This window comes from Fulvivirga sp. AWR4_260, assembly GCF_056158185.1.
Window position 1 is genome coordinate 3,633,301 of the sequence record NZ_JBSWSU010000015.1, and the last position, 57,671, is coordinate 3,690,971.

Here is a 57,671-nt window from a genome sequence, read left to right on the forward strand (position 1 = left end):
CCTCCACTTTATAGTTTTTGGGATTTCCGTGTAGTCCTACTCCCAAACTTTTGCCATAAGCTTCTTTGGCGGTCCAAAATCTGGTAGCCCACTCCCACTTATCTTCTCCGGCAGGTATGAGAGCCATCTCCTCATCATAAAATGAGAGGTTTAAAAACCCTTCACCCCTGTCTTTTATCTCTTCTATATCAATGCCCGGATCTTCATTATAAGTAGCTGTAGCCACGGCTTGCTTATCTTTATGCGCCAGCGATACTTTTATATTTCCTAACTCGGTACCTTCGCCAACTACAAAAGGTTTACCTACATCATTAGATTTTACCGTGATTTCTGCAGGGAATAGCTTTACACCTTTCTCTTTGAAAATAAGATCTCTAACAGCATCTTTTACCGCCACACGCCCCATTAACCAACTTTTGCGCTTAGGCAATGGCAATGTTTCGAGCACGTCTTTTTCTAGCTTATTTAGGTATCTTTTATTCACAAAATCCCAAGCAGTACTTCTTCTGTATTCATCTTTAAATACAAATACTCCTGGCAGCTCCTCTTCAGAAAGCATATTGAGCATCACTTTGCGCGAAACACCCCACAATCGTTTATTGAAACCAAGTCTTCGGTTTTGCCAGCCTGTGATGGTAGCCCAAGTTTTACCATTTCTATTAAGAACCATATTGCAGATTGGAAAATCCTCATCCAGGCTCTGTAGCTGACAAGTACACTCCATATCTCCCGATTGATCCATAATATCATCGTAAAAGCGGATTTCATTTATTTTAATAGGGAAAGCCACATGATCTTCTGGGATAGCCAAATGACACCACAAACCGAAAAGCTGACCTGCATTATCTAATAGTGAACCTTTACCGGTACTTGTAGCTATGGTGGCACGCATACCTCTGTCACCCATTTCAATAAATTTCTTTATCCCCTGATAAGCAGGGCCATGGAACATGTACTTTTCTGTATATATGTCAGACTCTTCAATAGCTGGCTGCATGGCTGCCCCCAAGTCTTTGATGGTAGCAAAAACCAACTGTCCATAACCATCACCAATAGTAATGTCTGCCCTGGCGTAGTCCCCTAAAGTAACATGAATTTGATTAGAGCTTTTCCACTCTCCTTTAGCCGTTAAATGGATAGGTTCTGCCACCATAGTCCATTTAAACGCTTGCACATTCTCTATTTTTAGTATTTTCTTGTCAGGCACATTTTCTAGCACCAACTCTGCCATTAACTGAATAAGCATAGTCATGGGCACCACAGGAAATATATCTTCCATATGCTTCCAACCTTCTTTCTGATAATACATGGCATGATCTACCAAGTCAGGAAAAGTACGCAACGACAGCTCCATTGGCTTTTCAAAAGGCTGCATAGCCATGGCTGCCTCTGGCTTACGAGCAATCGGCAAATCTACCGCCACAGATAAAGGGTTACTGTCAAGGCCTGAGTTTTTAAATCGTGACTCTAACGCTGAAGCAATTTCTTGCTGCGCATATTCAATAGCGCCAAAATTATCCCGAAAAGCTTTTAACAATGGGTGCGCATCAGCTGATACTGCAGATACCTGTGGTGCATTTTTAATCACCACTTTTTCATGCTTAGGCAAAGCTACCTTTTCAAATTCCTTCACTAATGGTAGTCCTAAAGCCAACTTCATAGGATGAGATCTTCTTTTCTTTTTCATCAAATTCAAGAAATTCACATCCACTTCTTTCCCCTCCACAAACAACGCTGCCACCACTCGTTGCAATTGATTCAAGCCTGTTCTTTTGGGTGAACTAGCAGATAGCGCTGAATACCTTTTGCCCTTAAGCGTATCGTCAGCAAAGCCTACTAAACCGCCTGCACCCATTTGCACAAACACATTGGCCTTTTCACTATCGTGCAATTTGGCAACCAACTCCCTAAACCTCACTGGTTTTATTAAATGTTCGGTTGACAGCTCTCTTATTCCTTCAATATCGTTAGGATATAAGCCTGTAGTAGTGGCCGACCATAATGGTATTTGAGGCAACTCATTCAGAATATCCATTTTATCCCTGAGCTGACTGATATGATCTTCAAAGAATGGCGAATGAAAACCTGATTGGAAAGGAAGCACCTGATTGAATATTTTCCTCTCGTTTAATAACTCTTTACATTTCTCAATTCCTACAATATTTCCGCAAAGGATAACTTGATGAGGACAATTATCATGTGATAGGTAAACATCTTCAATGCCAGTTATTATAGGCTTAATAGTTTCTAAACTACAACCTACCACCAAGAAGAATACATCTGGTACGGTGATGGAATGAGGATCTAACTGTGCTAAAAGCTTTAACACAAACTTCTCATCGCATATACCCGCTGAAAAACAGCCTATCCACTCACCTAAACTATGTCCGGCAATCATATCAGGCACCACACCCAATTTTTTCAGTGCTTTATCCAGTATCATACTGGCCTCAAAAACCTTAATCCCTGACTCTACCAAGTCTGAAGATTCAGCATGCTCTAAGCGAGGTATATCAAAATAGTGGCAAACACTATCTATAGTACTTTTTTCAAGTGCATCGAGTCCGGGAAACAAGAAGCATAAGTTACCACCATCTTTAAGTAGTGGATCAGGAGTATACCATATGTCATTTCTGTTTCGCCAAGCTTTTCCGCGCTTTACTATTTTTATTGCTTTCTCTATCCTCTCATTTGTAGGCTCAAATAATGCCAAGGCATGATCTCCATGACCAACCTCTACCTCACCATTTTCCAAGGCATGCACCAGCTCTTCGGCAGTGTTTCTTGCCAACAACAGCACCTCATCTTTTTTCAGCTCAGCCTTAGCCACAGGGTAAATTTTCTTACCTGTTTCGTTTGTGGGCGCATTAAAGCCCTCTAAAACCACATGCGCATTAATACCTCCAAAACCAAAGGCATTAACCCCTGCACGTCTTGGCAATTCGGTCTGATCCCAATCTACCACCTCATTTACAGTCATAAACCGACTATCATCTATAGCCTTAAGTGGGTTATCGCAATTGATAGTAGGTGGCAACTGCCCATGATGCAATGCCAAAGTAGTTTTGATCAACCCCGCAATGCCAGCTGCTGGCATTGCGTGGCCAATCATGGATTTTACCGAACCAAGGCCTGCTAGAGGAGTTCCATTTCGCCCTCCAAATACTTTTGTTAATGTTTCTATTTCGGTTTTATCGCCTAGCGGAGTGGCAGTTCCGTGTGCTTCGATATATCCTACTTCACGCTCTACCTTAGCTTTATTCCAAGCTTGCTCTATAGCCTTTGATTGCCCCTTTACTGCAGGGCTCATCAAACTAGTGGCTCCGCCATCGCTAGCTACGCCCACACCTTTGATAACCGCATATACATGATCTTTATCTTTAAGCGCATCTTCCAGCCTTTTTAGTGCCACCATACCGCAGCCTTCACCTATGAGTAAGCCATCAGCATTTTGGTCAAACGGCCTAATCTCTTGGTTTCTTGACAATGCTCCTAATTGAGTGAAAACGCTGTAGAAAGTGACATTTTGACAAAGGTGAATACCTCCCGCAAGCACCATATCACAACGGCCGCTATTTAGCTCGCTAACAGCATGATCTATGGCAATAAGAGAACTGGCACAGGCAGCATCGATAGTATAGGCTGTACCACCTAGATCTAGTCTATTGGCTACCAATGAAGCTGCCAAATTAGGAATTAGTCCCATGGCAGTATCAGGCCCAAATCGGCCCGTACTTTTCTGAAAGCCCTTTCTTATTTTATCGAGTTCGGCATCACTTACATCTGGAGCTACACTTTTTAAAAGATTCACCAAGTGTTCTCCGGTACGCATTTGCTCTACCAAGCGGGTAATACCTGTACCCATATAATTTCCTTTGCCCAGAATGATGCCCGTTTTCTCCAGAGAACGATTCTTTTCAAAAACGCCAGCGTCTTCTAGGGCTAGCTTGGCCATACGCAAGGTGAGCAAATGATCGGGCTCGGTGCCTTCTACGGTTATTGGCACTATTCCAAACTCGAGAGGATCAAAATCAGCGAAATCGTTAATAAATCCACCTCTCTTACAGTAAAACCGATCTACCGCTGTGGAAGAAGGATCATAATAGACCTTCTCCCAGCGATCTTCAGGAACTTCCGAAATAGCATTAAACTTATTCTTTATGTTATCCCAATAGGCATGTACATCTCCCGCTCCGGGAAAAACACACGACATGCCTACGATAGCAATATCGTTATTGTTATGCATGGTAATTTTGATTAAAGGCTCTGAAAAATTATTCTGCCATTATAAGCACCTGGCTATCGCGACCGTATTTAATTTCATTGATGAAGGTTTCCATACCTTCTTCCAATGGAATAAGTGCGATCCCTCTACGCTCATACTCTCGTGCCAATGTAGGTGACACCATGCCTGCCCCTTTCCAAGGCCCCCAGTTAATAGAGATTACTTTTCCTTTAAATTTCTCTTTTAACTCCCATGCATAAATGTCGAGTACACTGTTTGCAGCAGCATAATCTGTTTGCCCTTTATTACCATACACTGAAGCCACACTTGAGAACAATACCACAAACTGAACATCATCTTGTAGTTTCTCAGCCAACACTCTTATAGGTGTTACTTTAGTGGTAAATACTCTTTCAAAAGATTCAGGGGTTTTGTCTTGGAACAACTTATCTTCCAATAAACCAGCTCCATGAATTACACCATCTATACGACCATGCTTTTCATAAAGCCCATCTAACAAACCTCCCAGACTACTCTCATCTCTTAGGTCGATGGCATGATAAGCCACATTAGCTCCATTAGCTTCCAAGGATCTGATAGTGCCTAAAATTTGATTTCTCTTGAATAGTTTTTGTGCTTTAGCTTCTATTTCAGCTGGCTTTTTAAATTCACCTTGCTGTATAAGTGCTTTTTTGATTTCATCTTTGGTAGCTAAGAAAGTAAATGCATCTTCTGCTTCCTCTCTCGGATCTGCCGATCTTCCCACCAAAACATAGTTACAAGGATATTCTCTGGAGAAGCGAATCATCATTTCGGCTGTGATTCCCTGCGCACCTCCTAATACTAATATTACAGAGTCTTTATCAAGAGCTACCTCTGGTGAAGTGCCACTGGTAAGTTCCGTTGGCACAAGTTCAAAGGCCTGTCTTTTATCATCTTGGTAGAATACCTCAATGAGGTTATCTTTTAGCAATAATTCGTTAAGCACAACACCCGCAGTATCTTCCGCTGATAATGGACTTCCCAAATTAATGGTTCTACATCTGGTTTGAGGCCACTCTTTATTTAAGCTCTTTAGGAATCCGCTATAACCTTGGAAGTTCCTAAGCATCTTAATGTCTTTAGACGTATTAAAATGACCTTTTAAGTCAGACACAGCGTAAACCCACTTAGCTTTTTCAGGATCAAGCTTTTTCGTAAGGGTTACAAAGTCAATGATATGAGGTCGTTTTGAAGATTCAAAAATATCTAACAATATTAGACCATCATAAGCCTTTAACTCTTGTATATCTGTTACTATATCTACCGTGGCGCCATTATTTTCTAACAATGCCTTTACTGCAATGGCTATATCTCCTCCATCATCAGTAACGGCCAGTCGCTGACCTTTCAGTGCACCGCTATCAGTATCAGTTTGTTCAGGTATAGACAATTTTACCATTAACCTGATGATTTTTTCCTTAAGACCGGTTTTCTTAGGAATATCTGCTGCCTGCATAGCATTGCCATTGCTAGCAACAGGTGCAGGTTTTACTTCTGCTGATACTGTAACCGCTTCTGCTAACCATCCTACAAGACCCTGTAAGGTTTTGATTCCAGCCAGCTCTTCGATAAGCGCCTCCTCAGATTTATCCGTTTTCTTAAAGCCACCTAATTTGGTACGTAACTCACTGATGATCTCCATCCTCTTGATAGAATCGATACTTAAATCGGCCTCTAAGTCCATTTCCATACCCAACATCTCATCAGGATAACCGGTTTTATCACTGATAATCCCTATCAATAAAGCTTTGATCTTATCTACAGTCCAAGCCTCCCCTGCAGAAGGAGCAGCTTCAGCAACTGGGGTTTGAATTACCTCTGCCTTCACGTCAGTTTTTACTCTATCGTTTAGCCAGTTTACCAAACCATTTAAGGTTTTTATAGCTGCTAGTTCTTCTACTAGCTGTTCTTCAGTTTTATTAGTTTGGCTAAAACCTCCCAACTTGGATTTCAGGTCTCCAATAATCTCCATTCGTTTGATAGAATCGATACTTAAATCAGCCTCCAAATCCATGTCCATGCCAAGCATATCTTCCGGGTATCCGGTTTTCTCACTTACTATATCTATGAGTGTGCCCTTTATATCGGTATTAGTAGTACTTGAAGCCACCTGCTCAGTAGCAACAGCCGCCACATTGCTAACAGGTGTTTGCTCTACGTTCGCCACGATCCAATCTACCAGACCTTTTAAAGTCTTTATTCCTGCTAATTCTTCGATTAAAGCCTCTTCACTTTTTCCTGCTGTTTTAAATCCGCCCAATTTCACTTTCAGCTCACCGGTAATTTCCATTCGTTTGATAGAATCGATACTAAGGTCAGCCTCCATATCCATATCCATGCCCAACATATCTTTAGGGTAGCCAGTTTTTTCACTAACAATATCCATCAGAATAGTTTTTATTGAATCTGGTGTAATGCTCACTTGAGCTTGTACTGGCTGTGGAGCAGCCTTAGACTCAGGTGCCGAAGCTGCCGCCACAGGAATATTTATCTGCGGACTAGGAGCACTTGGCATTTGAGGTGTATGCCCTAAATAACCGAGAATCACATCTCTCTGAGCATCTACCATGCTCTTGACATTATTAAGGTAGTCTTGCACTAATTTTTCAGTACCAGCACTTGCTATTGGTGCTGCAGGCATACTGCCCCCAGCCGTCAACTTTATTTGTTTAGTGATTGGCTTAGCTCCATGTGCTGGCAATTTACCATGAGCAGGAACTGAATAATGGCCATTCACATACCAAAGTGCTTTACTCTTAGCATATTTAGAAGGCTCAGAAAGCTCCATATTTACTGCTTCTCTGCCGTCAAAAAGATAACTTAGATCTACGTCTCTTCCTGTAGCAATATATTGTGCCACAGCATTTAATAAGTGCTGCACGCCTTCCCCAGCAATACCATCGGTAGTGATGAGCAATTCATCTTTGCCCAAAGTATTTTTCACTAAAGATGATAATACTTTGCCTGGCCCCACCTCTACAAATATTCTGGCACCATCGGCATACATCTTTTCTACTTGCTCATAGAACTTAACGGGCATCACCAAATGATCCGCCAGCCTATCTTTAATCTCCTGAGGAGCGGTAGGGTATAATGCCGCAGTAGTATTAGACCATACATCTAAAGTAGGAGCTGCAAAATTGTAATGTTTTAATTCTTCTGTGTATAGATTTTTGGCTCCGGCCAATAATGGACTGTGAAATGCACATGCCACCGGTATTAATCTACTTGATATATTTTGAGCTTTTAGTTTCTCTGCAAAAGCATGCACTTTCTCAGTAGCACCTGCAAGCACTTGCTGCTTTGGAGAATTTAAATTCACAACATAAACTCCTTCTTCTCCTTTTAGCAAAGGAATCAATTCTTGCTCTGAAAGCCCTACAGCTAGCATAGTGCCCGGATCACCATCAATGGCACTAAGTATGGAATTAGCTCTGGCCTTACTTAATTCCACAAGGCTTGTTTTATCTATTACATTAGCAAAGCATAATGCCGGCAATTCACCATAACTATGGCCTGCCACCATATCAGGCTCTATGCCTAATTTTCTTAAGAAATTAGCAATGGCATAGTCTACCACCCCTAATAATGGCTGCGCATTGCGAGTATCCTTTATCTCTTCGGTTTGTTTTTGCTTCAGTTGACCATCAAAAACAGTGCTTGGGAATAGCACTTTTTGCAACTCGGGCTGATCGGCCAACAATTCGCGCATTTCAGGGAAAGCCACAAAGAGCTCTCTCGCCATATTTACTTTTTGACTGCCCTGACCTGGGAAAACAAACGCCAGTTTACCTTCTTTCGCTTCTGTTTTATAAACTCCCTTGGTAGCTACTCCTCTGCTGGTTATTTCTAGTTTATTTACTAAATCACCAGCATCTTCAGCTACTATAGTTAACTGTATTTTTTTATCTGACTGTGTAGCTAGGCTAAAGGCAATATCTCTAAGAGAAACATTCTCATTTTGATCTAAAATATCCTTTACCGTAGAGGCAATAGCTATAGCTTCTTCATAATTATCACCTCTGAATACGAACAGTTCTGCCGGCCACTGTTTTAATGCAGACGCCTGCGACACTTCACTTTTATGAGACTCCAGTACAGCATGGAAGTTAGTACCCCCAAAGCCAAATGCACTGATACCAGCCACCCTTCTTTTATCTGTCCATATTCCCGCCTGTGTGTTAAAGGCAAAAGGACTAGAATTTTGCTTATAGAATGGGTTCGGATTTTCTAATTGAATGGTAGGAGGTTTTACTCCATGATGCAATGCCAAGGCAGTTTTAATAAGCCCAGCAATACCTGCAGCACATTTAGTATGACCTATTTGAGTTTTTACTGAGCCAAGGTGTGTCTGATTAACAGTAGCACCCGCCTGAAGCATCAAATCTGTTAATGCACTGATTTCAGTTTTATCACCTACAACAGTACCTGTACCATGTGCCTCTATTAAGCCCGCGTCAGCAGGAGAAATACCTGCACTTTCGTAAGCTCTTTCTAACGCTTTCACCTGCCCTACTCTGCGCGGTGCGGTAAGACCAAGACTTTTTCCATCACTAGATCCTCCAACTCCTTTAATAACAGCATACACCTTATCACCATCGGCCTCTGCATCTTCTAAGCGTTTAAGTGCTACCACGGCTACACCCTCGCCTAAAGCAATACCATCTGCATCTTTGTCAAAGGTCTTACACCTTCCTTTGCGAGATAACGCATGCGTGCTACTAAACATCAAGTAGTCATTAATACCATTGTGGAGGTCTACACCACCAGCCAATACCATTTCAGACTTACCTAAAATCAATTCCTGGCAAGCAAGATCTACTGCAGCCAATGAAGAAGCACATGCTGCATCTACAGTATAATTTCTACCGCCTAAATCCAATCGGTTGGTAATTCTACCCGAGATCACATTAGCCAAAACACCAGGAAATGAATCTTCCGTCATTTTTGGCAGTAGCTCATCTACCTCTTTAGGTATCTCGCCAAATATTTGAGGGAATAAACATCTGAAACCATAGCTAGTAGCCAAGTCGTTTCCTCCCTCGGCTCCAAAAATTACGGAAATATCTTCTTTATTAACTCCTTCATCAGCGTAGCCAGCATCTTCTAATGCCTTTTTAGCCACCAACAAACTTAGTAATTGAGTTGGTTCTATAGCTGCTAATGATTGCGGAGGAATACCAAACTCTAATGGATCAAAATCTATCTTAGGAATAAACCCACCCCACTTAGAAGGTGTCTTCTCTCCGTTCATAGAATTAGGATCATAGTATAGGTCTTTGTTCCATCTTTCTTCTGGCACTTCTGTTACACAGTCTTTGCCCTGAAGGATATTTTTCCAATACTCATCTATATCTTTAGCTCCTGGGTAAATACAAGCCATACCCACAATAGCCACATCTAATGCCTTTTTATTTGTTTTAGGATACTCTGGCAGTGCGGCAGCTTCTATAATAGCCTTATTTGCAGTAGCTACATCTTCATGTAGCTCGGCCATACTCACCACTTTGTGGCGCAAAGCAGCTACCTCTCCTATCATATACATTCCTGTAGTTAATTGATCATCATTGCTAATTTCAACTAACTTATCGGCTTGTCTTTCTACACCTTTAGAGGCTATTCTTAACCTCCCCACATTTAAACTTTCAAGCTTAGCCCATATTTCTTTTTTATCCAGCCCTTCAGCCATTAATCTGGCTTTTTCCTGATTAAAGAAATCAGCAAATGGTGTATTTAAGCACCTGGTTTCATGTCCGGGAGCAGTTTCTAAAAGTACCGTATCGCTATGAGCCACCGCCTGACTTTGGAATTGCTCCAAAATAGCTCCATGTTTCACTGCTTCCTTAGTAAACAGATAACTGGTTCCCATCAACACGCCTATTTTAGCACCTTTGGCAGCTAATGGTGCGGCCATGGTAGCTATCATAGATGTTGAAAGTGCATCATGAATACCTCCGGCAAAAAGTATATTGAACTTTTCAGCGTCATCTTCTTGTAATAAGCGCTCTATTTGACGATCCCAAAGCACCAAACTGGACAAAGGACCTACGTGGCCTCCACATTCTCGACCTTCAAAAACGAAACCTGTTGCACCTTCTTTCAGGTACATGTCTAGCAGGCTAGTGCTGGGCACATGAAGGAACGTTTTTATACCTAACTCCTCTAATGGTTTGGCTTGTGACGGACGACCGCCAGCAATAAGCACCACAGGGGGTTTTGCCTCTTTTATATATCCTAGCTGCTCATCTCTCAACTCTTGTGGCGCAAAGCCTAAAATACCTACTCCCCAGGTTTTATTACCCGCTAGAGCTTTTGTATTTTCTATCATATCCACCGCTTTTTGTCCCTTTACTAAAGACAACGCAATGAACGGCAAACCTCCTTCTTCAGCAACAGCATTAGCAAATTCGGGTTCATCACTTACCCTAGTCATCGGCCCCTGTGCTATAGGATATTTTATATTAAATTCTTTGGCAAAGGCATTATCAGCACTGATCACATCCTGCACCTTTGCTTGTTTTACATGAGCATGTATAGCTTCATGCATTCCAAAAACCATTTTCTTAATGGTTTTAAACTTAGCCACCAAGTCTCTACTAATACTAATATCCTGACCAACGGGTAATAACCCTTTGTCTATTTCTTTACTGATCAAATATGGCTTGATATCATCTAATGTAGCCAACTCAGGCAGTTTAGGAGAATTTGGCCTAACCAATAACCTAAAGCCATCAATCACTCTGGTATCAGTACCATCAACCTTGGCTAACACATCTTTTGTAGCCTGTGGCAAACCACTTTCTGGAAATAATGCCAACTGACTATCGAGTACCACACCTGCAGCTCCTGCCATCATTAGAGCCGGAGCGGTATGTATGCCCATGCCTCCTTGTATAAAAAGAGGAGTATTGACCAAGTTTTTTATTCGTTGGAATAATATAAAAGAAGATTCGCTCCCTACATACCCGGCACCATCACTTCCTTTGATGATTATACCTTCAGGTTTCACTGATTCGGCATCAAGCGCCTCTTTTTCATTTCGCACTTGAATAAAGTGCTTCACCTCCTTAGGAACGGTAAGATTAAGAAATGCAGGAGAAATGAGAAGCTCTGCCTGTGCAGGCAATTCGATGTCTTGCGTTTCAGGAGAATTGATAATAACCCCAAAAGCTTTTTTTGTTTTTGATACAAGCGTGGTTAGCGCTGCCGTGGCTGCCTGTCTGTCGCTACCTAAATGCAATACAGGAAATGCTGTGCTTTTAAGTACGGACAGAACAAAATTGACATCAGGATACTCACAAGGAGTAACTGCGAGAATTTTGTACTGATTCATAGTTAGGTTGATTTAAGTTGGTCAATGGTTAGCTTATACAGTTTTTTTATTCATCAATAATTGAGTAGTGTTTATTCTTGTTAATACAGTGTTAACCGAACGAAATCATTCGGTAGGATACCTGAAATGCTGTGTCCATAATTAATCTGCATGAGGGTGGCTGATTAATAAGCCCAAACACAACACCAAGTCTATGGCGTATCATTATCACTAATTAAGTTGAAAAAAAGCTGAGATGGCATCTCGAAATGCAGGAACTGGCAGGTATGTAAGAATTTATTCTATTCTCATCAAAAAATAATATAAATGATATTTGACGGTCATTTTTGACAGCTTAACCACGCAAAAGGCACTAACTTTTTAAAAGCTGAATGTAAGAGAGAGTAGATATTTGCATTTATTAAAGTAAGATTTCAATAAATTTGGATTTTTATCAGTTACAAAGAATAAAATGCATGTAAAATATCGAAACACCTACAACAAAAAATAAAGACCTAAAAGAAAAAATTAACTTAACAATTAGTTAATACATCAAAAATAGACCCCAAAAACAAAAATAGTAGCCTCAATTACACCAAGTTACACCAAATTACACCCTAATTTTAAAAAAATAAAGAATTTAAAAATTTCAAAAAGTGTACGCACACGCACCCCTTCAATATCACTAATCTAATATAACAGGATTTTAACAGTAAGTACTTACAGGATTATTTAGGGCTGTATTTAAAACCTCATTACAAAATCATTCAAATAGGTGCCCTTATCTAGGTTTATTTTTTTTCTGATACGAGTTCTACTTACCCCTAAGCTTTCGGGGGTAATATTTAACATTCGCGCAATTTCTTTATTATCAAAGTTCATTCTGATAAATGCGCAAATTTTCAAATCTTTGTGGGTAAGCCTAGGGTAAGCTTCCATAAATCGCTTCAGAAAATCTTCGTGCAGTAAATTGAAGTTCTTTTCGAAGTATTCCCAGTTATCATTATTCTCTATATTCTGATCTATCTGGTCTATTATTTTCTTGATTTTCTTTTCGTAAGGAGATCCTTTCAATTCCTTTTCCACAGCCTTTAAACTATCACTCACATTTGAAAGCTCTTCACTTTTATGCATATTGTGCAATGTAGACGATGCCAGCTCTTTCTTTTTATGCTCAAGTTCTGCATCTAGTTTTTCATTTTTGAGCTTAATAATTTCTTGCTCCTGCATCAGCTTATCTGCATTATACTGGCGCACCACCTCACTCCTTTCAGAACTTAAGCGCCTTTTATAGAAATAAGCCAAACTGCCGAGAAGCAGCAGCGCAACAGCCACTTTAAATAATAGGGTGTTCCAAAAAGGTGGGGAGATATTTATTTTCAAGAGCTTATCCTTACTCCAATTACCTTCTCGTGTAGCAGCCTTCACTCTAAAGGTATATTCACCCGGATCAAGGTTCATATAGGTCGCTTTTCTACTATCAGCATGCGCATAATGCCATTCGGAATCAAAACCATCAAGCTTATAAGCATAATGATGCCTATCTTGAGAACTATAATACAAAGCCGAAAATTCTATGCTAAAAAGACTAGCTTCATAGGTCAGCTTCACCTGATCAGTATATGATATTGCCTTTCCGAGCATCTCTTTACCGGCTAATGAGTGAATAGATACTGTTTTATTAAAAATCTGAAAATCGGTAAACACCACCTCAGGCACGGTCTCCTGCAGCTTTATCTTTTCAGGATCAAAAATATCTACACCAAAATCACCCCCTAGCAAAAACTTGCCATCATGCAGCACATTAATGACATTAATGGCATATTCATTTTTCTTCAGCTCATAGGTTAAATCAATGTTTACAAACTCTTCGGTTTTCAAATTAAACTTAGTAATTCCATCGATAGAACATAGCCAAAGATTATTATCCTTATCAGGAACCATATCCAACACCAGGTTAATATCCACATTGGCCAGCTGGTTGTAAAATTTAATTTTATTGGTTCTGGGGTTAAATTTCATAATCCCTTGCCCATACGTACCCACCCAAAAAGTACCTGCCGGATCAGCGATTATTTTACTGGCATTCATGGCTCCGTAATGGTAAAACTCTTCCGTTTCAGGATCATATTTATCCAGTGATTTTTCTGTCCCTATCCACAGGTCATCATTTTTATCAATATAAATATCCCAGATCTTATCAGAGGAGATAGTAGAGGAATCAGACATAGAATGCCGATAATGCTTAAACTGTGCCGCCTCAGGGTTTTCTTTAGCGTATTCATTGCTATCGAGCCTATTAAGCCCTGTTTCCCAAGTACCCACCCAAATGGTACCATGACTATCTTCCGCTATAGCATAAACCCCTTTAGCATCTAAACTGTAAGGATTGGTAGCTTTGTGCCTATAGTACATAAGCTTGCCATTGCTCCTCTTATAATAATAAAGTCCTTCATCTGTACCAATCCATATATCCTTATGCCGGTCTTGATATATTTTTCTAATAGTAGTTGGTGGGTCTTCTTTCAAACGATCAAAAAGCTTGGTTTTTCCCGTTTCTCTATCCAAAATCTGTATCCCCCCCTCAACAGTCCCCAGCCACACTTCGCCATTGTCCATTTCGCAAACACTAGAAATTTGATTATTTACCAAAGACCTGGCTCCAGAATTAATTTCATAATGAGAAAACCCTTCTCTGGTAGGGTTCAAAATATTCACTCCTGCGCCAGAAGTCCCTATCCACAACAGGCCATTGCTATCTTCGAAAAGCGCCCACAGCAAATTATTCGAAATACTCAATGGATTTTCGCTATTGGTTAAAAAGGTACTGAAGGAATGGGTTTCTCTATCAAATAAACTTAAGCCACCTCCAAAGGTTGCAGCCCAAATTTTGCCATTGCTATCCTCTAAAACCGACCTTACTATTCCATTTCTAAGCGTCCCTTTTTTATTGTTACTGTATTTGTAAGCATGAAACCGCTCTGTAAACGGATCAAACTCACAGACTCCCCCACCCCATGTTGCCACCCAGAGTTTACCATATTTATCTTCAATTATATCATTTACTACATCGTCAGTTATGGCATACGGATCTTCATTATCCGGCATAAACTCCTTAAAGGTCTCGTTGGTTCTATCAAACTTTACCAAGCCACAATCTTCTGTGCCTATCCAAAATCTCCCATCTTTATCTACATAAAAATCATTAATTTTTTCACAAGGAAGTGGAGCCCCTTTGTCATTTCTAAAATGCCTAAACTCCTTGGTTTTCGGATCAAAACAATTGATACCGCCACCATAAGTACCTAACCAAATATATCCGTCTTCATCCTCATAGATGCACCTGACATTTTCATGACTTGGGCCTAATTCTGGGTGAATTTTATTAGGATAATAATTGGTGAAGCTATCTAATTCAGGATCATAATGGCTTAATCCACGCTCAGTGCCAAACCACAGGTCTTTATGACTATCTTCTTCAATACAATAAATAGTGTTATCAGCAATAAGGTTATATGGGTGGTGTGGAGGCACATTTCTATTAAATACCTTAAAATCATATCCATCATATCTATGCAAGCCCGCAAAGGTGCCGATCCAGATAAAGCCCTTAGAGTCTTGATTTATACACAGGACATTATCTCCCACTAAACCATCTTTAATAGAAAGGTTTCTAAAAGTAGGAGCAACAGTTTGAGCATTAGCAAGTCTTACGCTACAAAAGAACAGTAGTAAGATTAAAACCCGATAAATGCCATTTTTCCAGTTAAAAAAATTATTAACAGTGTAGTAGGTCAAAAGTATTTTTATTCAATTGGGAGCTTATTTTAACAAATTTTGAACAAATTAAAAACCTAATTTCCATAAGAAACCGATTTCACTTTTTCATAAATCACTTAATATGAATACGATACAAGTAAAACTCAATTCTCAAATTCCTTTTATTACCATTTTTAATCTTTAATAAAGCATCTTATACATCCGCCATCACAGGCTAAATACATATATTCCACATTTATTACAGAGCATAAAACCGGGTGACATTATCAAAAAAATTCAAAATTATATTCACTATAAGAGTTCGGTAGGCCGGCAATAATGTTTACCAAAATCCGCTAAACGATATTCTTCCTTTATGACAGCCCAATTACCTTAGAATATCATCTTATTATCATTGATGAATTGATTGATTCGTTAACCAATACAAGTTAGCTACAAAAGGGCTGAATCATGCGATTCAGCCCTTTTGATAGGTAATTACTTAGTATTCATATATAAGGGAAGCACATTTCTTCTTGATAGTGAACCAGACTCCAACTCGAGACTCAGCTGCTGGCCTCCTGCCCCTTGAAAATACCCTATTTTAACCTCATGATCTCCCTTCGACAGTTTCAGTGTTGCCTGTTTTTCTGTTGGCGAATGTGGACCATCATTATCTATAATTAAATTTCCATCAATAAATAACTTACTGCCATCATCTGACAAAAGATAAAAAGTATATTTTCCTTTTTCAGGCAAAGTTATGGTACCTGTAAACTGTGCTGCATAATTTCTATGCGTATCAGTCAAATCCTCTAGTTTCAGGTCGTGCGTAACTCCCTTTTTATCTGGATTTAGCTGATTAAAATCTGGCACTTGGTTAAAAGTTCCAGCATAAACAGCGTACTCCATACCTGTATTTTCATGATAAAATGTGGCCGATGCTACTGAACTACATGGCCCATCAGCACCTTCACAGGCAATAGCCTTAACTACCGTGGGTTGTTCTATTTTGATAGGAGCAACATATTGTGTTGACTTTCTGGTTGGCGTGGTTCCATCAACAGAAAAATAAATGATATTGTCACTTACAGTTTCAATGTCAACCATAGCCTTGCCTTCAAAAATATTAGACTGTCCTTTCGGTTGTATTTTTGGACTATCAGGAACCTCCCCAAATAGTTTCAGCAATTCATAGTAAGGGCCATAATCAGCATCTTCTTTAGAAATCTCTTGAAGGGTTAACACAGCCTTATTCCAGTTATCATTAAATTCATGAATTTGAGCTTCGCCAATATTTTCAGGAAAATATTCAAGGCGCTTACCGAATGTAGCAAGTGTCGCTATTGTTAAAGCATCGTATCTGCCTCTATCCCACTCATGTTTACCTCTAAAGTTGTCAAACTTCTGAATATACTTCAACTGACCTTTTATGCCTGACAACAGGTTTTGATCTGCATCAGGAAATTCAATTTCTACTTTTATAGATTTACTAACTGAAGATGAAGGAAGATAAACCCTCGTTTCCAAATTATCACCTGAATAACTCCAAGAACCTTCTTTATGCGATGAATTATAACTGTAAGCTTTTCCATTAACTAGCACCTTTTTGGGTAAAAAAGTATTAGGAAACCTTAGCTCATAAGCACGCGAACTTAACATGCCTGAAAAAGTGCCTTTTACAGGCTCAATAACAACACTGGTACTGGTTTCTTCACGCTGATATTTGATAGGAGTAAGTGCAAAAGCTCCTTTTTTATAATTATTATTGTTTCCTTCATCTTCATATAGAGTATACTCCCCTTTATCTCCAGGGTAGAAGTTGAGAATTAGCCTACTCACCACAGCACTATCTAACCTATCAGTTTTTGGCTGCATAGGCACAATAGAACCTGCTTTTATAAACACAGGCGTATCATCAATAGTAAAAGGCATTTCAAGTGATCTATCTCCGGCTAGCATAGTACCCGTACTCATTTCAAACCAATCTCCTTCTGGCAACCAAACCTTCTGCATTGTGTAAAGACTATCCTTACCCAAAGGTTTTGTAATGGGCGATACTAACATATTACGACCAAACATGTATTGATCTTTAAAATCATAAGCTTCTTGCTTATCGGGGTATTCGTAATACAATGGATGCACTATTGACACTCCACTTTCGTAACTATGATGAGCTTCTGTATAGATATAAGGTACCATGGCATACCTTAACCAATAGGCCTTTCTCATAACTTCAAAATATTCTAATGGATATGCCCAAATTCTACGTTCTAGCCAACTGCTGGCGGTGCAGTGCGTTCTAAATATTGGACTAAAAATACCCCACTGAATCCACCGGGTATACATCTCAGCTGAATTAGGATAGCCAAAATGCCCTCCAATATCATGGCTCCAATACCCGAAGCCTACATTGGCTGCTGTGGCTGTAAAGTAGGGTTGGTAAGCCAACGATTTCCAGGTATTGTATGTATCACCAGAAAAACCAATCTGGTATCTATGATTTCCCAAACCTCCCCAGCGATGAAAAATAAGTGGCCGCACCTTATTTTGGCGCTCCATATCACTATAATGAACGTAGTTGAGATAAAAGGTGGGGTTCACTCCAGGAATATTAGTACTACCCCACTGCTGCCAATCTAACCACCAAAAATCTATGCCGCTTTTCTCCATAGGGTGCAGCAATATATCCATATAGCTTTTTGCAAACTTTTTATCTGTAATATCAAAAGGCACGTATTTTTTTGTGGCTGGGTTAATCCCCATAGCTTTGGCCATCTGCGGATACTCCTTTTCATATGGCTGAACACCCGATGCCGGATGTAGATTTAAACATGTTTTTAAATTTTGATCGTCAGTCCATTTCAAGAATTTATCAGGATCAGGAAAATAATGAGTATCCCATGTGTAGCCCGTCCAACCATAAGGTTGCCCAGCTTGATCTGGCTGCAGCTGGCCATTTTTAAAGAACTCTGGCAACACCCTGATATGCCAATCAATATCTATCACCAGCACATCTAATGGCACATCATGCGTATCAAATTCATCGACCAACTCTCTAAACTGCACATCGGTATACTCTCTATATCGAGACCACCACGCACCAAATGCAAAACGAGGCGGCATAGCAATCTTACCCGCTACAGCGGTGTAGTCTTTTAATGCTGCCTTGTAATCATCTCCATACATGAAGAGATAAAAATCCTGAACCTTATCATTTTTTCTAGCCATTACCCACTGCCAATCAGAATTATCAAAAAGAGGCCTTTCCGAGTCATCAATCATCATCCAACCATCTCTAGATATAATACCTTGCTCTAAACCTTCTCTAGGTGCGCCATTGGCCTGGTCTAACGTGCGTGTGGTTCCCAGCAAGTTGCCCTCATTTTTTTTACCCGGCTGCCACAAAATAGATGCATCTCCATTTTTATAAGTTACTTTTAGGTTTTCGGTTGTAAACTTTCCCGAGCCTTCTTCATAGGTAAGCTCTAAAAATTCTGTTGTAATAACCAACTTTCCATTTTCTTGCTTTTGCGCGAACTCTGGCACCTCTACTTTCCGGTTAACAAACGTTAAAGAGGCATTATCTACAAACTGCTTTTTAGCTGACCATTCCATTCTTATTAACCTGGGGGTTAACACTGTAAAGCGAGCACTTCCAGAAGTTACTATGGCTTTAGGGTTGGCTACAGGGTCGTACTCCTGCGCATGTACTGCGAGTATTACATTCATAATACAGGCAATGATTAAAAGGATTTTTTTATTCATGATAGATAAGTAATTATTGATAAAGATCACTGCCAAGCAGGCAGCACTACTCCTGAAAAAATAGTCAACAACAGTAATAGAAGTTTTCAGGAGACATCATTAAATCGATTTATCACTTAAATTAGATAGTTATTTATTCATATCCTAATTTAACAGGCCATGTAAAAATTTGTGTCAGAACACCCGGTAACATCCTTAAAAAACTCAAAAATTTTCCTACTTTAAAGCTCTGTCATTAGACTACAATAGTCACCCAAAGAGGAAAGCATTATGAGCTTTTGAAAAAACCAACATGATTTGAATCAAATGAAAAACTGGATACTTAAGAATAGCTTCGACTTTAAAGGAAGAAAAATTAGCTGGGACACAAAAGGGGATGGAACACCCCTAATCATTGTACATGGAACCCCATGGTCATCATTTAACCTAAGGCATTTGATTAATGGTTTATCAACTCAATACAAAGTATACTATTATGACTTACTTGGGTATGGCCAGTCAGATAAGTCTGCCGGAGATGTGTCCCTTGGTATTCAAAATGAAGTTTTAGCTTCGCTCATAGACTATTGGCAACTCGAAAACCCTATAGCAATAGGTCATGACTTTGGAGGCACTACTGTATTGAGAACTCATTTAATTAATAAGAAATCATATCAAAAATTAATAGTTATTGATCCTGTGGCCATTTCCCCTTGGGGTTCTCCGTTTTTCAAGCACGTAAACAAACATGAAAGTGCATTTGCTGGCATGCCCGACTACATACACGAAGCGGTGGTAGAAACATACATCAAAACCGCAGCCTATAACAAACTTAATCATGATACAATAGAAGGAATTATTGAGCCCTGGCGAGGCGAGAAAGGCAAAGCGGCCTTTTATAGACAAATCGCCCAAGCTGATTCAAAGTACACCGATGAGATTCAAAAAATTTATAACCACATTAAAATACCTACGCTGATACTATGGGGAGAAAGTGATGAATGGATTCCGATTGAAAAAGCACACGAATTACATGAATTAATCTCTGGGAGTAAGTTAAAAACCATACCTGAAAGTGGCCACTTAGTGATTGAAGAAAAATATGATGACTTACTTATTGAAATTCAACAATTCCTAAATAACTAACCTCATAACTCAAGGGAAGCGCAATTAGATAACAAAAATTAAAATAAATAAGGCTATTTATCTAAATGATACATGACTTTAAAGCTGCCCTAAAGAGACTAAACGTGCCTAAGAGCAGCTATAAGTCATTGAAAGAAAAGACTAAGCACACACTTTACATTCTACTGAAAGAGTCTTACATTTAATTAAATCAAAAAAGTACTATTTCATATGATGAACCAGTCATTTAACCAACTAGTAACTTATACTAATAAACTTCAAAGAGACTCTTTAGAATTAAGGTCAAAGATAACTTCAATCGTTCTATTTATGGACTATGACCAACAACTAAGCGCAGATGAAAAGCAGTGCATTACTACCATAACTGACCTTATAAAGACAAAATCAGATGAGTTAGTAGAAGTAGAACAACAATTAAAACAAGTACTAACCAAACTGGCAGACAAAAAGCCTGATAGCTCCTTAATTTAAAACAAGAGTAAAACACCCGCCATCAGCCCTTTACTGAATCGCCATATAAGCTTACTTCAGCATCTATATTGTTCATTTTAATGAGATTTGAGGTGTCTCCCAGCACTTCATCTACAAAACCATAGGCCTTTGCTTCTAGTGCATTCATAAATTTATCTCTCCGAAAGAGTTCTTCTATTTCCTGCCAAGTGTGTCCACTATGCTTTCCCATTAATTGAAATAATTGAGCTTGCAGTCGCTCTTGTTCACGCGTGGCTATCCTTACATCTTCAGTATAACCTTTGGCTCCTCCACTTGTAGGATGCTGGTGTATGGTGGCCTGCGCCAAAGCATACCTCTTGCCTTTAGCACCAGAAGTCAATAATGCTGTGCCCATGCTTCCTGAAAAACCTACTGCCACGGTAGACACTGGCGCTGATATCATCTGCATAGCATCGTATATAGCCATACCTGCATACACAGAGCCACCTGGTGACTGAATATACATATCGATTTGCCGTGTAGCACTCTGGCTATTGAGATAAAGTAATTGAGCAACTACCAAATTGGCCACCTGATCATCAATGGCTGATCCTAGAAATATGATTCGTTCTTTTAGCAGCAAGCTAAAAATATCATAGGCTCGCTCTCCCCTACTGCTTTGGTCTATGACCATGGGAATTAAATTGGACTGAAAATTCATGCTTTAAAATTTAAAAATTGATCTTATGCGTTCTTGAAAAGACCGATAATGACTTGATTTGAAAACTTCATTTTCTACCACTTCGATTTCCTGCATTAACTTTTTACGCCCGTAAAGCTTTATCAACTCATATGATTTCGATTGGAGCATCACTTGTTCTTTAAAACCTTCGTCAATACAAGCCTTAGCTTCAGTTAGCAGCCTTTCTTCTGGCTTCCCTTTGCACAGCAAGAAATTTTCAATTTTCTCAATTTCAATTAAAGAAGTCCTCATAGCTCAATGATTTACTTTTAACCTCACTTCTGACCTTTTCCAAGCACTTGTATTTCTGCACTGTGGCCGATCTTTCGCTGGTGTAACCAAACTTATGAGCCATTTGCTGCATACTCAATTTTTCGTAATAAAACGCCTGAAGTAACTCCATACACTTTTCACCTGTTCGTTTTAGGCAAGCCAAGATCTTATTGGTTATGGGCTGCACTTCAAGTTCATCATCATCAGCCAGATCAACTTGGCTTAAATTTTCAAGTTTAGCTTGCTTAGCCACTTGCTTGAGCCAGCGGTTTTTAGCTATACCCAACAAATAAACTTTGTCCGACTTTTCTGGAATAAAGGGAGTAAATGCCAATTTCTCATAATAAAGCACTATAGCTTCCTGAAATACATCTTTCGCCTCCTCTAATCCTCCTCCATTTTTTTGGATATAGCTTGCTACAATAGGAAACACATCAATATACCACCCAGCAATCAGCTCGCTACGAGTAGGTGCTTTAACTTCTTCAATAACGGTCATATTCACTGTCTTTTAAATTAATGTTCCTTTTAGCTGAGTTATATCACCCAAAAGCTTCAATTATTTTTATAACTAGGAGCTCACTACAATAAAATTACGCACTGAAACGCAATATTATGTGCTGCGATACAACTATTAAAATAAATACGAAACAACTAACTATATGATTGTGGGTTAGCACTTATAACAAAGAAGAGATTCTTTAGTGCTTTGAATATGGCCATAGAGCACAGCCATTAGGGGAATAAATATAGAAGAAAAATAGGAAAGACACTTTACTAACAATAAAGTGCCTTTTGTCTTTAGGTAAATTAGTCTACCACTTCTACGTTGATAGCATTAACTCCTTTTTTACCTCTTTCCGTTTCAAACTGCACTCTATCATTCTCTCTGATCTCATCGATCAATCCTGAAACGTGTACAAATATATCTTCGTTTGAATTGTCTTCAGTAATAAAGCCGTAACCTTTGCTTTCATTAAAAAACTTTACTGTACCTTCTCTCATAATTATTTAGTTTTCAATTTATTAATTTTCCTTTTCTTAAATTATTTCCTCATTCTGATATATCTCCATCATCTATGACCTGAATATCGATCTACTTACTTACAATTCTATTTCTGTATACTACTTTTCACTACTCAGGTGAGATATTACTCTAATTTAGTGTGATACCACCTCCATTGCAGGAGTATCAACTCTCCCCAACTGGCGCAGCATTTGAAAATGCTTGATAACTGCAGAAACAAAAGATCCATTAGAATTATATGGCAATTGAAATTCTTCTGCTGTTTTTCTCACAATTGGAGCTATTTTACGATAATGAACGTGAGATATATGTGGAAATAAATGATGTTCTATTTGGTGCGTTAAACCGCCAATAAGCCATGACAGAAAAGCACTTCTCGGTGCAAAATTACAAGTAGTTTGTAACTGATGAATTAATCTTTCGGCCTCAATATTACCTTGCTCATCAGGCAAAGGAAATGCTGCATTTGGTACTACATGAGCTGTTTGAAAAACCAATGTAATGGTTAAACCTGTAACAAAATGCATGGTTAAATACGCTAATATAATCGTTATAGGCGAAAAGCCTGATAATAATATGGGCAATCCTAAGGAATAAGAAAAATATAAAATCTTCCATAAGATTATTTTTATTAGTCCACGGACATACATTTTTCTATCTTTTACCAATCCCATTTTATAATACCTAGAATAACGAACGTAATCTTTAGCCGTAATCCATGATATAGTAGATAATCCATAAAAAAACCATGCATAATAATGCTGGTAGCGGTGCAACTTATTCTTTTTAGCATGTGGCGAAAACCTTAAAAAGAAAGGAGCATTGATGTCGTCATCATGATCTTCAATATTTGTATAGCTGTGGTGCAACACGTTATGCTGCAGCCTCCATACTTTATCATTAGCACCTATTAGATTAATCGTATACCCCATTAATCTATTGAGTGTTTTATTCTTTGAAAATGAACCATGAATAGCATCGTGCATAATGCCCATACCAATACCGGCCATCCCAAAACCACTTAATACAAACAAACCAAATAACAATAGTTTGCTGGTAAATGGTACGAAAATAATGATGGAAAGCGGAACAAAAAACATCGACAGCATGAATACTGATTTTAAGATCAACTGGCTACTACCATAACGGGTAGTATTGTTACTCTTAAAATATTCTGCCACTCGATTAGTTAGTATCTTCGAGAAATGTTCCGGATCAACTGATGGATTGAATGTTAGCCTTTTAATACGAATTCTTTAGCGGTTACAAATTACTTCAAAACAGAAAAAATATATTAACAACATTGAAGTAAACCTTAAGCCAACCTTTAATGTGCCTACCCACCGGGCAGGGTATTTTTACTATTTCTATCTATACCAAATGTTTATAGAATGCAGCAAAGGTCAAATTTTAATCGGAAATTACCTAATTATATTTATTCAAATAATAAAAAAAACAGGAAACCAGCTTAAAACAAACATGACATCCGCAGCCACCTATTAGGCTTGACAATTCATATTTTTCATAATTGCATTCATATATAAATATATATTATAATTAAAATGAAATTTATAAAAAACACAGTCATATTATTAACAACAATAATTCTCCCTTGCTGTAACTTCTCTACAGTGAATACCTCGAAGGAAGTTGTTATCAACTCGCAAACTTGGTCGGGGACTAATTTAAGCTCTACACATTTTCAAAATGGAGATAAAATATTTTTCGCTAATACAGATGAAGAATGGAACGAAGCTTATGAGAACAAAACTCCAGCTTGGACCTGGAGCAAGGAAAATGATGCCTCAGGCAAATTGTACAATTGGTATGCGGTAACTGACGAAAGAGGCTTGGCCCCTAAAGGCTGGCGAATACCGAAGCATGACGATTGGCTTAATCTAATTATATCAGTTGACGCTGAAATACATAAAACAGCTCATTTATTAGCTTCAGAAGAGTTAGGAGGTACAGATCAATATGGTTTTTCCGCCTTACCCTTTGGCAGGAAAATAAAGAACAGTGAAATGGATAAAAAAGATGACTCTGCTTATTTCTGGAATATTACGGAAGATGAAGAAGACAGTAGCAAGGCTTATGCAACACAAATTATTAGAGGTGGAGGAACCTTAATGATTGTACCAAAAAATAAATCAGATGGCTGTAGTGTAAGGTTAATTAAAGATCAGGAAGTTGATTTATTTGAATAACATTATACATCTCACCTGAAGACCACTTAAGTTAGTTTTATTACTTCAAGTGCGCTTCATTTCAAAATGAAAAGGGCCTCGCAGGTAAGCTACTTACCTTTTGAGGCCCAAACATTCAACCAGCTATTACGCTAGTCTCCTTATCCCTATCTTTATTTACTCTTTTATGAAGCTCTTTATCACTGGCGATTGTCCAGCCTGCTCCATATGAAGTATGTAAAATCCTTTTTTGAAATTGCTAATATCTATACTGAATAAAGCAGCTTCTTTCTCTCCACGGAACATAAGCTCTCCAGAAAGATTGTACACTTTATAAACTCCAGTAATATCATCAGTATTCACTTTTACCTGTAGCCTGTAGGTAGCAGGGTTAGGATACAACTCTAATCTATCGTCTTGCTTAGAAACTTCTTCGATAGCTTCGATACGCTCTACAGCACGAGCAACAGAGGCCGCACCATAGTTATCAAGTCCATATCCGTATTGGAATAATGGATTACCATAAATAGGCTCAATATGCTCTCCTGTAGCTATTTTTGCTCTTATTTGTTGTATTTCAGCTGAAGTAGCACCTAAATCAAATGGTAAATCCCAACGTTCTTTAGCGTTATTAAGATTGTCGGTACCTACCTGACTTAAAGAGCGAGGTAGCTGCCAAGGCAATTTACCTTTAGGAGTAAAGTCTCCAAATAAAATATCGGCAAGTGCAGGACCTCCACCATCACCAGAGCGGTAGGCGATTAATACTGCATTAGCATCATCAATTACATCCGTAAGCACATAAGGTCTAGGCATTACTACAACCACAATGTATGGTATACCCATTTGCTGCACATTAGCAAGTGTAGTAGAATCATATTCATACTTTTGAGACACTTCGTAGTATGCATCGTGAATATATGGCTTGTCTTTATCCCAAGCAGTACCGTGTGTATAAGTAGGCTCCCCTATTATTACTACTGCAGCATCAGGGTTAGCTGACTCATGCAGCTGAGCATTGATACCTTTTGCTTGCGCTTTTGCCTGAATAGACTCCCACATGTTTTTAGCGCCATACTCATCATGAAAATAACTAGTCCAAATAGACTGTCCCTCTCCATCATTTGCTCTAGCTCCTGTTACTAATAAATTAGAACCGGCAGGTAAGTCTAATGGCATAATACCATCATTCTTTAATAAAGTCATGGACTCACGAGCTGCTTGCGTTACTGTCTCCACATGCTCATCTGTAAACCAAGTGTCAGGGCCATTTACAGGATCTCCATATGGATCTTCAAACACCCCTAATTTAAATTTAGTAATAAGGATTCTCTCTACAGCCTCATTGATTCTCTCTTCACCTACCTCTGCAATAAAGGTATCCATACTAAAGCCTTCAGTACCAGGATCAGCACCACCCATTACATCAGAACCTGCCTTAGCGGCTCTCACCCATGCACCATACGGCAACCAGTCAGTACATATAACACCATCAAATTTCACTACCTCTCTTAAATAATCGAGAATAGGCTTACTATCACCAGCACCAGGACCTCCTGGATCTAAGAATGAACTTCCTGCATAACCAGGCATTACACTACCTGCACCAGCTTCTACATTAGCAAACCAAGGCTTCATGTGATATTTAATAGATACACCATCGTATACTATACCAGCCTCACCACCAGCACCCTCTCCAGGCCAGTGTTTTGTAGTTACCAATACAGAACTTGGGTTAAGCTCAGGTCCGCCTTGCAAGCCACATACCATAGCACGAACCATAGCCGCTGCAAAATCTGCATCTTCACCACAACCTTCTTGAATTCTTGGGTATAAAACTTTGGTTCCTACCTCTGCCAAAGGAGCTAAAGTACCTCTGAAACCAACTGCATGCTGCTCTACTCTTTGTACATCTCCACAAGCCCTTACTAAATCGAGGTTACGAGATGCTGCCATAGCACTTTGCGTAGGATACGTAGTGCTAAACCCGTGGATACAGTCACCGGCAGACACAAATGGAATACCTAAACGAGTTTCAGCACTTGCAATTTGCTTACTGAACATATCGCTAGTAGTACCAGGACCAAATGCCCAACCTGATCTTGGGAATTTCTGTGCATTATAGAACATCTGATACGCCTTCTCCTCTATTGTCATTCTACTCATCAGGTCACTTACCCTAGTTTCGATAGGATTATGCCAATCTTCATAAGGTTCAATGGTTCCATTCTTATTCATATCACGAGAGCCATTAACAATATTAACTCCATCATTTTGCTGCTCTACCTGTGGCAGATACACACTGAAAAGGCCTAAATCTGAATAAGTAACTTCACCACCAACAGCTACTACATACCATTTATAAGTCCATCTGTCAGTAAGAGGCTCTTCTAAAGTATAACTAAGACCATCTACCTCTGCAATTTTTGTAAACCTGTCTAAAAGGTTACCTAGCTTATACCAATCGTAGTTAGTTTTAGTAACATTTACCCATACTTCATAATGATCAGCCTCTGGGCTTGCATTCCAACTTAAAGTAGGGAAACGTGTATTCGTTATCATAGCTCCATCTGTTGGGGTAATAACCGCAAATGTAGATGGGCCTGGAGGCACAGGGTCCGGGTTTGGATTTGGGTTAGGATCAGGAAGATCATCTGGCCCACTACCTGGAGAATAAACCTCAAACTCGAATAATGAATAACTCCATTGTGTGTTTCTTTCAACACCTTGCATTCTTACGTATCTGCCAGAACCAGAAACGAGAAAATCATCTACTCTAGGCTCTTCAGTCAACCCATCCTGATCAAAATGATAAATTGTACTCCAATTAACACTATCATTAGATGTTTGAATAAGATAATCTTTTCCACTTGCCGTTTCCCATCTTAAGATAATTCTTCCTATTTGGTATTCAGCACCTAGGTCAACAGTTATTGATTCATTGTCATTAAAAGCACTTTCCCAACGAGATGTAACATTACCATCTACAGCATTAGCCCCTTTATTATCAGAACCTTCTACCACAGAAGATACAGACACAGGTAATGACAAGGCGAGATTTCCTACACCTATAGCACCATCACCGCCTCCTCCATTTTCATCAGTTGTAAAAGTTACAGGCACACCTGTAGACTCATTACCTGCAGCATCTACAGCTTTAACGGTATATGTATATTCTTGTCCAGGCTCTAAACCACTAATAGTCATGGAATAACTATTTCCATTAATTGTGGCTTTTAATACAGAACCATCGTAAATTCTATAACTCTCTACGCCTACATTGTCAGAAGCTGCTGACCAACTTACGGTAACAGCATACACTGCTGCATGAGCTACTACATTACTTGGGTCAGTAGGAGCTTGCGTATCCTCTCCTCCATTACCATCTCCTCCGCCACCAGAATTACCATCATCAATACCATAAACCTCAAACTCAAACAATGAATACCCCCACTGAGTATTACGCTCAACCCCTTGCATTCTAATGAAACGGGTATTAGCAGTTACAGGTATTTCATCAATGCGAGCAGCTTCTGGCAGCCCATCCTCATCAAATTCATAAAGGTTAGTCCAGTTGATACTATCATTAGATGCCTGAACAAAATAATGTTTAGCACTGGCTGTCTCCCAGTTCAACACCACTTGTGTAATGTCTTTTTCCGCACCTAAGTCGATAGTGATATTTACATCATCTAGATAGTCACTTTCCCAGCGGGTATAATCAGTACCATCTACAACAAAATCAGACACGTTAATAGACCCTTCAAGCACTGAAGAAGTAGAAGTAGGTTGAGATAAAGCAAGGTTGACAGTGCCTACACCTGCATTGCCGGCAGGGTCAACACCATAAGCTTCAATTTCGAAGAGGGAATATCCCCAAGGATGTAACTTGTTTTCGCCATACATGGCCAAGTATCTTCCTGCTCCTGATAAACCAGTAAGACGATCTATCCTTGCTTCATCAGCCTTACCTGTTTGATGAGATAATACCGTCCAAGTATTGGGGTTTGGCTCTGTATTACTATCAGAAATAAGAATGTAATAAGACTCAGCACTGGCCCTTTCCCAATTCAGCACTATTTCACTAATATCATAAGACTCTTCCATGTCAATTTTAATCCAGGAAGGACTCTCATAATTAGACGCCCAGCGCGTATCGACCGAGCCATCGGTAACATTAGCTGGCAAAAATGGTTCCTCTGCCGTAGAGGCCTCCACTTGCTTATTCAGCACAAGATTCTGTGCCGAAGACTGATAGTACATAAAAAGTGCTACCAGACAGCCTAAAAGGTTAACAATTTTCATTTTAATTGGATTTAGGTTTTGAAGTTCACACACATACTGCTGCTCACTAACTTCATTCATGAACAGACTTTTTATTGTTGTATTATTGAATTAAGGCCCGCTGTGGTGAGCAGCGGGCCTCCGACTCAACTTATAACTATTGCTTAATAAAGCGAATAGTCTTAGACTCTTGTCCTTTATACCTTAAGAAGTAAATACCTGCGGTCAGGTCACTAACATCTATTGATGATTGCCCTTCACTCATCTTTTGCACTTTCATTATCTCTCCTACTATATTCATTATTTCTATTTCATAAGCTTCTGACGCATTAGTAGCCGAAATATTTAAAATCTGCTGCACTGGATTAGGAAAAACCATAAGACTTTGATTAGCAGGCACCTCTGAAGAAATTCTGGATGCTGAAGCTAAAGCTCCATACGCTTCCATTTCCCATAATGAGTAACCATAGCCCGTAGCCCTACTAACTCCTTGCATAAACAGGTACCTTCCTGCTGGCGCACTATCAGTGGTTACATTATCGGTACCACCATCACCATTATTTACTGATGCTATTACTTGAGCAGCGTTTACATCTGCACTATTGCCCAGCCTAATCTCATAAGCAGAACCATAAGCTGCTTCCCACACTAATGTCACTTGGCAAATATGATGGCTACTGCCTAGATCAACTCTTATCCACTCGTTATCATTAAACCCACTACCCCATCGTGTTCCTCCATCGCCATCGAAAGCACTAGCGGCTGTAAATGCTCCTTCTGCTGAAGATGCCGCATAAGTTTTACCAAGTGCAAGGTTGGACGTTCCACATTCAAAATCATCTCCTCCTCCGTCACCGGAACCTTGGCCATATACTTCCATACTAAAAATAGAATAGCCGTAGCTGGTAGTTCTCGTGCTTCCATACATTCGGACATATCGACCCGAACCACTTAAATCAGAAAATTCATTTTGTAAGTCTGTGTTTCCTGTTACACTCTTAAGCAGTGTCCAGTTAGTCTTATCATTAGAAATTTCTATTCTGTAATTAGATGCTTTAGCTGTTTCCCAAATTATTTTCACTCTCTCAACAGCATAAGTATTACCTAAGTCAACATATATCCACTGTGGATCAGCATAAGCACTTTCCCACCTTGTTTCTACATCACCATCAAAAGCCTGAGAGGCACTGAAGTTACCCGTTACTGAAGATGCCGTACCCGGTCTATTAAGTGCAAGATTAGCTCCTGCGCCATTTACTGCTACATCTAAAGTGGTATACCCGGTAGCCCCGCCATTATCTGTAGCTACGGCTTTAATAGTGTGAACACCAGCACTAACATTAGTCCAATTGAAGCTAAAAGGTGCGCTATTATCAGTTCCTATCAATTGATCTCCATCATAAAAAGACACTGAAGTAACCGTACCATCTCTATCAGAAGCCTGTGCTGTTAAGGTAATATTAGCAGGGGCAGGATATGTATCTAATGAAGTGGGGCTTGTAAACCCAACTGAGGGAGGCGCATTAAATTCTTCTCCATTAGAGTAAACACGAACCCAATCTACATAAACGTCAGTAGGAAATTGTGCCTGATCTACAATAGGCCCGCCATAAGTTTGGCCACCACCCCCAACACCAGCACTTAAAATAGCATACATTTTATGCTCAAAAGGATGCCACTCAGAGTAAAGGTTGGAAAACTCTGTCTTCTTCACATTCCTTCCATTCACCTCTACTACGGCAGACTCATTTTCACCATCTAAATCAAAAGCAGCTCCATCGTTAAAATAATGGATATGATATACATTGTTATCGATAAAAAATTCCATTCTATCTGAATACCAATTGATACCGTATTCATGCCAGTTATTAGCTCCTACATTAGGATCAGAGGTAGGTGACTGGTCGCAGCACTGGTACTGTGGATCTCTCAATGAGCTACTCCACCTACTGCCGTTGTCGCCATCTACAGCAAAGCTGGCGCCTACATCATCTCCCTGACTGGATGAGGCTGTTACCGATTTGTTGAGAGCCAGATTTCCGGTACCATCACCAAACACTTGAAACTCAAAAATGGAATACCCCCAATCATTTGATCTCTGCGTACCATTCATGCGTACAAAACGAGCATTAGTATTACCAAAATCAATGGTCTGCATTCCGCCAGCACCATTATTGGTGGTATAAACAGGGTTCCATGTAGTGCCATTTAAAGATGTTTCAATAGCGAATGTTTTACCTGTATTTTCCCAATTTATAATTACTTGGTTGATGTTATACACCTGACCAAGATCTACTCTTAAATATTCAGGGCTATCAGGCACTTGCTGTTCTTCAAAACTGTAGTATCCTCCATGATGACCATGATTCCAATCTGCCCATTCGTTACCATTCCAATCCCAGGCATAATGCACTGAACCTAAATTATGCCGCGGAATAGAACCTACATATTCCATAATGTCAATCTCCCCTCCTTGCGGCCAACTGATATGATCTGCTCCATCAGGAATTTCATCGGGCATCATCCAAAATGCAAATCCCTGTCCCATAGTACGAACATCTTGCGGCCATACACGGGCCACTATTCTGTGGTTAGGCCCCCAGCTGGCTTTTCCCATGGAGTTAATCCTACCACTAGTATATTCTCTATCAATATAATGCTCTTTACGCGTGGTGATTCGTAAAGCACCACCATCAGCACCCTGTATACCTTGTTCTATGGAGACATTTTCAGGCCTATCAGTAGCTCTATCGAGCTGACCAGTACCCCAATCACCATTAACTCCAGTTCCTGTTTCAAAAGACCATTTGGTCAAATCAAGCGACTGCCCATTGAACTCATCACTCCAGATAAGCTGCCAGTTTTGGCTCTGACTTTTTGCCGACATAATGCCGCACAAAGCCAAAGCGGTTAGTACAATTTTTTTCATAAGTTGTAGCGTTTATTTATTCACTAAAATCGCACATTCACTTAAGTATTAGTTTAATCAAAAACCATAATCAACTGATTTACAAACACCTATACACCAACAATTCACATAAATTAAACCACAGAAGTTTAAATGACTGAAAATTAAGGATATAGAAATATCAGGATCAGTTAAATGACTTATCTGATTTCAGTACAAATGCGATTTTATAAAGGGTATTTTTCTTTGTGTAGAAATAAAAGGCAGGCAGGACGTATCGCCCACCTTTTATTCATTGATTATCGTTTGATAAACCTAACGATCTTCTTTTGAGCCCCAGTCACTTTTAACAAGTAAACTCCGGGAGTCAAATCTGCTACGTCAATTGAAAGTTCCGCAGAATCAATTGCTCGTGTAATTACTTCTTTTCCTGTTAGTGAAGTGATTTGGATCTGATCTCCAGCCTTCACTGATGGCAATAAAATATTAAGTGTTTTATATACTGGATTAGGATATACACTCACTTCCTGAGTGAATGATATTTCATTACCGATGCGCGCAGCACCAGAAGCTAAAGCTCCATGCACTTCCATCTCCCATAATGAATAACCATAACCTGTAGCTCTTGATATTCCCTTCATCCATAAATAACGCCCCGAAACACTGTTATCTGTATCTACAAGATCTTGCCCTCCATCACTATTTGTGACTGTAGCAATTACCGATGAAGCATTAATATCAGTAGAGTTACCTAATCTTATTTCATAAGCAGTACCATAGGCAGCTTCCCAAGTTAAGATTACTTCACATACATTATATGCTGCACCAAGATCAACTCTTACCCATTCATCATCAGAGAATCCACTTCCCCATCTTGTTCCTCCATCACCATCAAAAGCACTGGCCGCAGGCATTCCTCCTTCAATAGATGATGACGCTGCTGCTTTATTCAATGCTATATTTGTATCTCCACAAACAGCAACTTGAGTTTCCTCTCCGTAAACTTCCAGCTCCCATAATGAGTACCCCCAAGGATGAAGTTTATTGGTAGCATATACAGCTAAGTATCTGCCCGAAGCACTTATTTCAAGTTCATCAACTCTAGCAACATCTTCCATTCCAGTTTTACTCGCTACCACTGTCCAATCAGCACTGTTCGGGTCTGGAATACTATTTACTGATGAAATCATCACTAAGTAGCTTTCTGCGCTAGCTCTTTCCCAGTTTAATACAGCAGCGTTTAGTGAGTATGTACCTGCAAGATCAACTTTAACCCAACTAGGACTCTCTGCTGTACTTGCCCATCTTGATCCGGCATCACCATCATTAACATTTTCAGCGATATATCCACCGTCATTAGTAGATGAAGTAACTGCTTTGTTTAAGGCTAAGTTATCACCTATTGGCGTAGAAGAATCATTTACAGTTATCTCTAGCTGCTTAGTGGTAGAGGCAGCACCATCATTAACAGTCAGCACCACTTGATATACGCCTACAGCAGTAAATGTGTGGGATGCATTAACACCTGTAGCTGTTTGGCCATCACCAAAATCCCATGAATATGTAAGTGCATCGCCATCAGCATCAGTAGAAGTTGAAGCATCAAAACTCACATTCAATGGAGATGTTCCACTAGTTACATTACTGGTAAAATTAGCTATTGGAGCACTATTACCATTATCTCCACCTTGCGTAAAGTTGATAGTATTAACATTGAAACTACCTTGCGCATACACTAACCTTAAGGTGTGGTTGCCATTAGCTAAATCCACATTGGCGTCTACATTGATATAATCTGTGCTTTCTGACACATTAAATGCAGCTAGCTGAGCTCCATCCACCAACACATTTATTGTTCCTCCCGTAGCACTTTTCACTCTTAAGCTTACATTATAACTGCCAGATTGCTCTGCATTCAAACGATACTCTGTCCAGTCTCCAGACTCAATTTCAGCTATATCAAGGAAACCGTTCACATCTTGAGTTTCTTCAGGACGCACACCGTTCATAGTGGCATATTGCTCAGCTTCAATTAACCCCGGTACATTATAATATACTGAAGGATCATGGACTGGCATATTGATATACATTTGACCTAGCTCAGTAAGCACCCCAGATTGCTGCTCTAGCAAGCTCATATATGGAGCACCTTGATGACGACCGATAAACCAAGCATATTTCGCTACATCAGGATCATTTTCTAAATAATCCACTGCATGAATCATGAAACGCTTCTGATCTTCGTAAGTAGGGTCATTCTCCCAATTACAAAACTCCGTTACCCAAATAGGCCTGTCATACTTCTTAAACAAGTCCACATACCACTCAAAAGCACCTACAGTACCCATATAAGAGTGAATAGCTATTGCATCTACCTTACAATCAGGACAAACCTCGAAGAAATCATCCATATATTCTATAGGATCGTAATAAGTAGTACCGTTTTCTGACACACAGTTACCACAATAGTTCATAGCAGGGCTTACAATTTCCAGGTTAAACTGCTCAGCAATGGCTTCTAATCTCGGCCATTCCGCTGCAGCCTCTGAAGGAGTCAATGCTGCCTGATCTATAAAGTTAGGCTCATTCCAACCTAAAATATATTTTGCTTCAGGGTGATTTTGCAACCAATCGATGATCTGCTGATCATTAGCTCTTTCGTCCCATGCCATAGGCACAAAATCAACTCCGTAGTTTAGGTGCACATCAGAAACCGATTGCTCTGGCTGCGTGCCCCAGTTATACCACCATGACATACCAGGCGCAAGTGCTGCCATATCTGCCTCAGAGAAACGCTCATTACTAAGCCCCCTCTTTGCACTTTTTGTGCTCCCAAAATTATCGTTTACAAAAATGGTATAATTAGCCACATCAGATAACGAGCCATCAGAAACGGTTAAAGCAACCTCGTAACTTCCATTTTGAGTATAAGTATGCGATACTACGGCTCCTGAGCCTACAGTTCCATCTCCGAAAATCCAGTTATAGGTAAGCTCATCACCATTTACATCAAACGACTGACTAGCATCGAACATAACATTTAGTGGAGCCGGCCCTCCTGACACAGAGGCTGTAATAGCTGCAGAAGGTGCTCTATTTATAGGCGTTTCATTAGAGCCTGGATCTTCTGCTGCCTTACCTCCAGAAAAATAAATATTATCAAAAGCAATGTCGCTGATTTCGGTTGTACCTAATAATTGGAACATCTGAGTTACATTCATTAAGTCAACATCGCTTGCTATGTCTGCTATTGGTATTACAATCTCATGCCATTGTCCATCTCTAACAAAACCGTAAGGGTCATTGCCATTTCTGAACCAAATCCATTTTTGCCCCACACCATCTACATTACCACTTTTTAAACCTACTCTAAAATCAACATTAGCGCTGGTTTTCATAGCAAAGTGCAATGCGCCATCTTCATTATTAAAAGCAGATAAGTTATGAGGTACTCTTGCGGTTAATCCTAAACCATACCAGCCTGCACCTGTTGATTTAAATGATAATGCAGAGTTACCTTCTGCAGGAGTTACATCCGTAAATTCTAATGTATTTTCCCAAACAAAAAGATCTCCACTTACGCCAAACCCAAAAGAACCTGCAGTAGAATTAGCCGGGTCTTCAGAGTACACAGCATAATTACCATACTCAGGAGTAGGAATAGCAATACTTTCTGACCAATAAATATCATCAAAAGCGATATCCATAGCAGCACCAGGATCACCTCCACTTACAGCAAAAGGCATTTTAACCGTTGTAAAATCAACATTAGAGAATTTATATAATGGAATAGCTACTTCATGCCATTGGCCATCACGCTCCAAGCCATACTGCTCACCACCTTCTATCAAATCCACACCCGATCCATCAGCTCCTGTACTGGAGATACTTACGTTGATGGTTCCTGAATAAGTGGTTTTACACTGAAAGTGCAAGTACCCATTTTTATAATATTCCATGTTTTGGTCAGCACAGTTAATACCCATACCCCACCAAGCACCGGGCGCTACAGTATAACTAAGCACATCGCCACCTTCAGCAGGAGCGGTAGTACTTGTTTCCATATTATTCCACACATATAAATGAGTGCTGCTGGCACCAAAATTTAAAGACTCATTTACCTCTGTGGTTTCAGTAAATATTCCATAATTACCTCTATGGGCCATTTCGGCTCCTAAAGTAATTTCAGTAAAGTCATTTTCATATAAACGAACATAATCGACCATCATACGCGCAGGAAAAGGCGCTGTAATCTGAGCCGGATCTGTAATTTCAACAAAATTGAACCCTCCTACGGCCAAGTTTAATAAGATATAAGCCGGCTTATTAAATTCTGATAAGTTAGGATCTGTAATATCCAGAGTAAGATAAGGATTATCATCTACAGAGATTTGAAGTTGCTCGGGGGTCCAATCAAGCTTATAAGTATGATAATCATCGTAGAAGTTGCCATCAATAGTTGTGGCTTCAGAATAATCTGCCTGCAGCCAATCTCCCCAGTCACCAGACTCATGCCACCAATGAGTGGCAGCAGACACTGATCTGTTAACAGTTCCTTGATCAATGGCATCTTTAAAACCGGCCTCTAAGATGTCTATTTCACCACACTGAGGCCAGCCCACTTCTCCAAAGTTATTGCCCATAAGCCAAAATGCAGGCCATAGCCCGTTAGCCAAATCAGGAAGCTTAATCTTTGCCTCCAATGTGCCATATTTAAAAGCAAAACGACCTAAAGTACGTAATCTGGCAGATGTAAATTGCTTGCCTTCATAATTTTCCTTCCTAGCTTCTATTATAAGGTTTCCATCTTCGAGATAAGAATTTTCACTGGCCGCGGTGTAGTATTGTAACTCACCATTGCCATTTCCATCACCTCCTACATTATAACTCCATATGGACTTATCAATAGAAGTACCATCAAATTCATCTGACCAAATAGGATCTTGTGCCCAGAGCGGAGCTGCATAGCTCAGCCCAAACACAGCAATGGCCAACATTAACATTTTTTGAGTAATGCGTCTTTTCATTGAGTTGGGTTTAGATTAAAATAAAAATTCAAAATGTACCGGGTAATACATTATTTAACAGTAGTATATGTTTTAAGGAAAAAGCTAAGAATCGCTTTCATACGGCATGAGCAAAATCAATATCAAAAAAATACTGAGCTACCTCTTTGTAATACCATATAAAAGCGGAGCTTTGTATGCCTTTTAACCTGGCCACATATCCGTTATTTATTATATTGTTTATTACATTCAATAGCCACCTACAGACAATCGTATTTCGCTTATTTATTAAATGAATAAATGATAGCACCAAGGTAGAAATTTAAGCAGGTGATATCTAATTTCAGCATATAACAAGTGCCTATCACTGATATAACAAACATATAACAGTTTATCTACAATAGCCTTTAATTCAATAATTAAGACGATTAGTCAATTAAATACCCCATCTAACAAACAAAAGTTTAGCCCCTAGCTTGACATCTACATTATACGATCACTATTTGCCCGTGAATTGATATATTAAGCATTGTTTAGTGGAAAAATTCAATTTACAATAACTATAAACACATACTTGTATTTCGCAGTAATCTCATTGGATTCAAATAAGAAATCACAAGGAATTATCTAAATCAAGTGATATTATCGTACTTCGAATCGTACAAAATCACAAAAGTCACCCACCAATAAATTCGCAGTTTTTCTCTGATCAAAAAATCTTTTTTCGATTCATTTCATATCAATTGATGTATTCTTTCTGGCGGAAAAAAAATAAAAAAAGAAAAAGGAAGGAAAATAAAAAACAGCCCTAATTGAAACTATAAAGCGTTTTTTAGCTAAATCGATGTAGTTTTGTTGAGTTAAATTAATATATAGTGATGTGTATTTGTAGTATATATATATTTCGATAAAAAGGAATAATATACAATATTCGTAATATGATTTTCAACCAAACCCAACGCTATATGAAATCATCAATTACTAATTTTCTGTCTATCGGCTTGCCCCTATATAAACGCGATATATCACTTCGATATTATAATATTTCATAACCAAGATTTACAATCAACCTATACCTTCTGCTTGATTGTGTAGATGGGCTTTAGTCTAATCTCACAATCAAGCTTCTTTCAAGCGTACTATTGTTAATTTTTAAAATAAATATTACTCATGAAAAAGAAGGGAAAACCCAAACCAAACCCAATTTTAAAGTTCAACCAATTTTTTATAAACAACTTAAACCTAAAATGAAGTATTTAAAACTTGTAAACCAGGCTTTCAAAAAAAGCCGTCTACTGGTTGCAGCATGTTTTATGCTGAGCCTAATCTCTTCATCGGTATTTGCACAAACGCTGCCGTACGAGATCACTAACCGTTCGCCATATCCTGATGATCAGGTTTATGTAGCTATCGTAGGAATCACTGATGGCCACGTATGGGTAGACCCTACTAATGGCCAAGTACGTCCTATGGATCCTTCTTATAACACGGTGCAAGGGCCCGTTATTGGAGGTAACAAAGGTCCGGGTAATAACGCCATGTATGCTAACTGTTTTAGAAGACTAAGCGAAATACCTAACCGCACTATCAACATCCCTCAAATTGCTGGATGTAGAATCTTAATCTCTTTCCAAAGCCAATTATTCTTGTATTTCTTCGGTCACTCTGGTGCAGTGCAAGGATATTCTGCTCCTGCTTTAGAAAACCCTACAGATCCTAACCAAGGTATTAAGTATGACATCGTAGAGCTTACTTATAACCAATACGGATTGTGGTGTAACACATCTAGAGTAGATAACTACCAGTACCCAATGGGTCTTGAAGTTTGGGGTGACAATTTCTACAAAAGAGTAGGTGAATTAAAAACACACCAAGAAATAATCAACGAGTGGAAAGCTACAGCACCTGCTGAGTTTAGTGGTATTTTAAACGAGAGCGAAGGAATGATCCAATTCCCTGCTAAAAACCCTAACTTCCCTAAAAACTTCTTTGATGGATACATCAACGACATTTGGAACAAGTATAGAAGCGATGAATTGGTATTCTATTCAGGACAAGCTGGTACTTGGAGAGGTAGAGTTCAAGGTGATGCGTTCGTATTCACTAGAGATAGAGATGGACAGGTAGCTACTATACCTGGAAAGCCTAGCACAGAAGAAGCTATGGAAGGTAGTGGTAACTTAGCTACTGGTTCTGAAGCTGACAAAGTTGTTCAAGCTCAGTTTGTAGCAGCTATTACAAGACACGCGCTTGACTTAAACGTGCCTTCTGGTGTGTTACAAGACTTCGGTGATGTTTCTAAATATTACCAAACATGGCCTTACAACTGGTATTCAGCATTCTTCCACAGAAATGATATCAGTGTAGACAGCAAAACTTATACTTTTGCTTATGATGATGTATTTGATCAATCAGCTACAATACACACTCCTGCTCCTTCAAGCATCAAAATTACTATCGGAGGTTTCGCAGGTTTAGACCCAACTGACCCTAACCCTCCAACAGGTGGTAATGGTGTAACTGGTCTTAGCGGTACTTATACTTTAAAAAACAGACAAAGTGGTTTAGTTATGGATGTTGCCGAAAACGGTAATACTGCTAACGGAACTAACATCTTACAGTGGAATGCTACTGGAAGCACTAATCAGCAATTCGTGTTAAACGAAGTATCTTCTGGTATTTACACTATGACTTGTGTGAAAACAGGAAAAGTTGCTGACATCGATGGCGCAAGCACTGCTAACTTTGCTAACCTACACCAGTGGGAATATGCAGGTGGAGACAACCAAAAATTCAAAATTGAAGATGCTGGTAATGGTTACTACAAGCTTAGAGCTGTTCACAGTGGAAGAATCCTTGAAGTAGCTTATGCTAGCTTAGAGGCTGGAGCAAACATTGGTCAGTATGATGACAATGGACAATTATGTGCACACTGGCAATTAGTTGCTGTAGGTGGTGGCAACAGCTGGTCTAAGACTATCGAGGCAGAGAGCTATGGTTCTATGTCAGGTGTTGAAAAAGAAGCTTGCTCTGAAGGTGGAGAAAGCGTTGGTTACATCGAAACTGGTGACTGGATGGCTTACACTGCTATAGACTTCCCTTCTAGCGGATCTTACAAAATTGAATATAGAGTAGCTAGCGAAACTGGTGGTGGAGTAATTTCTGCTGACCTTAATGCTGGAGCCACTGTATTAGGAACTGTAAATGTACCTGCTACTGGCGGATGGCAAACATGGACTACCGTGTCTCACACTGTAAACATCCCTGCTGCAGGAACACAAAACTTAGGTTTATACGCTCAAAATGGCGGATGGAACATCAACTGGTTAAAAATCACCAAAGTTGGTGCCGGAGCAAGAACTGCTGCTGTTGAAGTAGCTGAAAAAGCTAACGAAGTAGCCGTATACCCTAACCCTGCTACAGAAACTGTAACAGTAAAAGGTGCTGATTTAGAAGGTGCTTCTTTAAGCATCATCGACAAAACAGGTAAAGAAGTGTATAGCAGCAAATTTAATGGCAAATCTGTTGACGTATCTAACTTACCTGCTGATATCTACATTATCCGCATCAATAAAGGCGATACTCAAGTTATCCAAAGATTTATCAAGAAGTAATATATCCTTTTTAGGCCCGATTTAAATCGGGCCTATTTTCCCTTTCACACCAACCTACACCCTGCCCCATGTTATATAATTCTATAAAGCATTATAAGGAGATATACCGGCCCCTACCCTCTTCAGCTGGCAAGAAAAATCTCACTTAAATATCAGCAGACATGTGACTAACAGCATTAAGAATCAGCTGCTGATTAATTCACATTACTCACAAATAAACCTTAATACCTAAATGCCTGCAATATGGCTACAGAAGAAATTAACTTATGCCTATGGCATAAGTCTTTGTGCAAAACAAGGGTTGTAAATCTTTAACCAATAACAACTAAACCTAAAGATTTGTGATGGAGCCATTCTCTAATATTTATGAATTGGTTGTTCACGGTAAGTACCGAATATTAGGCTCCATCACCTCTTTTAAACAAAATAATGGCACGTATCATATAAGCCTTGAAACCTATTACAAACTACTGTAACCAAATAAGTTTTTATATGATTCTATTTAATTCAATTATGAAGTCATTAGCTAAGCCGTTGTGCATAGCTACTCCTGCATGGAATAATAATTCTAAGCACACTTCATGCATTGCCATTTTAAACATCCCTAACCCATTTGTACAATGAACAACTCAACATTCAACACTAAACTGCGCTTAATTTTATGCGCCATACTACTATTTACAGGACAAATAGTGTGGGCGCAAACTATCATGTTTGATGATTTTAATTATTCTGGCACTAACGATGCTGCCTTATCATCATTCAATAAATGGAGAATAATAAATGGTATTAGTGGACCTCCCTCTGGTGGTCAATATACCAGTAACAATATAAATTTTATCGCAGACCCTGCTAACAGTCAAAATAAGCTAATGACACTAAGCACCACAGTAAATGGGCAGTCGCGAGCGATAACGCATTCTAGAATAGAAACAGAAGGTTTTGAATACTTTGAAGGCACTTACTCCTCTAGGGTATACTTCACTGATCTTCCTTACCAATACAAAGACGCTAATATTCAGACCTTTTTCACCATCGTAAGTAGCTCTTTGGGTACCGATGGCTCAAGGTACAGCGAACTGGACTTTGAATATATGGCTGCCGACAAATGGGGCATCAGTACTGATGATCAAGTAATGTACTTAACTTCATGGAACAGGTACATTGCAGACCCTTGGCAAGCATGGAAACGTTATTTCTCATATACTCAATCTTATGAAGGCTGGCACATTTTCACTGTGTCATGCACTGATGGTGTAAATGTAAAATATTGGATAGATGACCAGTACATGGGATCTATGGCTACCACTGACAATGATGGCACCTCTGTTTACCCTCGTAACCCTATGCAAATAGCATTTGCCAATTGGGTTTGGAATAATGTTATAGGTAGCAGCACAGCCAACCGCACTACAACTATGGATGTAGACTGGGTACTTTTCTACAAAAACCTAGAACTAAACCCTACTCAGGTAGCTAGTTTAGTGAATGATTATAGGTCTCAAGGTATTCAAAGAAGAAATATTAGAGGTGATGTATTCTCTGTAGATCCCAATGCGGCACCTTCTGTGGTTATAACGTCTCCATCAAACAACAGTGAATATGGCGCACCTGCCACTATTAACATCACTGCCAACGCTTCTGATACTGATGGTAGCATCAACCAAGTAGCCTTTTATAACGGTGGTCAATTAATTAGCACTGACAACACTGCGCCATATACTGCCAATTTGAGCAACTTAAGTGCAGGCACTTACTCATTAACGGCAAAAGCTACCGATAATGATGGAGCCACCACTACATCTTCAATAGTAAGCGTAACAGTAAAAAGTAGCACTAACGGCAGCAACATTGCCATAGGAAAACCTACTTATGCTTCATCTACCGAGACTGCTGATTTCCCCGCTAGCTATGCTACAGACGGCAATAGCACTACTCGTTGGGCTAGTACATATTCCGATCCTCAATGGATTTACGTTAACCTAGAAGATACATACAACATAGAGGGCATTACACTGAAGTGGGAAGCAGCATATGGATCAGCCTACCAAATTCAGGTGGCTAGCAGCGCCAACGGACCATGGACCACTATTTATCAAACCTCAGCAGGCAATGGTAACGAAGACGTAATCACTAATCTATCAGGAGCTGGGCAGTTTGTGAGGTTATATGGAACCGCCAGAGGTAGTGAATGGGGATACTCTCTTTACGAATTAGAGGTTTACGGAAACAAAAACACACCTAATCCGCCTACTGCAAGTGAAATATTCATAGAAGCAGAAGACTATACTAACATGGGTGGTATACAAGTAGAAAACTGTAGTGAAGGAGGCCAGAATATTGGTTATGTTGAAGCTACCGACTGGTTATCATACGCTAACATCACCTTCCCTTCATCAGGCACATACAACGTAGAGTACCGTGTAGCCAGCGAATCAGGCAATGCTCAACTCTCACTAGACCTTGATGCAGGAAGCATATCGTTAGGGACTGTAAATGTACCCGCTACAGGCGGATGGCAAGTTTGGCAAACAGTTACAAACCAAATTACGGTTGAAGCAGGTACCTATAGCCTAGGGGTATATGCCTCTACTGGAGGTTGGAACCTAAACTGGCTAAGATTTACCAAAGCTAACAACCTGACTAGTAAAGTTAATATGAACGGAAGTGAAGCAGAAATCAGCATCTACCCTAACCCTGTTCATAATTTATTAAAAATTAATGCAGAAAAAGAGATTAAATCTATCTCCATATTTACTCTTACAGGTATAAGGGTAAAAGAATTCAAAAATACAGGAAGTGCTGCTTCTGTAGATGTAAGTAATCTAAAACCAGGTATTTACATTATAAAAATGGAAGGCACTAGCACTACAATAGCAAAATTTATGAAGGAATAGCATACGGTGGCCCTCCGGGGCCACTTTTTAAACCAATAAACAAACCTAAATGTCAAACCTAAAACCCAACCCTTGCCAGATGGTCATGCTTATAGTATGGTTATTTTCTGGTGTATTTACAAACGCGCGAGCCCAATCGACACTTTATAGCCAGGCTGCGGAAGATTTACAACAGGCATCGTATAATGCCTACATTTCTTCTAATGGCAACTATTTCATAGAAGATAACCAAGGCTATACCGGCTTCAACTATTGGTGGAATGCCAATGCATTAGACATGCTCACTGATGGATATATCAGAACCAGAAGCTCGGTTTACCTCGAAAGAATGAAGAGAATAACCGAAGGCATTAAAATTCAACATGGCGGAGGTTACATCAACGATTTTTATGACGACATGGAATGGCTATCCATGGCCAGTCTTAAAGCATATGAAGCTACCGGTGACAATCAGTATTTTGACATAGCTTCATTACTGTGGGAAGATATAAAAACAGGCATTAGTCCTGAATATTTTGGTGCTGTCACCTGGAACAAGGGTTGCCATCCCGAATGCAAAAATGCCATATCCAACTCCCCTGCTGCGTTTATAGCTGCAAAACTGTACAGACTAAGAGGCGGTGATGATAAATTACAAACCGCACAGCAAATACATGCATATGTAAAATCTAAACTTATAGACCCTGTAACTGGCGGTGTGTTTGACTCATACAACCCTGTTACCAATGAGACCAACACTAATCCTGATTGGATATTCAGCTACAACGTAGGCATGTATATGGCTGCCAGTGTAGAGCTTTATAAAGTAACTGGCAATCAAACTTATTTAAACGATGCGCTAGGTTGCATGCAGTATGTAAAAAATTACCGACTGGTGAATAATGTACTTTTCACCAATGAAAGTGGCCAGAAAGATGGCGGGTTATTCAAAGGTATTTTTATCAGATGCTTGGTTCAACTTGCCAGAGAAACCAACATTGATGCGGCTACCAGAAAAGAATATTTCGACCTAATAAAGTATAATGCTCAAATCTTACTCAGTCAAGGTACAAGAGCTGATAAATTGGTAGGGCCAGTATGGAATGCTCGCCCTAATGATGGTGATTACTTAACATACTCTACCGAGCAAAGTGGCGTTATGCTTTTAGAAGCAGCGGCTTCTGCTGATAAAGTAATTGTTTACCAAGACATCAACTTTGGAGGCTACAGCATACAGTTAACACCGGGAAACTACACTGCAGAGCAGTTAAAAGCCTTGGGCGTAAATGACAATGACCTTACTTCCATTTCTGTGCCTCCGGGTTACGAAATTACAGTATATGACAATGCTGATTTCACAGGTGAAAGTGCTACTTACACCACCCCAACAGGCTGGTTAGGCGACTGGAACGATAAGGTTTCTTCTTTAATAATTGCAGGTAAAGATATTACTGACTTAGGAGGCAATCTTACTGTAGAGTTCCCTGATGCCCCTGCTGGTGAAGACTACACCAATTTGATTGACAACAACCCGGGCACTAAATTTTTAATGCTTACTAACGGAGGCTGGATACAATATGAGGCCTCAAGCCCTTATAACGTTACAAGTTACTCTATCACCAGCGCTAACGATGCAGATGAAAGAGACCCATTAAACTGGACCTTGCAAGGCTCTAATGATGGCACAAACTGGACCAACCTTGATACCCGCACTGGTGAGGATTTCTCTTATCGATTTCAAAAGAGAACCTTCTCTTTTAACAATGCAGCCAGTTATAGTTTCTACAGGTTAAATATCAGCAACAATAGCGGCAACCTAACGCAAATTTCGGAGCTAGAATTATTCGCCAGTAATTTCACTTGTGCTCCTTCTGAAATTACCTTACAAGCATCAGTGGCCGGTGGGGCATGGAATAACGTGGCAGAGGCTACCGCTTTTAAAGGGCAAAACGTAGAAATAAGCGCTTCGGCAGCTATAGGCAACTGGTCATGGGCTGGCCCAAACGGATTCAGCAGTGCTTCAAGACAATTATCACTTTCTAACATACAGCCCAGCCAAGCTGGAGTATACACTGTTACGTTTACTAATGCCAATGGATGCCAAAGCCAAGCCACTTTTATATTAGAAGTGAGTGAAGATGTATTTTCTCAAAAAATAGAAGCTGAAAGCTTCAGCAGCATGTCGGGGGTGGAACTTGAAAATACAACTGATGTAAGTGAAGGTCAGAACGTAGGCTATATTGACACAGGCGACTGGATGGCTTACAGTGGCATCAACATCCCCTCTTCAGGTTATTACGTCATTTCTTACCGTGTAGCTAGTGAAACTGGTGGCGCGCAGTTAAGCTTAGACCTTAATGCAGGATCCATCGTATTAGGAAATGTAAATATACCTACCACTGGTGGTTGGCAAAACTGGACCACCGTTACTCAATCAGTATATATTGATGCAGGAACTTATGATTTCGGCATCTTTGCTCAAACAGGAGGAGTAAATATCAACTGGTTTCAGATCGCTAGTCAAACCAATGTAGAATTAAGTGAGGTAAAAGTATTTTTACTCGGAGGTCAGTCTAACATGGTAGGTTGGACAGGCGGAGCATCTAACTTACCCGAGCTATTGAAGCAAAGCCAAAACGTTCAAATCAAAGTTTTTGGAAACAATACGTTTAACTGGGGGCCTGTTAGACCCGGTTTAGGAGCTAATACCGATAGTTTCGGTCCTGAACTTACATTTGCGTACGACATCGCTCGCTACTACCCTGGCGAAAATATTGCTATTATCAAAGGCTCATGGCCAGGCACAAACCTTTATGACCAATGGCGCTCACCTTCAGCAGGCAGAAACGCCAACCAAGGTGATTTATACAACCAATTTGTGCAGCAAGCTAATCAAGCTATTAATGAGCTAAAAGGCCAATACGACATCGTTACTATCGAAGGCATGTGCTGGATGCAAGGTGAATCGGATGCCGAAACCACACAAAGAGCCAATGACTACGAAAGCAATTTAAACTATTTTATTGATGACATAAGAAATGAATTCAATACGCCCAACCTACCTTTTGTTATAGGTATGATTGATGCAACAAATGCCTGGCCCTACCACCAAACGGTGAGAAATGCCGAAATCAACCTGGCCAACAACAAAAACAATGTGTATACTTTTGATACCAATGGCTACAGCACTGACGGGTACCACTATTATAGCGATGGATATTTAAGAATGGGAGCCGATTTTGCCACTGTTATGAAAAACCACATCTCCCCTAACCTCTCCGATGGCGTGGTGGCACTGTACCAAGACTGCGGCTATAGCGGATATGAAAAATTCCTTACAGGCGGTAATTATAATTTATCACAATTAAATGAAGCTGGTATTGCTACCAACGACATCTCTTCGGCAAGGGTCAGAAAAGGTTATAACTTAAAGCTTTTCTCAGAAGATAATTTCGGAGGCAATGATTTAACTATAGGAAATGAAAGCGCATGCTTGGTATTCAACAACTTCAATGATGTCTCTAAGTCTGCTCAAATCACCAATTTAGGAGTAACAGGTCTTTCTGGCACATATCATTTAAAAAACAGATTCAGCAACTTATACCTAGAGCTATGGTATAGTAGCACCGAAGAAGGAGGAAAGTTTGTACAATGGCCATACTCAGGAGGCACTAACCAAACCTTTGTTTTAGAAGAAGTAGAACCTGGCACTTACAAAATTACTAATGCTACCAGTAACCTTTCTTTGGATGTGTATACCATAGATAAAAGAAATGGTGCCGAAATAGTACAATGGACCTATTATGGAACTGACAATCAAAAATTCATAATGATGGATGCTGGCAATGGCTACTATAGCCTAATAGCTAAGCACAGTGGTTTGGCTCTTGAAATCAGCTGGCAAAATAGCAGTTCTGGCGCATATCTAATGCAAAGAGGTAACGGCACAGACCTAGGTGCTCAATGGGCATTAGAACCCGTTTCTGGCAGTGCCGCAAAAAAAACAATGCCAAATATTGCTTTAGCAGAAGATGAAATCATATACCCCAACCCTGCAAACAAACAGCTGAAGTTAAAAGGAATAGCGGCAGGAAGACCAGTGAGTATTTTTGATCTTTCTGGCAATTTGATATTTCAAAGTAAAAATGAATACAACCAAATTGACATTAGCAGTTTAAAACCAGGAGTATATTTTTTAAAAACAGATAGTGACAATAACAAGATGCACAAATTTCTAAAGCAATAAGCTGAATTTAAGAATAGACTTACCATGATAATACTGAGAGACTATAACGAGCTTAATAAAATTATAGATGGGCAAAGCCAAACTTGTTATAGTCTCTCAGTAGAAATGCTAAATCTAACAAACCCATACAATTATATGCTTACATACGACACCAATAAGGCAAAGCCCTTAACCATAGCCCTAAAAATGATGACAATATGCAAAAATTGTATAGGTAAACTAGATTTTAGTATAAATAACGAACTTAAGCACTTATATTTGAGCTGCTTTAAAAGCAATAGTTGGGTAAGGCAAAGCAATGAAATATCTGAATTTCCGAGGGGTACCAGATATGGAAATGCTTTGCCTATTTTTTTGTTCAACATATCTGGTTATTGCTCATCTCTCCAGCTGGTAAAAATTCAATACTTCCTGAATTTAAGATCATTAAATAGTCATAATATTTCATTTTGAATATTCATGAGTATTTCAGTAGCTAAATCGATTATTAATATTATAAAATTTAATCAACCAGAATAAAAAAATGTATTATATTGAATCTCAATAAACCATAAACACCAAGTAATCAATAACTTAAAAAAAGACAAATTTATATATGAGTTAAAAAAAATATTAAGAAACCTATACACCTAAACCTAAATCTGATGTTCTATAAAGTCTACTTTCTCTCCGTATCGTTACAGCACGTTGGCGCCTGTACTTTAAGCTTGGCTAAAGGTATATCTTCATGCCTTATATTCTCTTCTATAGCCCTTATTAGTAATTTTTATCTACGTAAGTCCTCTCATCAGTCACCTTTGTGGCGGTTTGTTTCTTTAGCTACCAGCTATCATCAGGCTTATTTCAGATACAACATCAATTAGAGGTTTCTATCTGCCTTATTCAGGCTCAAAAGCATAACAGCTTATCAGTAAATGAAAACTGTTATAATTCGATTTACTTATGTAAAACAGATCAATCTAAACCAATGACAAAAATCAACACATTAATCATTTGTGTATTGTTGCAGGTAATTACCATTGCCTCCTTTGCACAGCGGACAGTAACTACTATTAACAATAGTAGCAAACCCATCTGGGTGGGTGTAAAAGGCGGTATGCCTAACCCCAATGACATTTACAACCCCATACCACACATCCCTGAAGGTGGAGGTTGGTACCTTGCTCCTAATGGCGGCCGTAAAACCATATCGTTACCTAACGAGTGGGAAGGTAGATTCTGGGGTAGAACAGCCTGTAATTTTGATGGCAACGGATATGGACCATGCGAAACAGGAGACTGTGGCAATGGCCTCAATTGTAACGGTGCTGGTAGTAGAAATACCACATTAGTAGAGCTTAAATTTAACGGGTGGCAAAACTACGACTACTACAATGTGAGCTTAATTGATGGTTTTAATGTGCCCATGCAAATGAGACCTGTTCCTGGTACATACACACCAAAACCTGGAGACCACTACTGGGGCGGAACCGCTGGGTGTACCACAGACCTCAACCCTTTATGTCCTCCAGAACTACAACTTAAAAATGGAGCAGGCCAAGTGGTAGCATGGTTAGCTACTTGTTCAAAATGGAATATCGATAAGTATTGCTGTTACGATAATAATGAAGCTACTTGCCAGCCCAATTATTATTCTGAAATATTGAAAAGCGGATGTCCTGATGCATACACCTATGTAACTGACCACGAAGTATTTATTAGTGGAGCAGAATCTCAGTACGAGATTATATTCCCTGAGCCTACCTCTCCTGATGGAGGTAATGATGGCGGTGATGATGGTGTGTCTGGAGTTACGGGCTTAAGCGGTACTTATACTTTAGAAAACAAAAGTAGTGGCTTGGTAATGGATGTTGCCGAAAACGGAAACCCTGCTAATGGCACCAACATTCTACAATGGACTAGCACTGGTAATCCAAACCAAAAATTTAAATTCTCTGAGGTTTCTACCGGTGTGTACTCTATTATATGTGTAGCTACAGGAAAATCATTAGATATTGACAACGGGAGCTCAGACAACTTTGCTAACTTACTTCAATGGGAATATTTGGCTGGTGCTAATCAACATTTTAAAGTAGAAGATGCTGGTAGCGGATATTACAAATTAAGAGCCATACACAGCGGCAAAATCTTAGAAGTAGCTTATGCCAGCAACGAAGCCGGAGCCAATATTGGTCAGTATGACGATAACGGACAGTTATGCGGACAGTGGAAATTGATTACTGTTGGTGGAGTTGAATGGAGTACTACCATTGAGGCTGAAAACTACGTTTACATGTCTGGAGTACAGCTAGAAAACTGCTCTGAAGGCGGACAAAATGTGTGCTACATTAACACTGATGATTGGATGGTATGGGATGTAAACATTCCAGAATCAGGTTCATATAAAGTAGAATACCGAGTAGCTACCGAATCAGCCGGTGGGCAGTTTCAATTAGAACAAGCAGCAGGCGCTAGCTTTGGTGTGGTTAACGTACCTGGCACAGGAGGGTGGCAAAACTGGACTACCGTTTCGCATGTCATCAACCTTAATGCCGGTCAGCAACAAATCGCCATAAAATCTTTAACCAATGATTGGAATATCAACTGGTTAAAAATTACCAAAGTAAATGGTTTAGCAAGAGTAAGTGCTGCTTCAGCCACTACATTTATTGAAAGCGATCAGGTTTCAATTTACCCTAACCCCACACAAGGTGAATTATCTATCAATTCAAAATCATTAGATGGTGCACATTTTACTATCTATGATGAGCTAGGTAAAATCAGGCTTGATCAGCCTTATGAAGGCACCAACAAACTTGATGTTTCGTGTTTAGAAAAGGGTATTTACACCATTACAATACAGAAAAAGACTGAAACTGTAAAACTACGTTTCATAAAAAAATAAAAGACCTAATTAAGTTCAACTAACTCAAATCTATTATGAATTTGAAATCTTTATTTTTTGCACTGATGAGCTTCTTGCTCATCAGTACTTCTTACGCTCAGACGGTCAGGGTCTCGGGCAGAAAAGTACTTTTAAATGGATCCGAATATAAGATTCATGGTATATGTTATAGTCGCGGAGGAGCAGGCAGCTATGCTCAAGACATTCCGTTATTACAAGAGGCGAATATTAACACCATTCGTGTTTACTCTCCTATTACCGACCAAGCAGAATTAGATGCGTTTGCCAATGCTGGCATTAAAATTATCATGCATCTTGACGAGAACAATTTTGAAGGATACATCAATCAATATAAAAACCACAATGCGATCCTTTTCTGGGAATTTGGAAATGAATTTAACTATCATCCTGAATGGTTTGATGGCAACCTATGGAACTGGTACGGAAAACTAGAAGCATGTGCTGTAAGAGCGCATCAGCTAGATCCTAACCACCCTGTTACTACTGCACATGGCGAACTACCCACAGTAGAAGTATTAAATGCCTGCCCTAGTGTAGATGTTTGGGGCATGAACCTTTACCGTTGGGATAATGACGTACCCGCTATTAATGACCTTAATGCAAGACTAGCAGCTAACAAAGCTATTTATGTATCTGAAGCTGGTGGTGATGGATATAACAAAATTCAAAATGCAGTAAATGAAGCTGACCAAGCCAATGCTAACGGCAATATTCTTAACGGAATAGTGGGTAAATATGATATTTGTGCTGGTGTTACACTTTTCGAGTTTTGTGATGAATGGTGGAAAGCCGGAAATGATGGAGTTCAAAATCCTGGTGGTTCTGCTCCTAACAGCTCTGGTGTTCCTTATGATGGTTCTGCTGATGAAGAATACTGGGGAATAGTAAGAAGAGACCGTTCTAAAAAACAAACTTTTTATGTGGTAAGAGACATTTACGCTACCATTACTGATGGTGGTGGAGGTGGAGGCGGTGGAGCCTCTGGTGTTACAGGCCTAGGTGGTACTTATACCATAAAAAACAGAAACAGTGGGTTAGTAATGGATGTGGCTGAAAACGGAAACCCTAATAACGGAACCAACATTCTTCAGTGGACTGCTACAGGCAACCCCAATCAGCAATTTATACTCAACGAAGTTTCTACAGGGGTATACTCAATCATTAATGTACAAACAGGTAAAGCAGGAGATATTTCTGATGTAAGCACAGAAAACTTCGCTACATTCCATCAGTGGGACTATGTAGGCGGAGCCAATCAGCATTATAAAATAGAAGACGCAGGTGATGGGTTCTACAAATTAAGAGCTATGCACAGCAACAAAATCTTAGAAGTTGGGTATGCCAGCACAGAAGCAGGTGCTGACATCAACCAATACGATGATAATGGACAGATATGTGGACATTGGCAGTTAATACCAGTGGGTGGCCCAAGATGGAGCACTACTGTTGAAGCTGAAAACTACCTTTATATGCAAGGAATAGAAACTGAAGTATGCTCTGAAGGTGGACTTAATGTAGACTATATCGATAATGGTGACTGGATGGTTTATGAAATCAATTTACCTGAAAGTGGATCTTACAAAGTAGATTACCGTGTAGCTACTGCTAGTGACGGAGGTCAGCTGCAGCTAGAAAAAGCTGCGGGAGCCAGCTATGGTGTAGTAAACATCCCCGGTACTGGCGGATGGCAAAACTGGACTACAATATCGCACACTGTAAACCTACCTGCAGGTGCTCAGCAAATTGCCATCAAATCATTGTCTAATGGTTGGAATATCAACTGGATTAAGTTTACTAAAGTTGGAGCTGGATTAGCTGCAAAAAAATCAATCGAAACAGTAGCCACTGAAGTAGAGGTATTCCCTAATCCATTTACTGATTATGTAACCGTTAAAACAGCTGAAGAAGTAGCTACTATTACGGTAGTAGATATTCTTGGAAACATTGTAGTTCCTGCTCAAGAGATTAGCAAAGAAGATAAAATTGACTTATCTCAATTGAAAAAAGGGCTTTATCTATTACAAATAGACAGCAAGGCCAGCAAAAAAGTAACAAGAATTATTAAGAATTAATCCGTAATATACTTGATAAAACTGCGTCAGGCCACTGGTTTGGCGCAGTTCTTTCTAAATTTAAACGCCCCGTATGTAAATATTTTTACCAAACCTAAAACCTATACCCATGACCTATATTCATAACCACCCCTCCCCCAAGTTATTTACCAAAAACTGTACTGAGCATCACTTGCTTAAGCATTAGTTATTAGTTTACTCTCAGTAGTTAACTATACAAATGTGCACGGACACAAAAGTTATAAACTAAATAAATCAATGTAAATAACACCTTATCCCACACAAGATATTATCAATCATAAACCAATAATTACATGTTCAACTTAAGATTAATCCTGATATGGATAATAGCGCTGATGCCTTCTCTAACGGTATTAGCACAAACTGTCCCTAGGAATGCTGGCCCGTATTTATATACAGCCACTCCCGATAAGCTATATTTAATTTCAGAGGATATCACCTACCCCGAAAAAATAGCGGTTCAGACATTAATGGGCGTAATAGCCCAAACAAAACCCGAAATATTAAGAGATATATCTGGTCATAGGTCATTTGCCGAAAAAGCAGGTGTTATAATTGATGAAACCTATTATAAAGATATACAAGGCTTATTAGCACATTTTGCAAACAGAATAGATGGGTACATTTTATGCAACAAGCAAGACAAATCAACTAACGTAGCTATTTCTTTGGCCGGAGTACTCAATGCTGTAGCAGTGCCCACTGAAGTGGAGCAACAAGCTATTAGTGCAGGACTACCCAAACTTTTAGATGTAAGAGAAAGAGATGAAGCTTGGGCTTTGGCCAATTATGGAAATTTATTTAGCAAAAAAGTAGCCAGCTACCAACAAAGCTCTGATGACAGGGGTGCTTTTATGGGAGACTACAGCACATATACCAAAGCTTTTCAGTTTTGGGACACAGCACCTACGGGTTCATTAGCACAAAGCGTGTTTAATAGAATGGAGAAACGGGCTGCTTTCTTTGGGTGGGGACCGCACGAATACGAAACAGTGGAGGCACTTTCTTCTAAAGGATTAATGATTCACCCTTCTGACTGGGCCACCAATATGTCTGCGCTTACCAATATTCCGGCTACAAAAGACACTTTCCACCACCCAGACCCTATAAAACCTTTCGAAGTAAAGGACAATACGCATACCGTTTGCTTTGTTATTAGTGATGGAGACAATGTGCAATGGTTGCTAGGTACCCATGGCAACTTGCACAACTGGAATAACCCCAACAGAGCAAAAGTAAACCTGGGGTGGACCATCTCCCCTGCTCTAGTTGATTTAGCTCCTTCAATTTACGAACATTATATAGACCATGCCTTAACTACCAACGAAGGTAGAAATGTGCTGTTAGCAGGCCCTTCTGGTAGAGGGTACTACCTCCCTGGCCGCTTTCCCGATGACCTTTTAGAACAAGAAACAGCTGAGCTTAACAGGTACATGAAAAAAGCAGATCTTGGTATTGTCAATATTATTGATGCTGATGATAGTGATATGGATCCTGTTCCATATTTAAAGCAACCTAATATAGATGCGCTATTTTACTATACTTACGGAGCCAACTATACAGGGCGTGCCGGGCAGATAGATTGGTACAAAGACAAGCCATCTATTGGTGGCAGATACACTTTATGGGGCACTTTATCTGGTCCAGAAGATTTGGCCAATAAGCTCAATGCCATGTCTACAGACATACATTCTTCAGAGGGTTATAGCTTAATACCTGTACACATTTGGTCTAGAGATGTAGATGATGTAATTGACTGTATCAACCGCTTAGCACCTCATGTAAGAGTGGTAGCTCCTGATGAGTTTGTTTGGTTAGTGCGTAAAAACATTAAAGGCGTACCTGTAGGCCAAGGAAATGGACTTAGAGGTGAATACTACTCTGGGTATAACAGAGATCAACTTCAGTTCACCAGAACAGACAGCAAAATCAATTATGACTGGGCAGGAAGCTCTCCAAATGTTGATAAAATGGGAACTGATCAGTTCTCAGTAAAATGGTCAGGTGAGGTAATGCCATTATATTCTGAAGATTATACCTTTATAGTAAATGGCGATGATGGTGTAAAACTTACTGTAAACGGTCAGGTAGTAATCAATGATTATGATACTCAAGGTGCCATTACCAGAAGAGGTACACCTATTAACTTACAGGCGGGCGAAAAATATGAAATTACACTAGAATATGCTGAAGGCGGAGGCAATGCCTACTGCTACTTAGAATGGGAAAGTGCTAACCAAATGCGTCAGGTCATACCTAAAGCACAGCTTTTTAGCCGACCTGTAAAAAATACCACAGGACCTATTACGGTCTTTGAAAATTGCAACTATGACGGCTACCACGCAGGCTTCGGTATAGGCGAATATAAACTTGATGCCTTAAAACTAAAAGGGGTTCAGAATGATGAAATCTCCTCTATAAAAGTGCAACCGGGCTACAAGGTTATTCTTTATCAGCATGAAAACTTTGAAGGCGAATCTATAGAGCTAACAGAAGATAATACTTGCCTCGGAGATTGGGATGAGTATATCACCTCTTTTAAAGTAGTAGCTCAAGGAGTAACTAACTTAGAAGGCAACTATAATATCAAAAACACTAAGAGTAGATTATATTTAGATGTAGTAGGCGGCACTGGAGGAAGAAATGAAAATATCAATGTGCAAATTTGGACTCCTACAGCGGCACCCAATCAAACTTTTGCACTGCATCATTTGGGTAATGGAGTATATTCCATTACTGCTAACCATAGTAATAAATCTCTCGATATTCAGCAATACAACATGCAAGAAGGCGCCAACATTTGGCAAAGAAGCTTCCGCAATCAGGATAATCAAAAATTCATAGCCATAGCCACCACAAATGGCACCTATAAATTTGTATCAGTAGCAAATGGAAAGCTACTAGATGTAAAAGATGGCAATACCTCGCCTGAAACTAATGTTGTAATGCAAGCGGATAACATGCAAGCATCGGCCGAATGGGAATTAATACCTGCACCTGCAGTTGAAACAGGAAATGGGCAAGGGTTATATGCCACTTATTATAATGGTAAAAATTTTGAGAGCAATATTTTTTCTCGCACTGATGCTACTGTGAATTTCAATTGGGGCGAAGGATCTCCCGGCAGTGGAATAACCAATGACAGCTACTCTATCCGCTGGAGTGGAAAAGTAGAACCTCAGTATACAGGTTTATATACATTTTATGTAGACAGTGACAATGGTAGAAAGTTATGGGTTAATGATCAACTCCTCATCGACCAGTGGATAGCTGACTGGGGCACGGAATACAAAGGCGAAATCTACTTAGAAGCCGGTGTGCAGTATGATATAAAATTAGAATACTTTGAAGATTATGGTGGAGCCAGCTGTGTATTAAAATGGGCTCATGCAGCCCAGCAAAAGCAAGTAATACCTCAAAGCCAGCTATACTCCAATTACAGATTTGAGCAATTTATTCAGGCGGAAGATTACGCTAGCATGTCAGGCATAGAAGTAGAAAGTACCACTGACGAAGGTGGAGGCTCTAACGTAGGCTATGTAGATGATGGTGATTGGATGGCATATAACAACATCACAATACCTACAAGTGGCAATTACACCATCGAGTACCGCATAGCTAGTGAAGGAGGTGGAGGTAAACTTAGCATAGATTTAAATGCTGGTGCTATTGTATTGGGCGAAGTAGCTATACCCGCTACTGGAGGGTGGCAAACATGGCAAACCGTATCTCACACAGTTCATATAGATGCAGGAACTTACAATTTCGGCATTTTCGCCCAAGTTGGCGGGTGGAATATAAACTGGTGGCGCATTACCCAACAGGATAATGCTGCCAAAGTAGGTATGAATACTACCCCTGCCAAAGAGCAAGTGATATATCCCAACCCATTCAGCAATAGCTTACAGGTAAAATTTGAAGGTGCATCGGCCAACATCACCATCATTGATGCCTTAGGCAATACTGTAAAGAAAATGACAATCAACAGCGATAAAGCCATTGATTTAGACCATTTAAAACCAGGACTATACCTGATTCAGGTAGAAAGCCAAAGTGGAATTACAACAGAAAGAATCATTAAAAACAATAAATAAAACTAAAAAAGACCAAAGAGTAAAAGTCATGTATTGACTTACCATTTTAATTAATTAACAACTTAAACCGATTATTTTTATGAAAAAAGTTACCTCTTTTTTTATTCTCATGCTGGTCGCGGTGTACGCATCTATGGCCGCCATGCCGAGCAAAGTATTTGCTCCTTATGTGGATGTCATGCTATGGCCCACATTTGACCTAATGAATGCTAAAAATGCAACAGGTCAAAAATATTTCACCCTGGCTTTCATCACCGCAGGTACTGATGGTCAGCCAGCTTGGGGTGGTTCTCTTAACATGGCTAGCAATCACATGCTAGATCAAGTAAACAACCTTAGAGCTTCTGGTGGTGATGTTATTATCTCTTTTGGTGGTGCTATAGGTACGCCTATCGCTTCTACCATTACGGATGTTAACGCTTTAGCTAATGCTTATGAGAGTGTAATTAACAAGTATGGTGTAACTTGGATAGACTTTGATGTAGAAGGTTGGTGGGTACAAGACCAAGCTTCTATTGACAGAAGAAACCAAGCTGCTGCCATATTGCAATCTCGCAAACCCAATTTAAGAATTACTTATTGTTTACCTGTAATGCCTACTGGTTTAACTGCTGATGGCGTTAATGTAATCAATAAAGCTAAGTCTGCTGGAGTGAACATTTATGGTGTAAACATTATGGCTATGGACTATGGCCAGTCTAACCAATCTATGGGACAAGCAGCTATTAGTGCAGCTCAAAACACGCACAACCAA

At 39.6% G+C, this 57,671-nt stretch carries 22 protein-coding genes (2 of these 22 only partly in view); 10 read left to right on the top strand and 12 right to left on the bottom strand.

Annotated features, from left to right (window positions below):
- From ACXACQ_RS21400 to ACXACQ_RS21415, 4 genes are all read right to left on the bottom strand, one after another.
- Positions 1-4,246 carry the 5' portion of a type I polyketide synthase gene (locus tag ACXACQ_RS21400; protein WP_474978042.1) on the bottom strand. The gene continues 86 nt to the left of window position 1, outside the view, so 4,246 of the gene's 4,332 nt are visible here — the first part of the coding sequence; its start codon is at positions 4,244-4,246; its stop codon lies beyond the left edge, outside the window.
- A gap of 28 nt (positions 4,247-4,274) precedes the next feature.
- Positions 4,275-11,600 (bottom strand): SDR family NAD(P)-dependent oxidoreductase, encoded by a 7,326-nt coding sequence (locus tag ACXACQ_RS21405; RefSeq protein ID WP_474978043.1) that lies wholly within the window; start codon positions 11,598-11,600, stop codon positions 4,275-4,277.
- A 723-nt stretch (positions 11,601-12,323) separates the two neighbouring features.
- Complete coding sequence (locus ACXACQ_RS21410; RefSeq protein ID WP_474978044.1) at positions 12,324-15,377, bottom strand: two-component regulator propeller domain-containing protein; 3,054 nt, start codon at positions 15,375-15,377, stop codon at positions 12,324-12,326.
- A 459-nt stretch (positions 15,378-15,836) separates the two neighbouring features.
- Complete coding sequence (locus ACXACQ_RS21415) at positions 15,837-19,070, bottom strand: TIM-barrel domain-containing protein (RefSeq protein ID WP_474978045.1); 3,234 nt, start codon at positions 19,068-19,070, stop codon at positions 15,837-15,839.
- 342 nt (positions 19,071-19,412) lie between these two features.
- Between ACXACQ_RS21415 and ACXACQ_RS21420 the strand changes: the two genes are divergently transcribed.
- Together ACXACQ_RS21420 and ACXACQ_RS21425 are read left to right on the top strand one after the other, a co-directional pair.
- Positions 19,413-20,231 carry an alpha/beta fold hydrolase gene (locus ACXACQ_RS21420; protein WP_474978046.1) on the top strand — a complete coding sequence of 273 codons (819 nt, stop codon included), beginning with the start codon at positions 19,413-19,415 and terminating at the stop codon, positions 20,229-20,231.
- 210 nt (positions 20,232-20,441) lie between these two features.
- The gene (locus ACXACQ_RS21425) at positions 20,442-20,702 is read left to right on the top strand and encodes a hypothetical protein (RefSeq protein WP_474978047.1); all 261 of its coding nucleotides are present in this window, start codon (positions 20,442-20,444) and stop codon (positions 20,700-20,702) included.
- A gap of 22 nt (positions 20,703-20,724) precedes the next feature.
- Here the strand turns inward: ACXACQ_RS21425 and ACXACQ_RS21430 are convergent, their stop codons facing one another.
- The 5 genes from ACXACQ_RS21430 to ACXACQ_RS21450 all read right to left on the bottom strand — a co-directional run bounded on the left by ACXACQ_RS21430 (position 20,725) and on the right by ACXACQ_RS21450 (position 23,886).
- A complete protein-coding gene (locus tag ACXACQ_RS21430; RefSeq protein ID WP_474978048.1) occupies positions 20,725-21,384 on the bottom strand; it encodes a ClpP family protease in 660 nt (219 codons plus the stop codon).
- A 3-nt stretch (positions 21,385-21,387) separates the two neighbouring features.
- Entirely contained in the window at positions 21,388-21,657 is a 270-nt protein-coding gene (locus ACXACQ_RS21435) for a hypothetical protein (RefSeq protein ID WP_474978050.1), read from the bottom strand.
- Positions 21,638-22,177, bottom strand: coding sequence for an RNA polymerase sigma factor (locus ACXACQ_RS21440; protein ID WP_474978051.1), 540 nt, complete (start codon positions 22,175-22,177; stop codon positions 21,638-21,640). The genes ACXACQ_RS21435 and ACXACQ_RS21440 overlap by 20 nt, the downstream gene beginning before the upstream one ends.
- A gap of 311 nt (positions 22,178-22,488) precedes the next feature.
- Positions 22,489-22,683, bottom strand: coding sequence for a cold-shock protein (locus ACXACQ_RS21445; protein ID WP_474978052.1), 195 nt, complete (start codon positions 22,681-22,683; stop codon positions 22,489-22,491).
- Between the two features lie 156 nt (positions 22,684-22,839).
- A complete protein-coding gene (locus tag ACXACQ_RS21450; RefSeq protein WP_474978053.1) occupies positions 22,840-23,886 on the bottom strand; it encodes a fatty acid desaturase family protein in 1,047 nt (348 codons plus the stop codon).
- 450 nt (positions 23,887-24,336) lie between these two features.
- Between ACXACQ_RS21450 and ACXACQ_RS21455 the strand changes: the two genes are divergently transcribed.
- Complete coding sequence (locus ACXACQ_RS21455; protein ID WP_474978054.1) at positions 24,337-24,912, top strand: FISUMP domain-containing protein; 576 nt, start codon at positions 24,337-24,339, stop codon at positions 24,910-24,912.
- A gap of 156 nt (positions 24,913-25,068) precedes the next feature.
- Here ACXACQ_RS21455 and ACXACQ_RS21460 read toward each other — a convergent pair whose 3' ends face one another.
- The 3 genes from ACXACQ_RS21460 to ACXACQ_RS21470 form a co-directional block, all read right to left on the bottom strand.
- Entirely contained in the window at positions 25,069-29,256 is a 4,188-nt protein-coding gene (locus ACXACQ_RS21460; protein ID WP_474978055.1) for a galactose-binding domain-containing protein, read from the bottom strand.
- Positions 29,257-29,332: 76 nt separating this feature from the next.
- The gene (locus tag ACXACQ_RS21465) at positions 29,333-32,104 is read right to left on the bottom strand and encodes a discoidin domain-containing protein (protein ID WP_474978056.1); all 2,772 of its coding nucleotides are present in this window, start codon (positions 32,102-32,104) and stop codon (positions 29,333-29,335) included.
- A gap of 278 nt (positions 32,105-32,382) precedes the next feature.
- Positions 32,383-37,110, bottom strand: coding sequence for a glycosyl hydrolase (locus ACXACQ_RS21470; protein WP_474978057.1), 4,728 nt, complete (start codon positions 37,108-37,110; stop codon positions 32,383-32,385).
- A 1,226-nt stretch (positions 37,111-38,336) separates the two neighbouring features.
- On the opposite strand from ACXACQ_RS21470, the gene ACXACQ_RS21475 reads away from it, so the two are divergent.
- From ACXACQ_RS21475 to ACXACQ_RS21505, 7 genes are all read left to right on the top strand, one after another.
- Positions 38,337-40,703 carry a beta-1,3-glucanase family protein gene (locus ACXACQ_RS21475; protein WP_474978058.1) on the top strand — a complete coding sequence of 789 codons (2,367 nt, stop codon included), beginning with the start codon at positions 38,337-38,339 and terminating at the stop codon, positions 40,701-40,703.
- A gap of 620 nt (positions 40,704-41,323) precedes the next feature.
- Positions 41,324-43,600 (top strand): carbohydrate-binding protein, encoded by a 2,277-nt coding sequence (locus ACXACQ_RS21480; protein WP_474978059.1) that lies wholly within the window; start codon positions 41,324-41,326, stop codon positions 43,598-43,600.
- A gap of 49 nt (positions 43,601-43,649) precedes the next feature.
- Positions 43,650-47,825, top strand: coding sequence for a sialate O-acetylesterase (locus tag ACXACQ_RS21485; protein ID WP_474978060.1), 4,176 nt, complete (start codon positions 43,650-43,652; stop codon positions 47,823-47,825).
- A 967-nt stretch (positions 47,826-48,792) separates the two neighbouring features.
- Entirely contained in the window at positions 48,793-50,709 is a 1,917-nt protein-coding gene (locus tag ACXACQ_RS21490; protein WP_474978061.1) for a thaumatin family protein, read from the top strand.
- Between the two features lie 35 nt (positions 50,710-50,744).
- Entirely contained in the window at positions 50,745-52,802 is a 2,058-nt protein-coding gene (locus ACXACQ_RS21495) for an RICIN domain-containing protein (protein WP_474978062.1), read from the top strand.
- 314 nt (positions 52,803-53,116) lie between these two features.
- A complete protein-coding gene (locus ACXACQ_RS21500) occupies positions 53,117-56,917 on the top strand; it encodes a PA14 domain-containing protein (RefSeq protein ID WP_474978063.1) in 3,801 nt (1,266 codons plus the stop codon).
- Positions 56,918-56,996: 79 nt separating this feature from the next.
- Positions 56,997-57,671 carry the 5' end (the start) of an expansin EXLX1 family cellulose-binding protein gene (locus ACXACQ_RS21505; protein WP_474978064.1) on the top strand. 2,106 nt of this gene lie beyond the right edge of the window, so 675 of the gene's 2,781 nt are visible here — the first part of the coding sequence; the start codon lies at positions 56,997-56,999; its stop codon lies beyond the right edge, outside the window.

Coding starts and splice junctions, on each gene's coding strand:
- ACXACQ_RS21475 (WP_474978058.1), top strand. CDS start 38,337: ATGAAGTATTTAAAACTTGTAAACCAGGCTTTCAAAAAAAGCCGTCTA.
- ACXACQ_RS21425 (WP_474978047.1), top strand. CDS start 20,442: ATGATGAACCAGTCATTTAACCAACTAGTAACTTATACTAATAAACTT.
- ACXACQ_RS21485 (WP_474978060.1), top strand. CDS start 43,650: ATGTCAAACCTAAAACCCAACCCTTGCCAGATGGTCATGCTTATAGTA.
- ACXACQ_RS21465 (WP_474978056.1), bottom strand. CDS start 32,104: ATGAAAAAAATTGTACTAACCGCTTTGGCTTTGTGCGGCATTATGTCG.
- ACXACQ_RS21460 (WP_474978055.1), bottom strand. CDS start 29,256: ATGAATGAAGTTAGTGAGCAGCAGTATGTGTGTGAACTTCAAAACCTA.
- ACXACQ_RS21490 (WP_474978061.1), top strand. CDS start 48,793: ATGACAAAAATCAACACATTAATCATTTGTGTATTGTTGCAGGTAATT.
- ACXACQ_RS21415 (WP_474978045.1), bottom strand. CDS start 19,070: ATGAATGTAATACTCGCAGTACATGCGCAGGAGTACGACCCTGTAGCC.
- ACXACQ_RS21405 (WP_474978043.1), bottom strand. CDS start 11,600: ATGAATCAGTACAAAATTCTCGCAGTTACTCCTTGTGAGTATCCTGAT.
- ACXACQ_RS21495 (WP_474978062.1), top strand. CDS start 50,745: ATGAATTTGAAATCTTTATTTTTTGCACTGATGAGCTTCTTGCTCATC.
- ACXACQ_RS21480 (WP_474978059.1), top strand. CDS start 41,324: ATGAACAACTCAACATTCAACACTAAACTGCGCTTAATTTTATGCGCC.
- ACXACQ_RS21500 (WP_474978063.1), top strand. CDS start 53,117: ATGTTCAACTTAAGATTAATCCTGATATGGATAATAGCGCTGATGCCT.
- ACXACQ_RS21420 (WP_474978046.1), top strand. CDS start 19,413: ATGAAAAACTGGATACTTAAGAATAGCTTCGACTTTAAAGGAAGAAAA.
- ACXACQ_RS21440 (WP_474978051.1), bottom strand. CDS start 22,177: ATGACCGTTATTGAAGAAGTTAAAGCACCTACTCGTAGCGAGCTGATT.
- ACXACQ_RS21435 (WP_474978050.1), bottom strand. CDS start 21,657: ATGAGGACTTCTTTAATTGAAATTGAGAAAATTGAAAATTTCTTGCTG.
- ACXACQ_RS21430 (WP_474978048.1), bottom strand. CDS start 21,384: ATGAATTTTCAGTCCAATTTAATTCCCATGGTCATAGACCAAAGCAGT.
- ACXACQ_RS21470 (WP_474978057.1), bottom strand. CDS start 37,110: ATGAAAAGACGCATTACTCAAAAAATGTTAATGTTGGCCATTGCTGTG.
- ACXACQ_RS21445 (WP_474978052.1), bottom strand. CDS start 22,683: ATGAGAGAAGGTACAGTAAAGTTTTTTAATGAAAGCAAAGGTTACGGC.